59 protein-coding genes and 6 tRNA genes (1 of these 65 running past the window's edge) are annotated in these 57,671 nt (G+C 39.8%); 50 read left to right on the top strand and 15 right to left on the bottom strand.

Annotation, left to right across the window (positions count from 1 at the left end):
* On the top strand, positions 1 to 61 hold the 3' portion of the coding sequence (gene gvpT / locus G8761_RS21970; protein WP_166030092.1) for a YtxH domain-containing protein. The gene continues 1,211 nt to the left of window position 1, outside the view; the window shows 61 of its 1,272 coding nt (coding positions 1,212–1,272); its start codon lies off the left edge, out of view; it ends in the stop codon at positions 59 to 61.
* A gap of 3 nt (positions 62 to 64) precedes the next feature.
* On the top strand, positions 65 to 466 hold the full coding sequence (gene gvpU, locus G8761_RS21965) for a gas vesicle accessory protein GvpU (protein WP_166030091.1): 402 nt from the start codon (positions 65 to 67) through the stop codon (positions 464 to 466).
* Positions 467 to 858: 392 nt separating this feature from the next.
* On the opposite strand, the gene G8761_RS28285 is transcribed toward gvpU, so the two are convergent.
* Positions 859 to 972: an acyl carrier protein gene (locus tag G8761_RS28285; RefSeq protein WP_476638937.1), complete on the bottom strand. Its 114-nt coding sequence runs from the start codon at positions 970 to 972 to the stop codon at positions 859 to 861.
* A gap of 189 nt (positions 973 to 1,161) precedes the next feature.
* Positions 1,162 to 1,896: a polysaccharide deacetylase family protein gene (locus G8761_RS21960; RefSeq protein ID WP_338001016.1), complete on the bottom strand. Its 735-nt coding sequence runs from the start codon at positions 1,894 to 1,896 to the stop codon at positions 1,162 to 1,164.
* Between the two features lie 497 nt (positions 1,897 to 2,393).
* On the opposite strand from G8761_RS21960, the gene G8761_RS21955 reads away from it, so the two are divergent.
* Together G8761_RS21955 and G8761_RS21950 are read left to right on the top strand one after the other, a co-directional pair.
* The gene (locus G8761_RS21955) at positions 2,394 to 2,588 is read left to right on the top strand and encodes a hypothetical protein (RefSeq protein WP_166030090.1); all 195 of its coding nucleotides are present in this window, start codon (positions 2,394 to 2,396) and stop codon (positions 2,586 to 2,588) included.
* On the top strand, positions 2,588 to 2,782 hold the full coding sequence (locus G8761_RS21950) for a YwbE family protein (protein ID WP_166030089.1): 195 nt from the start codon (positions 2,588 to 2,590) through the stop codon (positions 2,780 to 2,782). The genes G8761_RS21955 and G8761_RS21950 overlap by 1 nt, the downstream gene beginning before the upstream one ends.
* Before the next feature lie 21 nt (positions 2,783 to 2,803).
* Here the strand turns inward: G8761_RS21950 and G8761_RS21945 are convergent, their stop codons facing one another.
* Complete coding sequence (locus G8761_RS21945; protein WP_166030088.1) at positions 2,804 to 3,577, bottom strand: AraC family transcriptional regulator; 774 nt, start codon at positions 3,575 to 3,577, stop codon at positions 2,804 to 2,806.
* Positions 3,578 to 3,682: 105 nt separating this feature from the next.
* Here G8761_RS21945 and G8761_RS21940 point away from each other — a divergent pair, with 105 nt between their 5' ends.
* From G8761_RS21940 to G8761_RS21925, 4 genes are all read left to right on the top strand, one after another.
* On the top strand, positions 3,683 to 4,957 hold the full coding sequence (locus G8761_RS21940; protein WP_166030087.1) for an extracellular solute-binding protein: 1,275 nt from the start codon (positions 3,683 to 3,685) through the stop codon (positions 4,955 to 4,957).
* A gap of 345 nt (positions 4,958 to 5,302) precedes the next feature.
* Positions 5,303 to 6,517, top strand: a complete 1,215-nt coding sequence (locus G8761_RS21935; protein ID WP_166030086.1) for a carbohydrate ABC transporter permease — start codon at positions 5,303 to 5,305, stop codon at positions 6,515 to 6,517.
* 13 nt (positions 6,518 to 6,530) lie between these two features.
* Entirely contained in the window at positions 6,531 to 7,364 is an 834-nt protein-coding gene (locus G8761_RS21930; protein ID WP_166030085.1) for a carbohydrate ABC transporter permease, read from the top strand.
* 19 nt (positions 7,365 to 7,383) lie between these two features.
* Positions 7,384 to 9,648: a glycoside hydrolase family 65 protein gene (locus G8761_RS21925; protein ID WP_166030084.1), complete on the top strand. Its 2,265-nt coding sequence runs from the start codon at positions 7,384 to 7,386 to the stop codon at positions 9,646 to 9,648.
* 41 nt (positions 9,649 to 9,689) lie between these two features.
* On the opposite strand, the gene crcB (G8761_RS21920) is transcribed toward G8761_RS21925, so the two are convergent.
* Both crcB (G8761_RS21920) and crcB (G8761_RS21915) read right to left on the bottom strand, forming a co-directional pair.
* A complete protein-coding gene (gene crcB / locus G8761_RS21920; RefSeq protein WP_166030083.1) occupies positions 9,690 to 10,049 on the bottom strand; it encodes a fluoride efflux transporter CrcB in 360 nt (119 codons plus the stop codon).
* Entirely contained in the window at positions 10,046 to 10,495 is a 450-nt protein-coding gene (gene crcB / locus G8761_RS21915; protein ID WP_166030118.1) for a fluoride efflux transporter CrcB, read from the bottom strand. Before crcB (G8761_RS21915) ends, crcB (G8761_RS21920) begins: the two co-directional genes overlap by 4 nt.
* Before the next feature lie 164 nt (positions 10,496 to 10,659).
* Between crcB (G8761_RS21915) and G8761_RS27940 the strand changes: the two genes are divergently transcribed.
* The 6 genes from G8761_RS27940 to G8761_RS21885 all read left to right on the top strand — a co-directional run bounded on the left by G8761_RS27940 (position 10,660) and on the right by G8761_RS21885 (position 16,949).
* Complete coding sequence (locus G8761_RS27940; protein ID WP_338001015.1) at positions 10,660 to 11,481, top strand: methyl-accepting chemotaxis protein; 822 nt, start codon at positions 10,660 to 10,662, stop codon at positions 11,479 to 11,481.
* A 165-nt stretch (positions 11,482 to 11,646) separates the two neighbouring features.
* On the top strand, positions 11,647 to 12,495 hold the full coding sequence (locus tag G8761_RS21905; RefSeq protein WP_166030082.1) for a TetR/AcrR family transcriptional regulator: 849 nt from the start codon (positions 11,647 to 11,649) through the stop codon (positions 12,493 to 12,495).
* A 71-nt stretch (positions 12,496 to 12,566) separates the two neighbouring features.
* Positions 12,567 to 14,156: an MDR family MFS transporter gene (locus G8761_RS21900; protein ID WP_166030081.1), complete on the top strand. Its 1,590-nt coding sequence runs from the start codon at positions 12,567 to 12,569 to the stop codon at positions 14,154 to 14,156.
* A 91-nt stretch (positions 14,157 to 14,247) separates the two neighbouring features.
* Complete coding sequence (locus G8761_RS21895; RefSeq protein WP_166030116.1) at positions 14,248 to 14,400, top strand: YpzG family protein; 153 nt, start codon at positions 14,248 to 14,250, stop codon at positions 14,398 to 14,400.
* 340 nt (positions 14,401 to 14,740) lie between these two features.
* Positions 14,741 to 15,889: a zinc-dependent alcohol dehydrogenase gene (locus tag G8761_RS21890; RefSeq protein ID WP_166030080.1), complete on the top strand. Its 1,149-nt coding sequence runs from the start codon at positions 14,741 to 14,743 to the stop codon at positions 15,887 to 15,889.
* Between the two features lie 472 nt (positions 15,890 to 16,361).
* On the top strand, positions 16,362 to 16,949 hold the full coding sequence (locus tag G8761_RS21885) for a DUF421 domain-containing protein (RefSeq protein WP_166030079.1): 588 nt from the start codon (positions 16,362 to 16,364) through the stop codon (positions 16,947 to 16,949).
* A 35-nt stretch (positions 16,950 to 16,984) separates the two neighbouring features.
* Here G8761_RS21885 and G8761_RS21880 read toward each other — a convergent pair whose 3' ends face one another.
* Both G8761_RS21880 and G8761_RS21875 read right to left on the bottom strand, forming a co-directional pair.
* The gene (locus tag G8761_RS21880) at positions 16,985 to 17,551 is read right to left on the bottom strand and encodes a DUF2238 domain-containing protein (protein ID WP_166030078.1); all 567 of its coding nucleotides are present in this window, start codon (positions 17,549 to 17,551) and stop codon (positions 16,985 to 16,987) included.
* A complete protein-coding gene (locus G8761_RS21875; protein ID WP_166030077.1) occupies positions 17,548 to 18,117 on the bottom strand; it encodes a DUF2238 domain-containing protein in 570 nt (189 codons plus the stop codon). Before G8761_RS21875 ends, G8761_RS21880 begins: the two co-directional genes overlap by 4 nt.
* Positions 18,118 to 18,244: 127 nt before the next feature.
* Here G8761_RS21875 and G8761_RS21870 point away from each other — a divergent pair, with 127 nt between their 5' ends.
* From G8761_RS21870 to G8761_RS21855, 4 genes are all read left to right on the top strand, one after another.
* Entirely contained in the window at positions 18,245 to 19,090 is an 846-nt protein-coding gene (locus tag G8761_RS21870) for a GNAT family N-acetyltransferase (protein ID WP_243450114.1), read from the top strand.
* Between the two features lie 83 nt (positions 19,091 to 19,173).
* On the top strand, positions 19,174 to 19,668 hold the full coding sequence (locus G8761_RS21865; protein ID WP_166030076.1) for a methylated-DNA--[protein]-cysteine S-methyltransferase: 495 nt from the start codon (positions 19,174 to 19,176) through the stop codon (positions 19,666 to 19,668).
* Positions 19,669 to 19,910: 242 nt separating this feature from the next.
* Positions 19,911 to 21,299 carry an amino acid permease gene (locus tag G8761_RS21860; RefSeq protein WP_243450117.1) on the top strand — a complete coding sequence of 463 codons (1,389 nt, stop codon included), beginning with the start codon at positions 19,911 to 19,913 and terminating at the stop codon, positions 21,297 to 21,299.
* Between the two features lie 263 nt (positions 21,300 to 21,562).
* On the top strand, positions 21,563 to 22,741 hold the full coding sequence (locus tag G8761_RS21855) for a NupC/NupG family nucleoside CNT transporter (RefSeq protein ID WP_166030074.1): 1,179 nt from the start codon (positions 21,563 to 21,565) through the stop codon (positions 22,739 to 22,741).
* 279 nt (positions 22,742 to 23,020) lie between these two features.
* On the opposite strand, the gene G8761_RS21850 is transcribed toward G8761_RS21855, so the two are convergent.
* On the bottom strand, positions 23,021 to 24,301 hold the full coding sequence (locus G8761_RS21850) for a cation:dicarboxylate symporter family transporter (protein WP_166030073.1): 1,281 nt from the start codon (positions 24,299 to 24,301) through the stop codon (positions 23,021 to 23,023).
* Between the two features lie 179 nt (positions 24,302 to 24,480).
* Here G8761_RS21850 and G8761_RS21845 point away from each other — a divergent pair, with 179 nt between their 5' ends.
* The gene (locus G8761_RS21845) at positions 24,481 to 26,304 is read left to right on the top strand and encodes an APC family permease (protein ID WP_166030114.1); all 1,824 of its coding nucleotides are present in this window, start codon (positions 24,481 to 24,483) and stop codon (positions 26,302 to 26,304) included.
* 210 nt (positions 26,305 to 26,514) lie between these two features.
* On the opposite strand, the gene uptA is transcribed toward G8761_RS21845, so the two are convergent.
* Positions 26,515 to 27,099, bottom strand: a complete 585-nt coding sequence (gene uptA, locus G8761_RS21840; RefSeq protein WP_166030072.1) for an undecaprenyl phosphate transporter UptA — start codon at positions 27,097 to 27,099, stop codon at positions 26,515 to 26,517.
* A gap of 164 nt (positions 27,100 to 27,263) precedes the next feature.
* Positions 27,264 to 28,868, bottom strand: coding sequence for a mechanosensitive ion channel (locus G8761_RS21835; RefSeq protein ID WP_166030071.1), 1,605 nt, complete (start codon positions 28,866 to 28,868; stop codon positions 27,264 to 27,266).
* A 263-nt stretch (positions 28,869 to 29,131) separates the two neighbouring features.
* Between G8761_RS21835 and G8761_RS21830 the strand changes: the two genes are divergently transcribed.
* A complete protein-coding gene (locus G8761_RS21830; protein ID WP_166030070.1) occupies positions 29,132 to 30,040 on the top strand; it encodes a YegS/Rv2252/BmrU family lipid kinase in 909 nt (302 codons plus the stop codon).
* Between the two features lie 101 nt (positions 30,041 to 30,141).
* Here the strand turns inward: G8761_RS21830 and G8761_RS21825 are convergent, their stop codons facing one another.
* From G8761_RS21825 to mgtE, 3 genes are all read right to left on the bottom strand, one after another.
* A complete protein-coding gene (locus G8761_RS21825; RefSeq protein ID WP_166030069.1) occupies positions 30,142 to 30,462 on the bottom strand; it encodes a LapA family protein in 321 nt (106 codons plus the stop codon).
* Positions 30,463 to 30,541: 79 nt separating this feature from the next.
* Positions 30,542 to 31,723: an FtsW/RodA/SpoVE family cell cycle protein gene (locus G8761_RS21820; protein WP_166030068.1), complete on the bottom strand. Its 1,182-nt coding sequence runs from the start codon at positions 31,721 to 31,723 to the stop codon at positions 30,542 to 30,544.
* A gap of 258 nt (positions 31,724 to 31,981) precedes the next feature.
* Positions 31,982 to 33,340 (bottom strand): magnesium transporter, encoded by a 1,359-nt coding sequence (gene mgtE, locus G8761_RS21815; RefSeq protein ID WP_166030067.1) that lies wholly within the window; start codon positions 33,338 to 33,340, stop codon positions 31,982 to 31,984.
* 642 nt (positions 33,341 to 33,982) lie between these two features.
* Here mgtE and G8761_RS21810 point away from each other — a divergent pair.
* From G8761_RS21810 to uvsE, 9 genes are all read left to right on the top strand, one after another.
* The gene (locus G8761_RS21810) at positions 33,983 to 34,759 is read left to right on the top strand and encodes a hypothetical protein (RefSeq protein ID WP_166030066.1); all 777 of its coding nucleotides are present in this window, start codon (positions 33,983 to 33,985) and stop codon (positions 34,757 to 34,759) included.
* Between the two features lie 83 nt (positions 34,760 to 34,842).
* Positions 34,843 to 35,187: a DMT family transporter gene (locus tag G8761_RS21805; RefSeq protein ID WP_166030065.1), complete on the top strand. Its 345-nt coding sequence runs from the start codon at positions 34,843 to 34,845 to the stop codon at positions 35,185 to 35,187.
* Positions 35,187 to 35,504 (top strand): DMT family transporter, encoded by a 318-nt coding sequence (locus G8761_RS21800; RefSeq protein ID WP_166030064.1) that lies wholly within the window; start codon positions 35,187 to 35,189, stop codon positions 35,502 to 35,504. The genes G8761_RS21805 and G8761_RS21800 overlap by 1 nt, the downstream gene beginning before the upstream one ends.
* A 506-nt stretch (positions 35,505 to 36,010) precedes the next feature.
* Positions 36,011 to 37,078: a D-alanine--D-alanine ligase gene (locus G8761_RS21795; protein ID WP_166030063.1), complete on the top strand. Its 1,068-nt coding sequence runs from the start codon at positions 36,011 to 36,013 to the stop codon at positions 37,076 to 37,078.
* A gap of 187 nt (positions 37,079 to 37,265) precedes the next feature.
* Positions 37,266 to 38,642, top strand: a complete 1,377-nt coding sequence (locus G8761_RS21790) for a UDP-N-acetylmuramoyl-tripeptide--D-alanyl-D-alanine ligase (RefSeq protein WP_166030062.1) — start codon at positions 37,266 to 37,268, stop codon at positions 38,640 to 38,642.
* Between the two features lie 272 nt (positions 38,643 to 38,914).
* On the top strand, positions 38,915 to 39,598 hold the full coding sequence (locus G8761_RS21785; protein ID WP_166030061.1) for an alpha/beta hydrolase: 684 nt from the start codon (positions 38,915 to 38,917) through the stop codon (positions 39,596 to 39,598).
* Between the two features lie 304 nt (positions 39,599 to 39,902).
* On the top strand, positions 39,903 to 41,390 hold the full coding sequence (gene cshA, locus G8761_RS21780) for a degradosome RNA helicase CshA (RefSeq protein ID WP_166030060.1): 1,488 nt from the start codon (positions 39,903 to 39,905) through the stop codon (positions 41,388 to 41,390).
* Between the two features lie 319 nt (positions 41,391 to 41,709).
* Positions 41,710 to 41,865 (top strand): hypothetical protein, encoded by a 156-nt coding sequence (locus G8761_RS21775; protein WP_166030059.1) that lies wholly within the window; start codon positions 41,710 to 41,712, stop codon positions 41,863 to 41,865.
* Between the two features lie 57 nt (positions 41,866 to 41,922).
* A complete protein-coding gene (gene uvsE, locus G8761_RS21770; RefSeq protein WP_166030058.1) occupies positions 41,923 to 42,888 on the top strand; it encodes a UV DNA damage repair endonuclease UvsE in 966 nt (321 codons plus the stop codon).
* Between the two features lie 405 nt (positions 42,889 to 43,293).
* On the opposite strand, the gene G8761_RS21765 is transcribed toward uvsE, so the two are convergent.
* A complete protein-coding gene (locus G8761_RS21765; protein ID WP_166030057.1) occupies positions 43,294 to 44,022 on the bottom strand; it encodes a rhomboid family intramembrane serine protease in 729 nt (242 codons plus the stop codon).
* 101 nt (positions 44,023 to 44,123) lie between these two features.
* On the opposite strand from G8761_RS21765, the gene acpS reads away from it, so the two are divergent.
* From acpS to G8761_RS21695, 14 genes are all read left to right on the top strand, one after another.
* Positions 44,124 to 44,480, top strand: coding sequence for a holo-ACP synthase (gene acpS / locus G8761_RS21760; protein ID WP_166030056.1), 357 nt, complete (start codon positions 44,124 to 44,126; stop codon positions 44,478 to 44,480).
* A gap of 217 nt (positions 44,481 to 44,697) precedes the next feature.
* Positions 44,698 to 45,711 carry a LolA family protein gene (locus tag G8761_RS21755; RefSeq protein WP_166030113.1) on the top strand — a complete coding sequence of 338 codons (1,014 nt, stop codon included), beginning with the start codon at positions 44,698 to 44,700 and terminating at the stop codon, positions 45,709 to 45,711.
* Positions 45,712 to 45,954: 243 nt separating this feature from the next.
* The gene (alr, locus tag G8761_RS21750; protein ID WP_166030055.1) at positions 45,955 to 47,127 is read left to right on the top strand and encodes an alanine racemase; all 1,173 of its coding nucleotides are present in this window, start codon (positions 45,955 to 45,957) and stop codon (positions 47,125 to 47,127) included.
* Positions 47,128 to 47,326: 199 nt separating this feature from the next.
* Complete coding sequence (locus G8761_RS21745) at positions 47,327 to 47,608, top strand: YlcI/YnfO family protein (protein ID WP_027324003.1); 282 nt, start codon at positions 47,327 to 47,329, stop codon at positions 47,606 to 47,608.
* 4 nt (positions 47,609 to 47,612) lie between these two features.
* Positions 47,613 to 47,963 carry a type II toxin-antitoxin system endoribonuclease NdoA gene (gene ndoA, locus G8761_RS21740; RefSeq protein WP_009795787.1) on the top strand — a complete coding sequence of 117 codons (351 nt, stop codon included), beginning with the start codon at positions 47,613 to 47,615 and terminating at the stop codon, positions 47,961 to 47,963.
* Positions 47,964 to 48,504: 541 nt separating this feature from the next.
* Positions 48,505 to 49,338 carry an RsbT co-antagonist protein RsbRA gene (locus G8761_RS21735; RefSeq protein ID WP_166030054.1) on the top strand — a complete coding sequence of 278 codons (834 nt, stop codon included), beginning with the start codon at positions 48,505 to 48,507 and terminating at the stop codon, positions 49,336 to 49,338.
* Positions 49,335 to 49,691, top strand: a complete 357-nt coding sequence (locus G8761_RS21730; protein WP_027324001.1) for an STAS domain-containing protein — start codon at positions 49,335 to 49,337, stop codon at positions 49,689 to 49,691. Before G8761_RS21735 ends, G8761_RS21730 begins: the two co-directional genes overlap by 4 nt.
* A gap of 4 nt (positions 49,692 to 49,695) precedes the next feature.
* A complete protein-coding gene (locus G8761_RS21725; protein WP_027324000.1) occupies positions 49,696 to 50,097 on the top strand; it encodes an anti-sigma regulatory factor in 402 nt (133 codons plus the stop codon).
* A gap of 10 nt (positions 50,098 to 50,107) precedes the next feature.
* Positions 50,108 to 51,118 (top strand): PP2C family protein-serine/threonine phosphatase, encoded by a 1,011-nt coding sequence (locus G8761_RS21720; RefSeq protein ID WP_166030053.1) that lies wholly within the window; start codon positions 50,108 to 50,110, stop codon positions 51,116 to 51,118.
* Positions 51,119 to 51,180: 62 nt separating this feature from the next.
* On the top strand, positions 51,181 to 51,513 hold the full coding sequence (locus G8761_RS21715; protein WP_166030052.1) for an anti-sigma factor antagonist: 333 nt from the start codon (positions 51,181 to 51,183) through the stop codon (positions 51,511 to 51,513).
* On the top strand, positions 51,510 to 51,983 hold the full coding sequence (gene rsbW / locus G8761_RS21710) for an anti-sigma B factor RsbW (RefSeq protein WP_166030051.1): 474 nt from the start codon (positions 51,510 to 51,512) through the stop codon (positions 51,981 to 51,983). The genes G8761_RS21715 and rsbW overlap by 4 nt, the downstream gene beginning before the upstream one ends.
* Entirely contained in the window at positions 51,961 to 52,752 is a 792-nt protein-coding gene (sigB, locus tag G8761_RS21705; protein WP_166030050.1) for an RNA polymerase sigma factor SigB, read from the top strand. The genes rsbW and sigB overlap by 23 nt, the downstream gene beginning before the upstream one ends.
* The gene (locus tag G8761_RS21700) at positions 52,749 to 53,345 is read left to right on the top strand and encodes a PP2C family serine/threonine-protein phosphatase (RefSeq protein ID WP_166030049.1); all 597 of its coding nucleotides are present in this window, start codon (positions 52,749 to 52,751) and stop codon (positions 53,343 to 53,345) included. The genes sigB and G8761_RS21700 overlap by 4 nt, the downstream gene beginning before the upstream one ends.
* 212 nt (positions 53,346 to 53,557) lie before the next feature.
* Entirely contained in the window at positions 53,558 to 55,732 is a 2,175-nt protein-coding gene (locus G8761_RS21695) for a Tex family protein (RefSeq protein WP_166030048.1), read from the top strand.
* Between the two features lie 16 nt (positions 55,733 to 55,748).
* On the opposite strand, the gene cmpA is transcribed toward G8761_RS21695, so the two are convergent.
* Positions 55,749 to 55,862, bottom strand: coding sequence for a cortex morphogenetic protein CmpA (cmpA, locus tag G8761_RS21690; protein ID WP_166030047.1), 114 nt, complete (start codon positions 55,860 to 55,862; stop codon positions 55,749 to 55,751).
* Between the two features lie 91 nt (positions 55,863 to 55,953).
* Here cmpA and G8761_RS21685 point away from each other — a divergent pair, with 91 nt between their 5' ends.
* From G8761_RS21685 to G8761_RS21655, 7 genes are all read left to right on the top strand, one after another.
* Positions 55,954 to 56,427 carry a SprT family protein gene (locus G8761_RS21685; RefSeq protein ID WP_166030046.1) on the top strand — a complete coding sequence of 158 codons (474 nt, stop codon included), beginning with the start codon at positions 55,954 to 55,956 and terminating at the stop codon, positions 56,425 to 56,427.
* 272 nt (positions 56,428 to 56,699) lie between these two features.
* Positions 56,700 to 56,774 (top strand) — tRNA-Asn (locus G8761_RS21680).
* A gap of 5 nt (positions 56,775 to 56,779) precedes the next feature.
* Positions 56,780 to 56,867, top strand: a tRNA-Ser gene (locus G8761_RS21675).
* A gap of 18 nt (positions 56,868 to 56,885) precedes the next feature.
* A tRNA-Glu gene (locus G8761_RS21670) sits at positions 56,886 to 56,957 on the top strand.
* Positions 56,958 to 57,302: 345 nt separating this feature from the next.
* Positions 57,303 to 57,378 (top strand) — tRNA-Asp (locus tag G8761_RS21665).
* 8 nt (positions 57,379 to 57,386) lie between these two features.
* Positions 57,387 to 57,461, top strand: a tRNA-Gln gene (locus G8761_RS21660).
* Between the two features lie 133 nt (positions 57,462 to 57,594).
* A tRNA-Lys gene (locus G8761_RS21655) sits at positions 57,595 to 57,670 on the top strand.
* Position 57,671: the final 1 nt, after the last annotated feature.

Genomic DNA, 57,671 nt, shown 5'->3' with positions numbered 1-57,671 from the left:
TGTACTATCAAGTGATGAGGAAACCTATCTTCATCTTGATGGATTAAGAAAGGAACAATAAAAAATGGGTATTGAGCAGGGTACGAAAGACACTATTTTAGAATTTTTTGTACAGGCGGCTAATAAGCATGACTTTTCCTTAGATATTACTTTAAATGTAAAAGGTGCAGTAATTACAGGAACGATGATATCTGCTAAGGAGTATTTTGGCATTTTGAGTGACCTATTTGGAGAAGGCGATGAAGTGGCGCAAAATTTAAGCGAGGAGCTTTCAAAAGCAGGAAATGCAGCAGCATCAAATGACTCGGAAGCATATTTTATCCATATGAAGAATACAAAGGTTTACTGCGGTGACAGTAAACCAACACCATCACAAGGGGAAATTCTCTGGAGAGGGAAGTTAAGAGAAATCGACGGTTTCTTTCTAGGGAGAATTGTCGACAGCCGTACGAAAAAAGAACAATAATTATTTTGGCAGCTGTCAGGGCCATCCTGACAGTTGTTTTGTTTTAATACTTATAAGTTCTATCATACCCGAAAGATGGAAGTTTAGCCTAACGGACCCTTAAGTCTTAACGAACGAATCATACATCATAACTGACTTTACGATAATGTTCTTCCGGCTCATTATTAATAATCATTAATATTTTTTTAAAAGTATGATGTTTAGTCAATTGTGAAAAAACGTTACCCACTCTTGGTGATTTGTCAATTAGGCCTCTGAGTCAGTGGGTGAATATCTTAATGTGCTCAAAGAGGCATTAATGAGGAAGGGGATTGTCGCAGTGATAAGTGCATTTCTGTCATATGATTTAGCGGAAACCTGCTCGATACGTTCTGTTTAAGTGTCTGGCTGCGTTAGGCGATCCGCCCTCCATATAAACAGTTCTGAATATAGATGACACCGTCTGTTTGAAGTGTCATTGCAGCTTTGTCACTGATTTCAATCGCAAATCCATCTTCAATTTCCATCGTCAGGTTCACCAGTCAAGCGAATCGGCTTTAAAGTCATTTTTGAATGATGCTTAAGCTGATATTCTCCCATTTTGACCCCCAGTTGGTCTGAAATAATAAACTGTAATTTTTCAATTGGGTATCCCCTAACTATTACAGCCCCATAATAACAACGTAAACTAAAGCACCCTTTCGTAGGGGTTGGTTTTATTGTGGGATGATGGATTTTGAGCGAAATAACATTTCTGAAACGGTTACACATTTATATCCGGTTTTATTATAGAATTCTAAGATTTTCTTTAAAGCTTTAACAGTTTGTTTCCGCTCGCCGCCAGAATCATGAAATATGATAATATCACCAGGTCTTGTGTTTGAAATGACCTGGTTAATAATTATGTTCGTACCCGGTGATTCCCAATCCCTGGTGTCCTGGTGCCATGACCACATAATAACGGTATAGCCGTTCTTTATAGAATTTTGTACGATGAAATCATTAATGCGCCCGGCGACGGGCCGGTAAAGGGAGGGGTTATAGCCGCCTGTTATACGTTTAATCGTATTAGCTTCTTTTTTTAATTCATATTTAAACTCCGCTTTATTGGAATGAAAATTGTAAACATGATGATACGTGTGAAGGGCAATTTCGTGCCCCTCTCGATATTCCCGTTTTATAATGGACGGATTTCTATCTGCCTCAGAGCCAATAACAAAAAAGGTCGCCTTTGCATTGTAACGTGCCAAGAGGTCTAAAATTTGAGGAGTGTATACAGGATTTGGTCCATCATCAAAGGTTAACGCCACCATTTTTTCATTTGTTTTAATATCCCATATAACATGTCCTGTTTTCTCATATTCTTGCCGGCTTTTCCTAGAGGCCTCAACAGAATCACAATTGGACAAGATATAAATAAATATAGAGATCAAATAAATGAAAGTTTTCACTGGACACCACTCCTATCAAGCTTATTTAGTCCTTATTGTTCTCCATTATGTCCATTTTAATTAGGAGAAATGAAAAGCAGGGTGCAACTTTAGAGAAATCTGTCAGGAAATTATATAGTCTGCATATAGCCTCCCTCTTTTCTCCCGTTAGTACCATTACTTCATTAGAGGGAAGAACTTATAATAGGACGAAACAGCAACTAATGATTGCGGTTCAAATTAATTTAATCAAACGTTTGATTAAAAATGGAAAAATCCTGATGTATCAGCAGTTTAAACGGGGGAAACAAAAGAAAGCGATGAATTCAAACTGATCATAAATGAAAAGTAACACTGCGTCTCTTTCTTTCATGTAATACTATCAGGAAATGTATAAAAGGAACTGCCCATTATATTTTTAATCAACCATTAGGGAGTTTCAAAAAAGTCTATTTTTCAAATTAACGAAAATAGATTATACTTGATTAACAACGATATGCCAAAAAGGAGGAGCCGAAATGACTGAGAATAAACAGCCGGAAGCGGCAAAAAAGAAAATCAGCCTGCAGGAAGCCATGAAGCAGCAGCTTCAAAACAAAAAGAACCAGGCTACAGCTGATAAAGGAATTGCGAATGCGGACCTTTCAACCAAAAAAATGAAAAGCCAGCAAACGAAAAAACCAAGCAATACACGCAGAAAAATGGGTGTCTAATGAACGGACAGAGTAGAAAAGACGTGTTACCTGGATTGACTGTCGATATTGTTTTAAAAGCAGACCAAAAAACAGGTAAGCTTACAAGGGGTATTGTAAAAGATATTCTCACCAAATCGCCATCTCATCCCCACGGTATTAAGGTCCGCCTTACTGATGGGCAGGTTGGACGGGTAAAAGAGATTCATTCCTAAAATTAACAAAAGAAAAAGCATTCAGCGATGGATGCTTTTTTCTTTTTCAAGAGGAATATGACTATTCCCGCCCTGTATATTGCGGAACTCCTTAGGTGTTACACCAATGTATTTCTTGAACAGTGATGTGTAATAGCTTTGGTTGCAATACTTGAACAAATGCGCAATATCGCTCAGGGATAATTTTGAATGGAGAAGAAAATACTTTGATTCTTCCATTCTTTTACGATTTATATATTCCGAAATGGTTACCCCAACGGACTCCTTAAATACCTTTGACAGATACCCGGGATGCACACCTGCAGATTCAGCTATCTTTTCTAATGATAAATCACCGATTATTTCTTGATTTATAAAAGTAATAGCTTTATTGACTACATAATTGTAGTATGGCCGTTTGGAACTTTTTAGCGAATCAATAAAGGAAGATACCATTTCATATTCAAGTGCTGTTATTTCTGCAAACGTTTTCATTTTTTCGATCCTTCGAATATAAACATCACTTAAACTAAAGGCGTCATCCGGAAAAACTCCCCCCTTAATAATGGAACGAGTAAAGAGAGTACACGAGCAAATAAGCGAATTCTTTAGAGATCTGATCGGATCATCTGCCAGCTTTGCCCTTTCAGTCGAATTGATTTGATCCAGTACTTTTTTCGCTTCTTCTTCATCGCACCGGCCAATGCAATCCATAAGCTGCTGTTCAAGTGAATAGGATGGATGGGCAAAGTAATTTTGTTTATTTTCCAGGCGGGCTTCAAAATAACCTTGAATAATCGATTGGTTTGGATTCATATTTACTTCACCTTATAATTTTATTAAAAACTATGGAATTTTAATATAATTGTAATTTACTTGTATTTACAATTCAAGTATATACCTTAAGGGGGTTATAAATTAATGAAAAAGAAGAATTGGATGTTAAAAATGTTAACGCTTTCCTTCGCAGCAAGCATTGCTTTAGCAGGATGCAGCAGTAACAGCAGCGGAGGCACCAAGGAAAAAGCAAAACCAGCCGGTGGCGATAAGTCAAGCGGCACACCAATCGTTTTAAAATTTGCAGCACAGAATGATAATACACCAGCAACACAGAAATTAATTGATGCCTACAATGCAAAGCAAGACAAGTACAAAGTTGAATGGACACAAATGACTAACGATTCAGCTCAAATGCATGATCAGCTATTAAACTCTCTATCCAGTGGTTCTAAAGAATATGATATTTTATCTTTGGACGTAGTTTGGGCAGGAGAATTTGCCGGTGCTGGATACCTTGAGCCAATCGACGTAAAAATGAACGAAGCAGGCTATAAGAAGACTGATTTCAATGCCGGTTCTATGGCTTCTGGTAATTATAAAGGAAAGCAATATACACTTCCTTTCTTCCCTGACTTAGGACTTCTGTACTTCCGTAAGGACATCGTAAGCCCAGAGGATGCTTCCAAGCTTGAAAGCGGCCAATATACTTATGATGATCTTTATGCAATGGCTCAAAAATATACTGGCAAAAACAACACCAAATACGGATTTGTTTACCAGTCAAAACAATATGAGGGTCTTACTGTAAACGTTACTGAGTTCTCTAAATCCTACCAGGATGTTAAAGGCGGACTTGAAACAATGTACAAATTTACAAAAGCTCCTTTCTCTCCGAAGGATATCCTGAACTTCATGGAAGGGGAAACTCATACCAACTTTGAACAAGGCAATGCAGTGTTCTCTCGTAACTGGCCTTATGCATTCGGACGTATCAAAGGACAGGAAGATGGGGTTAAAATCAAAACCGATCAAGTTGGCATTGCACCACTTCCAAATGGAGGTTCTGTAGGCGGATGGCTTCTAAGCTTGAATAAAAACTCTAAGAATGTTGATGGAGCATGGGATTTTGTTAAATTTGCCGCTGGCCAAGAAGGACAAAAAATCATGTCTACAGAAGGCGGATACCTGCCAGGATTTAATGCTCTGTTAGACAATGCCGAAGTAAAAGCTAAAAACGAAATGCTTTCTTATCCTGGTTTCCAAAAAGCGCTTACTACTACTATTGCACGTCCAGTATCTCCTGAATATTCAAAGGTATCGGATACAATACAAGTAAACGCACATAAATACTTAAGTTCTGGAACAGGACTTGATGAAGCTGTTAAAGCAGTTGAAACTGCAGGTAAAGGCGAGTAATTAATCAAGGCTCTTTTCTGAAAGATTGTTGCAAATTGAAGAAACTGTAGGCGAAAATAGGCGAGACTCCTGGGGGAAAAGCGAGCCAGGCGAGACCCCGCAGGTCGTTTACGACCGAGGAGGCTCGCGGCTTGCCCGCGGAAAGCGAGCCTATTTTTGCTTTAATAATCAACAAAGTTTACGAAGAGAGCCTTAATGAAAAAGCTAAGCACTTGTAGGCTGTAAGTTCGGTGCCAAGCTCTTACTTTGATAACAGAGAAGGCTCTAATCATCCATTAGAGCCTTTTTCTATGAAACATATTGTTCTGCATTGAAAGAAATTACAGCCATGAAAGGGTGAATGTAATGTGGAAAATGGGTTTTAAAGAATGGCTGTTCATCGTTCCAACTATTGTTTTAATTGGCATCTTTTCATTATGGCCGGTATTTCAATCCTTAACGTATACCTTCTTTGATTACCGCTTAAATGATCAGCAAAAAGCCGGTCTTTACTTCAACGAACGGTTTAATGTCAATTTATACAAAGAAACTCAGCTATATGTAACCATGTTCCTTGATGAAGATTTGCCAAACGTGAAGGACCCGGCAGATCAAAAGAAAGTAAAGTCAGTAAATGCAAGGCTCAAATCTGTTGGAAAACAATTCGCTAATGAAAAAGGTGTTATTAAGATCAGCCGTGACCAAAGGGCTGACCTAGTTAACCTTCACCATGATGCCAAAAACCTTGTTGAAGCGTTAAACGGAAAGTATACACTTATCCACAAGGATGACCTTCCTGCTCTGGTCGACGATATTCAAAACAGTATTATTCCTTCCAACTTCATTGGATTTAAAGGCTATAATAAGATTTTTCATGATGACAGGGTAGGAATCGCACTTCGGAATACTACTCTTTTTACAGTTGTATCAGTATTTATTGAACTTGTTCTTGGTATTGGATTAGCCCTTATTTTAAATAAAGCAATGTTTGGTCAAGGGATCGTCAGAACTACCTCGCTAATCCCCTGGGCTATACCGACGGCTGTCGCAGCACTTATGTGGAGTTATCTTTACAATGGAAGCAGTGGAATTGTTGCCCACTTTTTTGAAAATGTAGGGCTTGTTAAACAGTCTCAGGATCTATTATTGAGCGGTCCAGGCGCAATGGCTTCCAGTATTTTATCGGATGTGTGGAAAACAACTCCATATATGGCTTTGCTTCTGCTAGCCGGCCTTCAAAATATCCCGAGTTCACTGTATGAAGCAGGTTCCATTGATGGTGCAGGCAAAATCCAGTCTTTCTTCAAGATCACATTGCCATTGTTAAAACCGTCTATTCTGGTTGCGCTATTGTTCCGAACTCTTGATGCCTTCCGAGTATTTGATCTTATTTATGTACTTACCGGTGGCGGACCTGGAGGAGATACCGAAACATTATCCATTTATGCTTATAAGGTAATGTTCGGACAAACAAATTTTGGATATGGTTCTATTATTGTTATGATGATGTTCATATGCGTTGCAATTATTGCTATTTTGTTCGTAAAATTCCTGGGTGCCAATCTCATGGAGAAAAATTAAAGGAGGGAAAAATATGCAAACATCTAAACGGAAATTGTGGATTACCTTCGGAGTGTTCGTTGCGTTTTACTTATTTGCCATGGTATTTCCGTTTTTCTGGGTCTTCATTACCTCCTTTAAAACCTCTGGAGAAATCTTTGGAACCGGTGCCTTCCGGGTCATTCCAAAAGATCCGACCTTGAAAAACTATATAACAATCCTGTTTGAAAAAAACATCTTAAATTCTATTACAAACAGCTTTATTGTTGCAACCACAACTACCATATATGTTGTCATTGTTGCTACTTTTTCAGCTTACGCGATTTCACGTTTTCACTTTAAAGGGAAAAATATTCTGCTTGGCTTAATCCTTGCTGTTTCAATGTTTCCGCAAATGATTATGACCGGTCCTGTATACAATCTATTCTTAAAACTAGACTGGTTAAATTCATATGCAATTGTCTTGCCTTATTCTACGATTACTCTTCCGATGGCGGTATGGATATTGGTAACACATTTCAACCAGATTCCTTTAGCACTTGAGGAATCGGCAAAAATTGACGGAGCTACCACGTTCCAAACACTTTATAAGGTAATCTTTCCTTTAGCTGCACCGGGTGTGTTTACGGTTGCAATCATTACCTTCATTGCCGCTTGGAATGAATTCCTGCTTTCCATAACACTGAATACTAATTCCGAATACCATACGGTTCCGGTCGCTATCTCTTTCCTAAGGACACAATTTGAAATCCTATGGGGTGAGGTATCTGCGGCTACCGCGATTGTTACAATACCAACTCTCATAATCGTTCTCTTCTTCCAAAAACAAATTGTTTCAGGGTTAACAAGCGGCGGTGTGAAAGAATAATAAATAGAGGTGTAAAGCAATGTCTTGGAAAATCAGCTCAGAATCCTTACAGGAAAAACAACTTTTAAATGAAGAAAGTTTGTTTTTCACCGGAAATGGTTATCTCGGAGTGCGGGGGAATTTCGAAGAAGGTCTCCCGGACACATATTCATCTATCCGCGGAACCTATATAAATGCTTTTCATGATATCGTGCCGATCGAATATGGAGAAAAGCTATATGGTTTTCCGGAAACTCAACAAAAGTTATTAAATGTGATTGATGCACAAACGATTACTATTCTTTTGGGCGATGAAAAATTCTCCATGTTTGAGGGAGATGTCCTTTCTTATAACCGTTCCCTTTATTTGGATAAAGGGTATTCCGAAAGGAACGTACATTGGCGTTCGCCGAAAGGAAAGGAAATAAAAATTAAGTTTCTTCGACTCGTTCCCTTCACTCATAAGGAGCTTTTTATTCAGAAGTTAATTGTTGAACCAGTCAATTATAATGATGAAATAACCATTGTTTCCACGGTAAATGGAGATGTTTCTAATTTTACTGACAAAGATGATCCAAGAATCTCTTCCGGGCATGCAAAACGCCTCAGAGTTAATGAGGTACAGCAGAGGGATATTTCATTTGTAGAAGTAGAAACCCTTGAGTCTAAGCTAAAGGCTGCATGTGGAGCCACATATAAGGTAAGCCAGGATTACAAACGTGAGGATCATATAAAAAGCGGAATGATTCAAAGTTTTTTTTCAGGCAGGTTAACCGAAAAAGTAATTTTAGAGAAAAAGAGTGTATTTGTAGATACTCTCCGGCATGGAGATGATTTATCTGAGAAGGTTGAAGGCATCCATTCTCTTCTATCCGAAGCAGGTTTTGAGGAAGCACTTAGACAGCAGGAAGAGTATCTTCAGCAGTTCTGGAATGATACTGATATTGAAATCCAGGGTGACACCAGCCTTCAGGAAGGTATTCGTTTTAATTTATACCACCTTCTCCAATCAGCCGGGCGTGACCAGGTATCCAATATTGCTGCCAAAGGACTTTCAGGAGAAGGCTATGAAGGGCATTACTTCTGGGATACCGAAATTTATATGTTACCAGTATTTTTAATGTCAAATCCGGAAATAGCGAAAAAATTGCTTATTTATCGTTATTCCATCCTGGATGGTGCAAGAAACCATGCGAAAATAATGGGACATTCTAAAGGAGCACTCTATCCTTGGCGGACAATTTCCGGTACTGAATGTTCTTCTTATTTTCCTTCAGGCTCTGCCCAGTATCATATCAGTGCAGATATTGCCTATAGCTTTATTCAATACTTTATGGTCACAGGAGATATGGAATTTTTGAAGGAATACGGTGCAGAGGTCTTATTTGAGACAGCCAGGATATGGATTGAAGCCGGTCATTTCAAGGATGGCCAATTCCGGATTGACGCTGTTACAGGTCCAGATGAATACACCTGTATTGTGAATAACAATTACTATACAAACGCCATGGCCAAGCATAATTTAAGATGGGCCGTAAAAGCCTATAATCTTTTACAGACAATGGAGCCGGAACGGTTAGCAGAATTAAGCACTAGGCTTGTACTGGAGCTCCAGGAAACGGCAGTATGGGAACAAGCGGCAAAACAAATGTATCTTCCGTATGATGAGACACTAATGATTAACCCGCAGGATGATTCATTTTTGAACAAGGATGTTTGGGATCTTCCATCAACGCCAGAAGATAAATTTCCTTTATTGCTTCACTATCATCCATTAACCTTATACCGGTACCAGGTGTGCAAACAGGCAGATACGGTGTTAGCACATTTCCTGCTGGAGGAAGAACAAGCAACAGAAACAATGAAAAATTCCTATGATTATTATGAAAAAATAACTACTCATGACTCGTCCCTGTCTTCGTGTGTGTTTAGTATCATGGCCGCCAAGCATGGGTATGGGGAAAAAGCATATGACTATTTCATTGAAACTGCCCGTCTTGATTTGGACAACACACATGGCAATACAAAGGATGGCCTTCATATGGCAAACATGGGCGGAACCTGGATGGCTATTATCTTTGGATTTGCAGGTCTGCGGATTAAAGAAGAAGGGCTTTCTCTGGAGCCAATTCTTCCTGCTCAATGGGAAGGCTATTCCTTCCCGCTTCATTATAGAGGAAGGAAGCTTCGTGTGACCAAATCAAAAACACAGGCCAAAATTGAACTTCTCACAGGTGAACCATTTAATATCAAGGTATCCGGAGAATCCTATCATCTTACACAGAATGATGCTATAGTGAAATAAATAAAAGGTGGTGAACTTTAAAAGTTCACCACTTTTTGATTTTATATGCCGCCCAATTTTATTCCCAAAAATGCAAGCAGTATACCAAAGGTATAGCTGATAATCAGATAGGGTATGATTATATTCCATTTTCTTTTAGAATGTAATTGTATATTTTCTAATTTAAAAGTTGAGAAAGTAGTAAAAGCTCCTAAAAAGCCCGTACCCAGCAATAGTCTCCAGGAATTATCCAGACTCGCTCCTATACATAGACCAAGTAAAAAGGAGCCTAATAAATTTACTGTAAGGGTTGCGATGGGAAACACTGAAGGGAATGTACTTTTGATAAAATTACTGACACCAAAACGAGACATTGCACCCAAAAAACCTCCAATAGCAACCAAAGATAGATTAAAGATCATTCTTCACTCACCCTGCCAATCTTGCTTGTCAACCCCGTTCGATAGCCTGCCCAGGAAAAGAATAGTCCGCCCCATAGACTTACTAGTACATATAAAATAGCAATGCCCCATTTAGAATCAGTGATTAAATCTACTGTTTCCACGCTAAAGGTTGAAAAGGTAGTAAAGGAACCGATCATTCCGGTACCTAAAGCTGTGATTAAATAAGGGTGCAGAGATTTTATTTTCGGCAAAAAGGTAGTAAACCAGCCAAGGATAAAGCAGCCAAGCATGTTTATTAAAAAGGTAGCCATTGGAAAATCATAGACCCACCAGTGAGGGGAGTAAAAGCTGATTAAATAACGCAAAAGAGCTCCGATTATTCCCGCAAGCCCCACTAAGAAATACCTCAATAGTTTCACCTGTCCTCTAAAAAACTCCTGCCGGGTATTTTTGGCAGGAGTCATTACGTTTCGATCCTGAATGAGAAACTCCATCGCCTTTTCCATCCGTTTAATAGGATTATTTTAGCGTATAGATATTTTTTTGCCAAATCGGCAGTATTCATTTTTCCTAACAATAACCGATATAATTGGAAGAATCATTTATATCGGGATGGAGAGTTGGCCTCGTGTTAAACAATATTAATTCATTAGATAATCTAATATCTTTAATACCCATTATAAAAGTGGCGGTACCGGTTGACTTATCCATCGCTATTTGTGACATGGAAAAGTTTATTGCTTATTTTCCTGGTGATAACATTAATTTAAAAATTGAGATTGGCCAAAAATTAAATAAGGATGAACCGCTTTCTCAGGTTCTAAGAACGCATAAGGCGTTAAAGGCAGATGTACCTGCTGATTTTTATGGTTTCGAGTTTACGGGGACAGCGGTACCTCTGCATGGCCAAAACGGAGAAGTAATTGGGGGAATAGCAGTCCAGGTCCGAAAACAAACAGAGTTACGGAACATCGCGGATCAAATATCCGCTTCTCTAATGCAGGCGAATACGCAAATAAACAGCATCGCGGTTGGATCCAATTCACTTGCTGATTTTTCACAGGAACTGCTTCACCAATCCCATCAGGCGGATGAAAATATTAAGCAATCAACTGAAGTCCTTTCAATAATTAAACGTGTTGCGGATCAGACAAATCTACTGGGATTAAATGCCGCCATAGAGGCTGCACGGGCTGGGGAAAAAGGAAGGGGATTTGAGGTAGTAGCAAACGAAATTCGTAAGTTCTCCAAGGAAACGGTTGCCTCTACTCAAAAGATTAATGAAACAATGAGCCAAATAAAAGAAGCAACCAATTTAATGGGGAAATCCATAGAAAAAATCGCGGATATAGGGAAAAGGCAGGCTGAATCTATATCTCAAACCTCTACTTTTATCGAGGAGATTAGGGAGATGGCAAAGCAGTTAAACGAATTTGCCAGCAAACTTTAAAAGTGATAAGCACTTAAGGAGCAGAAATGCTCCTTTTTTTTCAATTTTAGTTGACAATATTTGTGAAACAATCTAATATTGACTGAGTGGTCAATATTAAAGTGACTAGTCATTCAACAGCCGTTTTAATTAGTTAATTATTATCAGGGTAATGGAGGTTTTAAGTTGCCGGAGAAGGAAATAGCTATTGTTTTAGCAGGTTTGAAGCTCTTTGCCCGAAAAGGATTTTCCTCTACCTCTATACAGGAAATTGCTACAGAGAGCGGGATATCCAAAGGTGCATTTTATCTGCACTTCAAATCGAAAGAAGATTTATTGCTCGCTATTATGAAATATAATTTTGATACTATTTTTTCCAATATCTCATTGTATGACGCAAAGGATATACCTCCACGGGAAAAATTTGAAAAGCAGCTTTCTGCCGTTTATGGCACTTTTATTGAGCATAAAGAGTTTTTTATAATGCTTTCTAAAGAACAGGCCATACCAAGGAACGAAGATATAAAAAAGCTGATGTTTAAAAAACATCATGAGATTCAGCTTCTTTATAGGAAGGGGTTAGTATCTGTTTACGGCAAGAAAGCAGAGCCATTTGCTATCGACCTCTCCATGATTTTAGAGGGGCTCTTTCATTCTTATATGAGACTGATGCTTATTGATCAGGCTGATCTTGACCTGGAAGAACTCACACACTTTTTGATGAAGAGGATGGACAGTATGGTGAGGGATTTTGACCAATCCTTCCTTAATGAACAAAAGGTTAACAAAATTCTTGAGAAAGCAAAGCTCCTTCATAAATCCTTTAATATTGATGAAGTGCTCGCCCAAATGCGTAATGAGCTGGAAGGAATGGATAACAAGGAATCACTTGAAATATCTCTTGATGTTCTTGGTGAAGAGGTACGCATGGATGCTCCAAGAATTCCTGTAATAAAAGGGATGCTCTCGAATTTTAAGGAATTATCAGCTTTTGAAAAATATATTAAAGAAATTGCTTCTTATTATATGTTTTGATTATTGACTGAACGGTCAGATTTTTGATAAAAAACTTGACCTTCTATTCATTATGAAAAGGAGATAAAGAGATGGAAATTCAGCAAAAAGGAATTAATACCCGAATCGTCCTGACCGGCCTAATCATCGGGATGTTTTTTAGTGCGCTTGAGCAAACCGTTGTAGGTACTGCTATGCCAACAATTATTTCTGAATTAAATGGTTTTAAAATCTTTGCCTGGGTAACTACGGCTTATATGATTACATCCACTACTATTGTACCTATTGTAGGGAAATTGTCGGATCTTTATGGCAGAAGATTTCTCTATTTGACCGGGACAATTATCTTTGTAATAGGCTCGGGTCTTTGTGCAACAGCTACTTCAATGGAACAATTAATCATCTACAGGGGATTACAGGGTATCGGCGGCGGTATGATCATGCCTCTTTCCCAAACAATTGTTGGTGATATTTTTACAGCAGAACAAAGAGCAAAGTGGCAGGGGATATTCGGGGCGCTTTTTGGATTAAGCTCTGTTATTGGGCCATTCCTCGGAGGGCTAATTGTTGATCATATTACCTGGCACTGGATTTTCCTTATTAATGTGCCATTTGGCCTTTTCTCTACTTTTTTAATTTTTACAGGCTTGAAACACGAAAATGCTCATAAAACAAAGGAAAAAGTTAATATCGATTATTGGGGAATTGTAACATTGATCCCGGCAATTGTTTTGTTGCTCCTTGGATTAACATTCGGAGGAGATAAGTTTGAATGGGCTTCAGCTAAATCTTATATGATTTTCGGAGGCTCGGTTCTGCTGTTGATTTTGTTTGCTTTTATTGAACGAAAAGCGGAAGAACCAATTCTTGATTTATCTTTGTTTAAAAATCGCATTTTTGCAACCATGAATGGTCTGGGATTTTTACTGGGGCTTGGTATGTTTGGAGCCATCATGTTTGTTCCAATGTTTATGCAGGGAATCCTTGGCGTATCACCAACACAGGCAGGTTCTACCATGACTCCGATGATGATCGCGATGATCGCCGCCAGTGTTCTGGGTGGACAGCTGCTGTTAAGGCTGCGCTATCGTACAGTTTTAACTATGGGGATGCTAATTGCATCACTAGGCTTTTATCTGATGAGTACAATGGGCTTGGACTCAAGTAAATTTACTGCATACGCATATATGGTGGTCCTTGGGCTTGGTATGGGACTTGTAATGCCGACTTTAATGATCGCTATTCAAAATGAATTTCCAAAAAACAAGCTAGGTACTGTTACATCAGCGTCCACCTTTTTCCGTTCCATTGGCGGAACCATCGGGATTACAATATTAAACTCTGTTATGAATCATTCGCTTGAAACAAACATGGCAGATGTAGCGGATAAGGCAGCCAATCCAATGGCACATCAAGCCTTAAAAGCTCTTTCTGAAAAAACCGATGTTTTATTTGGACTTTTAATTAAGCCAGATGTATTAAAAATGCCGGAAGAAATGAAAAAATTAATCATTCATTCCATCCAAACAGCATGGTCTGATTCGTTTACAACTGTTTTTTTAACAGGGCTTGTATTTATTGCTGTTGGAATACTGGTTGCATTATCGGTTGGAAAGGGAAGAATTAAGCGGGATAAAGAACTAAATCAGGAACATACATTTAGTCATGAGGCAGCGGAATAAAAAAGGTATGATTCCTGCTCTTATAACAGATCCTATAAAGGATGATGTTCTTTCCGAACATTGTCCTTTATTCTTATCCAGGGGTGATTCGATGAGTTTTAGAGATCAGCTTGATCCGCATTCTCAGCTTTTTCACCACAATTGGACACGGCCTAAACGCTCAAAGTCGCAAGTGAATGGGCATACGAAGATGACTCAAACGAATATTATTTTGAGATCAAACGCTAAAGCGCATCACTGGTAAGAATGAATATGGAAAGGAAGGCCCGGCTGAGCTGGGTCTTCTTTTCTTTAGCTATCAAAATTTATATCCATAAATTTTGAACGCACGACGGAAAGGACAAGGAAGGCTTCGTCAGCTTTGCTTCGCACGAAGAAATAGCATAGCTTTTTCGGGAATGAACTGTTTTGAACGTGATAAGCAAAACTAGGGCATCAGACACTATAGACCCCCCTTTTAATATTTTTTTGAAACGGAGTAAATGTGCTGTTTCCTTTAGTCCTTTTTTAAAAGTTCCAGTTTTCTAACATATTAATAAAGCGAACGGGTATAGAAAAGTATTCTATTTTTTAGGAGGTTGAGTATGAAGGCAGTAACATTCCAAGGTGCAAAGGATATGCAAGTTAAAGAGGTTGATGATCCAAGGCTCGAAAAAAAGGATGATATTATTGTAAAAATTACTTCGACAGCAATATGTGGTTCAGACCTCCATATTTATAATGGAGCCATGCCAACCCGCCATGGCTACGTTGTTGGCCATGAGCCTATGGGGATTGTAGAAGAAGTTGGACCAGAAGTGACAAAGGTGAAAAAAGGCGATCGTGTCGTCCTGCCGTTTAACATTTCATGTGGACAATGCTATTATTGCCAGCATGACATGGAAAGCCAATGTGATAATTCCAATCCGGATAATCCAATTCCAAACGTGGATAGCGGGGGATATTTTGGATTTACGGAAAGATACGGAAACTACCAGGGCGGACAAGCAGAATATTTGCGTGTACCATACGGAAATTTTATGCCCTTTGTAATACCGGAATCCTGCGAACTTGAGGATGAGGCACTTCTTTTTATGTCGGACGTTTTACCAACAGCTTATTGGAGTGTTGAAAATGCAGGTGTATCAAAAGGATCGACAGTAACAGTGCTTGGCTGCGGGCCGGTTGGATTAATGGCCCAAAAGTTTGCCTGGATGAAAGGTGCAAAGAGGGTAATTGCTGTAGATAACCTTCCGTATCGCTTAAATCATGCCAAAAGAATGAATAATGTGGAAATCATTAATTTTGAGGACTATGATGATGCGGGACTTTATATAAAGGAAATAACCAATGGCGGTACTGATATTGTCATTGACTGTGTAGGAATGGATGGAAAAAAATCAGCAGTAGAAGCAATCGAGCAAAAACTAAAACTGCAGGGCGGAACTTTAAGTGCTATTGATATTGGGCGAAAAGCTGTCAGGAAGTTCGGAACAATGCAGTTAACGGGGGTATATGGTGCAAGATACAATGCGTTCCCGCTAGGTAATATTTTTGAAAGAAACATTACTATAAAAACCGGACAGGCTCCAGTCATTCATTATATGCCGATGTTGTTTGAAAAAATAATGGCCGGTGAATTCGATCCGACTGAAATCATAACACACCGAATGCCTCTTGATCAGGCGAGTGAAATGTACAAGACTTTCTATGAACATGAGGATGAGTGCATTAAGGTTGTCCTGAAACCATAATTTATTCCAAAAAACGCCTGTTAAAGGCGTTTTTTAATGGTTAAGAAAGTATAAGGTTTTACCTTTTAAATTGTCTAGCTGCAGCGCCCAGCGAGTTTTCATCCCTGTAAAGCTTCCTTGAGTATCTTGCATCAAGTATGACCTTTAGGTGATACTTGGTGCAGCTAGTGTCCATCCCGCTTCTCCCTACGATAAGTCAACATCGAAATGCTTTGCATTTCGTGTATCCTTTATCTCAGTCGAAGTTGAGGCCCGCAGGACGCGGGTCAGAAAGGCGTTGCCACAGGACAAGGAAAGCTCCGGCAGCTTTTACATCGCACGAAGAAAAGCGCAGCTTTTCGAGGACGTGGCGACCTTAGCCTTTCTTCAAATGGCCATACGTCGCTGAACGGGCGCTTGCGCTTTTCTTATTTGAAGGCTTTTTGCATGAATTGCCGGGAGCTAAGGAGGGGAAGTTAAAAAGGGTGATGATATGAAATTGGTTTTAGACGCGATTATTCTATATGTTGTGAGTACCATTTTATTAAGAATAGCCGGAAGGAAATCAATTGCCCAGATGACACTGGCCCAAACAGTTGTAATGGTGTCGATTGGAACTATCATAGGCAATCCAATTGCAAAGGATGGTGTCCTTGATGCCTCTATTGCTACCGGCGTGTTTGTAGGGTCCCTTATTCTTCTTGAATATCTCCAATTTAAATTCAATTTTTTTGAAAGGCTGATAACCGGCAAATCTCGAATAGTTATAGAGAACGGAATAGTAAATAAAGAGAGCCTTAAAAAACTTCGCTTAACAGTGGATCAGATAGAAATGAGGCTGCGGAATCAGGGGATTTCCCAGATGGAAGATGTAAAAATAGCGACGCTTGAACCAAACGGAATACTGGGCTATGAACTTAAAGACGAAGCCAAGCCTTTAACCTCAAAAGAATTACATAAAGTACTTGACCAATATTTTAAGGGAAAGCAGCCAAAATCCTCTGCCAAGAATTCAGAGACAAACCTTTTTAACGAGCTAAAAGAGGGATCTGAAAAAGAAAGTCCTGAATACCTGCAATAAAACATCCCCGCTGTTTCAGCGGGGATTTAATTTGTTCAAGAAGCATGATTCTTTATTCTAGTCCTAATTCCTGCCCAGAGGGCAATGGCCAGCCCCCCTATTGTATCAGCAATCAGGTCGGTCATCGTATCGGTGTTGCCGCCCCCCTGCAGTGTCATTCCGAATAGCTGATCAGAACTGAATTCATAGATTTCCCACAAGACTCCTCCCAGGGCAGCAAAGGAGAGAGTATAAAGAAACACAAACCAGGGAGAGACGGAGCTTCCTGCTGCCCGATGAATCAGCCGCTCATAGAGGGCTATGGCCGCAAAGGCCAGGATTGCACCACTGACAAAATGCATAAAAGTGTCCCACCAGCCAAGACCATACCATCCAAGTATAGAACCAAAATACTGGGAGCCCAACAGGAAAATGAAGTAGGAAATAATAATCGGCAAATTAAACTCTAACTTTAAAAAGACTGCCAAAAGTAGAGGTATGGCACCGCAGGCAATACCCCCAATCGCAACCATTGATTTAAAACTTCCGTGAAAATTAAAGGCCAAGATACCCATAAAGACCGTATAGAGCAAACTAATGAGCATCACGATTATTCTATTCATTTGGCCACCTGCTTTCTTTTTATTGAAAAAAGAGCCATAAGAAGCCCGCCAACTAAGCCAGCAATTAAATCGATCATCGTATCGGTATTACCGCCTCTCTGCATGGTATGGGTAAAGGTTTTATCACCAAGGAACTCATATATTTCCCAAAGAACACTTGCAGTTACCGAGAGAGAGAGCAGATAGAGAAAGAGAATCCAGTCCGATATATAACTTATTGCACTCTTAGGTATGAATAAATTGAAAAGTGCCAGCCCCACATATGCAACGTATGCCCCTTTATAAAAATGGAGAGTGGTATCCCACCATTTATGATGCAGGTAAAAAAGGGCAATGGATCCTAAGAAGGTGGAACAAAAAATAAACACAAAATACCCAATTAGGATAATGTTGTTAAAAGGGTTATGTTTAACACGGAGCAAAAGAAGCGGCAGAGCACTTACTACAATTCCTCCAAGGGCCACCTGCCAGCGTGAGGAGTCATGTTTAAGGAAATAAAATATAAATAGGCCAGCCATTAATAGCATGAACAAACTACTAAGGATGAAATTAAGTTTTCGATTCACTGAGATAACTCCTTTAATCAGTACAAGTACCTTCGAATCATTATTTTTTGCCAAAAAGTCTATAAATATGAATTGCACTTTAAAAAGGAGGAAATCATTCAGCTTTCCAAGAATAGGAATAGTGGATATGAACAGGGGTGAAATGATGTTAACAAAAGAAAAATTAGTTGAAATTAAATCCCTTCAGGAGATTTGCGAGAAGGATGGAGGATTTCAGCTAAAGCTGAATTTTGATATGCTTGAAAGCAGGCCGGAAAATAGCAAGGATGACCTCTTTCATTATGAAGATGGCCAGCTTGTTGGTTTTCTGGGAAGCTATGGTTTTGGTAATAAGGTAGAGCTTTGTGGAATGGTCCATCCTGATTACCGAAGAAGAGGAATTTTTGCAAATATGCTTGAAAAAGGGCTTGAAGAAGCAAAAAAAAGAAATACGGAAACTATTTTGCTAAATGCCCCAACGGATTCCCAATCTGCAAAGGAATTTTTAAAAACAGTTCCTTGTACTTTTTCGATTGCTGAATATCAGATGAAATGGCGTGAAGCTGAATTGTCAGATGATCCAAATATTACATTAAGGCCATCGGTATCAGCTGAAGATTTGGAAGCGGAAGTTCAGCTTGAAGTCCTTGCTTTTGGGTTTAAAGAAGATGAAGCCCGCAAATTTAATAAAAGCATTAGAGACTCCAGCATCGATCAAAATTTTATTATTGAAGCGGCAGGAAAAACGGCAGGAAAAATACGTATTTCTGAATTAAATGGGGAAGCATGGATTTATGGTTTTGCTATTTTTCCGGACCTTCAGGGAAGAGGTATAGGAAGACGTGCACTATCAAAGGTTGTAATAGAGGAAACTCGTAAGGGCTTCCCTGTTTTTCTTGAGGTGGAGGCAAAAAATTCCAATGCGTTGGGGCTTTATGAGTCATGCGGCTTTAGAGCCTACCATTCTCAGGATTACTATAAATACCATAATTGATGCTGATTAAGACCGGTAGGACGCCCAATCCGGTCCGTTTTTTGTTATAATTATTGTTATTAAAGAGAATCGAGGTGCTGGGTATGGCGAAAATGGGCTATGCTATGTATTCTTCACCCAACGGGCCGATATATGTAATTGGGGACGAAACAGGTATTAAACGAGTAGAGATATTTGAAGAGGAATGGCAAACTTTTTCATTACAGCACCCTGATTTAGAGGAAGGCAATGAGTTATGCCTGGAGGCTGTTTATCAGCTGGATGAGTATTTTAATGGAAAAAGAAAAACCTTTGATTTACCGTTGTCAGTTGAGGGGACCGAATTCCGCCAAAAGGTGTGGAAGGCGCTGCAGGAAATACCATACGGTGAAGTCCGGAGCTACTCTGACATTGCCGAAAAAGTTGGGAGTCCTAAAGCAGTTAGGGCAGTCGGCCAGGCTAATAAAGCAAATCAAGTGCCTATTATTATTCCATGTCACCGGGTTATTGGAAAAAGCGGTGATATGACTGGCTACGCAGGCAGCCGTATACCGATGAAAATATTTCTCCTGGAAACAGAAGGCTATAAGCAATTCTAATCATTCGACCGCTCCTTTTTAAGGAGTGGTTTTTTCCATCTTTTTTCTAGTTTGGATAGCTATACATCAAGGGTATTTAGCTAGAAACCAAACAAATAGACAAGCCAGACCTTGGAGAGGATGGAGAAGACCACATGAAAGAAGCAAATATAAGTCATACTCAAAATCTTGGAAAAGTAAAGAGGGGAAGGGCTGAAGCTGCCTCAGGTTTAAAAAGAAGGCTGGGTGCCCGCCACCTGACGATGATTTCGATTGGAGGCAGTATCGGAACCGGATTGTTTTTAGGAAGTGGTGCTTCCATTCATGAAGCAGGTCCGGGTGGTGCACTCCTTGCTTATGGAATAATTGGTATCATGGTTTATTTGTTAATGACAAGCCTTGGGGAAATGAGTACCTATATGCCTGTTACAGGTTCATTCAGCACGTATGCTACAAAGTTCGTTGATCCGTCTTTTGGATTTGCGATTGGCTGGATCTACTGGTTCAGCTGGGCAACCACATTAGCAGTTGAGACATCGGCAGCATCTATAATAATGAAGTACTGGCTTCCGCATGTACCTTCTTTTATATGGAGTGCACTGTTTTTAATTTTTATTTTTACAATTAACTTCCTATCTGTAAAACAATACGGGGAAGCAGAATATTGGTTTTCTATGATTAAAGTTGTGGCGATTATTGCTTTTATCATACTTGGATTTTTAATGATTTTCGGTATTATGACTGGCGGCGGAGACGCGGTTGGTGTGAAGAATTTTACAGCAGGAGATGCTCCTTTCCATGGTGGATTCCTGGCACTGCTTGGCATATTTATGGTTGCCGGATTCTCTTTCCAGGGAACGGAAGTGGTTGGTATTGTTGCTGGTGAAAGTAAAGAGCCAGAGAAAAATGTACCGAAGGCAATTAAGCAGGTTTTCTGGAGAATATTGCTGTTTTATATGCTTGCCATTCTAATTATTGGATTGATTGTTCCGTTTACAGATAAAAGCTTGATGAGCTCGGATATTGAACAGGTAGCAATGAGCCCATTTACTCTGGTGTTCCAGCGTGCGGGTATTGCTTTTGCGGCTTCAGTCATGAATGCAGTTATTCTTACATCCGTTTTTTCTGCAGGAAACTCCGGCCTTTATGCAGCAACCAGAATGCTTTATGTTATGGCGAAAGACCGCCAGGCACCAGCCTTTATGGCGAAGCTGAATAGGAACGGTGTACCAATGAACGCTCTTATTTTCACAACAGCATTTGGCCTCTTGGCATTTTTAAGCTCTTTCTTTGGAGAAGGCAAGGTATTCATGTGGCTGCTTAATATTTCAGGATTAACAGGGTTTATTGCCTGGGCGGGGATTGCTCTCAGCCATTACCGCTTCCGTAAAGCTTATCTTTATCAAGGCAACGATTTAAATGATTTAGTATATAAGGCAAAATGGTTCCCATTAGGTCCCATTCTGGCAACGGTGCTTTGTGTCTTTATTATACTTGGCCAGAATTATCAGGCCTTCACAGGGGATAAAATTGACTGGCAGGGCGTCATGGTAACCTATATTGGCATTCCAATCTTCCTGCTGTTATGGTTTGGCTATAAATTAGCCAAGAAAACGAAATGGATTCCTTTAAAAGATGTTGAATTAAAATAATCATAAAATGCTATGGCGCTCTGTGTGCCATGGCATTTTCTTATCATAGGTCCAAACTGTCCCCATAAAAAGGGGCTATTTTTTATGAGAAAGGTAAAAAATAAGCAGTAATATAAAAACCTCAGAATTGTTATAATGTTTTGCTTTATTGACAGGATAAAATGGCGAATTTATAATCATCACTATGTCTGAAGGTAATGTCGAAACATGTCGATGCTGAGTGTCCTATATCTTCAAGAATTCCAACCAGAAGGAGCGAAACAATGAAATACATACTTTTTGTGGCGGCTTTAATCATTATCTTTTTGCTGGCTTATCTTGTCAGCAATAATCGCAAAGGAATTAAAATAAAGCCCATAATAATCATGCTAATTTTGCAGCTTATTCTTACATACCTACTGTTAAATACGGAAGCGGGACTTATTATTATAAGAGGAATATCCGCTCTTTTTGACCATTTGCTTTCATATGCTGCCGACGGGGTAAACTTTGTATTTGGAGGCTTAGCAAATAAAGGGGCAATGCCTTTCTTTATGAATGTTCTTCTCCCTATTGTATTTATCTCTGTATTAATAGGGATTGCCCAGCATTTACGTATTCTCCCGGTTATTATCCGATACCTTGGACTTCTTTTAAGCAAAGTGAATGGACTTGGAAAACTTGAGTCCTATAATGCTGTAGCATCAGCTGTATTTGGGCAATCTGAGGTATTTATATCCGTAAAAAAACAGCTCGGATATTTACCTGCCCGCCGTTTATATACATTGTGCACCTCTGCCATGTCAACGGTTTCGGCGTCTATTCTTGGAGCTTATATGACCATGATTGATCCCAAATATGTTATTACTGCTCTTGTTCTCAACCTTTTCGGAGGCTTTATTATCGTTAATATTATTAACCCTTATGAATTATCTGATGAAGATGATTTAGTGGTGGTTCAGGAAGAAAAGCAAACCTTTTTTGAAATGCTTGGAGAATATATTATTGACGGTTTTAAAGTAGCTGTGATAGTAGGGGCAATGCTAATTGGATTTGTAGCTCTTATCAGTGCCATAAACCATGTTTTCGGAATGATTTTTGGAATGACCTTTCAAACAATGCTTGGCTATGTTTTCGCACCATTTGCCTTTATTGTTGGCGTTCCGGCTTCTGAAATTGTTAAAGCGGGAACGATTATGGCCACTAAAATGGTCTCAAATGAATTTGTTGCTATGATAGACTTGGGAAAAATAGCAGGCTCATTATCTGCCCGTACTGTCGGAATTGTATCCGTTTTTCTAGTATCGTTTGCCAACTTCTCCTCTATTGGTATTATCACGGGAGCTGTAAAGGGATTAAACGAAGAAAAAGGCAACTTGGTGGCGAAATTCGGCCTAAAGCTCCTATATGGTGCAACACTCGTCAGCCTGCTGTCAGCTGCGATTGCAGGTGTCATCTTATAAGTGTGATTTTTTCGAGGAATTGGCAGAAGCTTTTTAGCAAAAAGAAAACCCACTGGTTATCCAGTGGGTTTGTTCGCTAATCAGAATTTATATTCATAAATTCTGAACGCACGACGGACAGGAAGTCCTAGTCAGGCGAAAGGCACAGGACAAGGAAAGCTTCGTTAGCTTTGCCTCGCACGAAGAAAAAGCATAGCTTTTTCGAGGAAGTGCCGTTTGAGCGTGATAAGAAAAACTAGGGCACCGCCAAAAGACTTGGCGAATGCCAAGTTATTCTAATTATTTTTCCAGTACTGTTTTACGTCCGTTAATCTCATTAAGATAAGCAGCACCCTTATCCTCGTCATACTGCTTTTCCGATTTTGACATAACAATGGCGGCAAGTGAGTTACCAACCACGTTTACTGCTGTTCGGGCCATATCAAGCAAGCGGTCAATACCTGCAATAAATGCTAGTCCCTCAAGAGGAATTCCAACTGTTCCAAGAGTAGCAAGAAGAACAACGAATGATACTCCAGGAACTCCGGCAATACCCTTTGATGTTACCATCAGAACAAGCATCAGGGAAATCTGCTGTCCAATCGATAGGTGGATTCCATACATTTGAGCGATAAAAATCGCTGCCAATGCCTGGTATAATGTTGAGCCGTCCAGGTTAAATGAATAGCCTGTAGGGATTACAAATGAGGTGATTGCTTTAGGACAGCCAAAACGCTCCATTTTTTCAATTAACTTTGGCAAAACAGTTTCAGAGCTAGCTGTAGAGTAAGCAAGAATAAGTTCGTCTTTTAAAATTTTAAATAGATTGAAGATGTTAATACCAAAAAATCTTGCTACTAAGCCTAATACAACTATAACAAAGAAAATCATCGTTCCATAAACTGTAACAATCAATTTACTTAGCGGTATGAGGGAACTAACCCCAAAAGTGGATACGGTTACACCAATTAGGGCGAAAACCCCCAGAGGTGCAAATTTCATAATCTGGTTTGTTACATAAAACATGGCACTTGCTGTTCCCTCGAAGAAGTTTAGAACAGGTTTTCCTTTTTCACCAATGGCAGCAATTCCAAGGCCAAAGAAGACAGAAAAAAAGATAATAGCCAGCATGTCCCCGCGAACAAGAGAGTCAAATAGGTTTGCAGGTACAATATTAACCAAAGTATCAGCCATGCTGTGAGTTTTTACTTCCTTAGTAGTGGAGAGGTACCCGCTGATATCGCCTTTGTTCAGAGAACTCATATTAATGCCAGTACCCGGATGGATCAGGTTAGCAGCTAGCAATCCAACAATAATCGCGATTGTCGTAATAATCTCAAAATAAAGGATAGTTTTACCACCCAGTTTTCCTAGCTTTTTTATATCTCCGACGCCAGCAACTCCAACTATAATACTGGAAATAACAATCGGGATAACGATCATTTTTATCAGCCTTATAAAAATAGTGCCAATCGGCTGTAAATAGGTTGTAGTAGAAGGATTACCGTAAAAAATAGCCCCAACGGCTATTCCAAGTATCAATCCTATAAGAATTTGCCAAGCAAGTCCTAGCCTTTTCAAAATATCATTCCTTTCAGAAAATACAAATGTACTCTAACAAAGTAAATATACCCATAATGTTATTATTTAAACCTAACTGAGTCAAATTAAGCGCATGTTACAAAAGAAATGCTTCATATTACAAATGGAGTATGTTAAAATCAATCGGGATTTCAACTTTGCTTTGGTGGGTGAATCAAATGTTATCTTCTGTCAAGCGACTCTTGATCGGCCGCCCGTTAAAATCGACGGCACTCGGCGAACAAAAGTTAAATATATTTAAAGCATTAGCCATTCTATCATCTGACGCACTTTCCTCTGTAGCTTATGGAACAGAGCAAATTTTGCTTGTTTTGGCAACCATTGGAGCTATTGCATACTGGTACTCCGTTCCTATTGCAATAGGGGTTTTATTTTTATTGGCAGCATTAATATTGTCCTATCGGCAGATTATCTTTTCCTATCCTAATGGGGGCGGGGCTTACCTCGTTTCTAAAGAAAACCTGGGGCTTACAGCGGGTTTGATAGCTGGCGGGTCTCTCCTAGTTGACTATATTTTAACGGTAGCTGTTAGTGTGTCGGCGGGTACCGATGCGATTACATCAGCATTACCTGGCCTTCATCCATACAATGTTTTTATTGCCTGTATCCTTGTTATTTTAATTACCATTTTAAATTTACGTGGATTAACAGAATCAGCTACTATTCTTGCATATCCAGTTTATCTATTTGTTATTGCGCTGTTTATTTTAATAGGAACTGGTGCTTTTAAAATTTTAACAGGACATGTACATGCAGGTACACATATCTCCATTGGAACGCCTGTTCAGGGAATTACATTGTTTTTACTATTGCGTGCCTTTGCATCAGGGTGTTCGGCCCTCACAGGTGTTGAAGCAATATCAAATGCGATCCCTAATTTCAAAGACCCGGCACCAAATAATGCGGCTAAAACACTTATTTTAATGGGATCTTTACTTGCTTTGTTATTTTCAGGTATTACCTTTATGGCTTATTATTACGGGATTTCCCCAAAAGCCAATGAAACAGTTGTCTCACAAATTGCCAAAGGGACCTTTGGCAGGGGTTATCTTTACTTTTTTGTACAGGGTACAACAGCACTGATTCTGGTTCTTGCAGCTAACACAGGCTATTCCGCGTTTCCGCTTCTGGCGTATAACCTGGCCAAGGATAAATACATGCCAAGAATGTTCACCATCAGGGGTGACAGGCTCGGTTATTCCAATGGAATTGTCTCCCTTGGGGTCGCTTCGATTGTACTGATTATCGCGTTTGGCGGCCAGACGGAACAGCTCATTCCACTTTATGCAGTGGGAGTATTTATTCCGTTTACCCTTTCACAAACGGGCATGATTCTTAAATGGATTCGTGAAAAACCGGCACGCTGGATTGCAAAATTAACGGCTAATCTTATTGGCGCCATCATTACTTTTACTGTGCTAGTGATCTTTTTTATCACAAAATTCGGCCAAGTTTGGTCAGTGTTGATTTTCCTTCCATTAATTGTGATTCTTTTTCAGCGGATATATACTCACTACAATGCCGTAGGTGAGCAGCTCAGGATTGATCCAGATCACCCAGCTGTTAAAATAGAGGGAAATGTTATCATAGTCCCAGTAGCAGGAATTACTAAGGTAGTAGAAAACTCTATCAACTATGCTAAGTCTCTTACCGATCAGGTGATTGCTGTCTATGTTTCCTTTGATAGAGATGATGAGAAGAAGTTTGAGGAAAAATGGCAAAAATGGCGGCCTGATGTCCGATTGGTAACAATACATTCGCATTATCGGAGCGTCCTTCAGCCGTTAAGGAAGTTCATTGATATTGTCGAGCACAAGGCAAGTGAATCGAACTACAGGGTAACAGTCCTGATTCCGCAGTTCATGACCAAGAAGAACTGGCATTACATTCTTCATAACCAGTCAAGCCTGTTAATCCGCACCTATCTTTTATATAAAAAGAAGGTTATTGTAGCAACATTGCCATACCAATTTAAAAAATAGATTTGAAGTGTCCTGGAAACAGGGCACTTTTTTTAGTTACTTAGATTTATCAAATGATTGATAAAAGTGGAGAAATGATTGATAAGAGTTAAAAACTGATTGATAGAAATCTAAAAGTAATTGATAGAATGCAAAAACGGATTGATTGAGCCCAAACCTATATTTACAAAAAAGAAGCAGACCCTGAAATTTGGGTCTGCTTTTAATCAATTATTTACTTTTTCTTTTAATGAGGAAGTATATGACGCCGATCACAACTGCGACTGCAATTGTGGGAAGTACATAGGGCTGGGCATATTCTTTAATATTGGCCCAATTTTTTCCTAAAACTTCTCCCAGGTAAAGGAAAAAGATCGTCCAAGGGACAATTGCTGCTATGGTATAGAGAGTGAACTTGCTTACAGGCATTTTTGCAATTCCGGCTGGAATAGAGATCGCATGCCGAACTACAGGGATAAAACGGGCAGAGAAAATCATTCCTGCACCATATTTTTCAAACCATTTCTCGGATATATCGATTTGTTTCTTTTTAATCAATATGTACTTGCCGTATTTCTCAAGGAATGGCCTTCCGCCATAATAACCGGCCCAATAAAGGAAAAGCTGCGCGATGGTTCCGCCAATGGTTCCGGCAATAACTGCACCAGGATAGCTAAACATTCCCTTAGAAATCATATAGCCGCCGTAACCTAATACAATTTCACTTGGAATAATCTCAATCATAAGTCCAAGTGCAATACCTAAATAGCCCAAGTCCGATAAGAACGATAAAACGGAAAATATAAAGTCCTTCATGATCCACCTTCACTTTTTAAAAAATTCAGCCTAAAAAATAAAAAGGCATCCCTGTTTAGGATTTCCTATGAAAAGTGTATGCCACAGTTTTCTATTATACAAGCTAATCCTTGAATTTTTATTAAAAAAGGCTTTGGAAAATTCCAAAGCCTTTAAAATTGTTCTTATTGTATATCGTTAGGAGTATCTCCGCCAGGTCTATTATTTGGAGGGGTTGGATTAATCTGGCCTGGATTCATATTTCCCATTTTTCCCTGTTTTGGAGGAGGGGATTGTACAGAAGTCTGTGAGATCTTCTTATCCAGTTTTGCAAGATATACTGCTGCGAATTCTCTTCCGCCAAGACCAAAAGATAAGCCAAAAGCAAGTGCCAGTCCGCCAAGAATTAGAATAAAGGCAGAGTTTACAATAGATGCTGCCACTCCAAGCTGATCAAGTGCCATAAATATAGAAATGGCGAGGATTGCATATTTTGCCACTGAAGGAAGCAGACGGAAGTGAGGACCCTGAATCATGCCTTTTAGGATCTTTTTAACAACACCTCCAAGGAATAGTCCTGTTAAAAGGATTACTACTGCTGCAAATACATTTGGAAGATAAGCAATAACGCCTGTTGCAAGTCTTACAAGGAAATTTAAATTTAAAATATTTAAAGCTTGGACAACAAATAGTAGTACAACGAAAATTTGGGCAATATAGCCGACCACTTTTGAAATGGAAACTGCAGCGGTGCTTTTGCCAATACCCATTCCGTGGAAGAAAGAATTAAATCCAATTCGGTCAAGAAGCTGTGTAACAAATGTGTTGATCCATTTTCCAATCCATAAGCCTGCAAGGATGAAAAGAACGGCAACAATGATATTCGGAATCATATTTAATACGGTATTCAGCATAGAAATAGCAGGCTCAGAAATACCTTTTAAATTTAATTTTTCAAGTGCAGTAATAACGGTTGGAATGAGGATTAGAATGAATACAATATTCCCTATGACAGCGGAAAGACTTGTCCCAGAAAATAAATTGGATAGTCCGAAACGCTGTACCAGTTTTTCCAATCCAAGTGCCTGAAGGAAGTTTGTAAGAATATCTCTCACGATTTTTGCAACAAACCAGCCAACCAAAACAATAAGTGCCGCTGCAAACAGCTTTGGAAGGAATGCAAGCATGCCTGTCAGCATATTGGAGAAAGGACCGGAAATGCCGCTAATATTAAGGGCAGCCAATACACCCGGAAGGAATAACAGAAGAACTAGGTAAAAAACAATTTTAGCGATTCTGTCGACCAACTGGGAAGGGTCCTGATTTTCTTTTGTTATATTTAATTTATGAAGTCCCTGATGAACCTTTAATGTTTTCCCTGCTTTTCGAATCAGCATACTTAATCCTGTAGCAACCAGCCATGCGAATAAAAGAATTAAGGCTGCTTTTAGAATACTAGGAATAGCTCCCATGACAGTGGAAAGCATTCCGGCTAAAGGACCTGCAATAATATTTAAATCGAGAAGGTTAAAGAAGAGAATAAAAACAAATACCAGCAGTAAATAGTAAATGATTTTACTGATAATCTTCTCCGAGGAAAATTTCTTATTATTGTTGTGGTTCGGAAAAAGGCGGTCGTCAAGGCTCGTTTTTTGTAAAGCCTTATAAACTCCCTTCTCGATAAGTTTTGCTACAAGCCATCCAATTAACAACACAGCGATGGCCATTAAAAAGTCAGGCAAGCGGAAGGCGAATTGATCCCAGCCAGCCCAATAATGATTTTTGCTCAAATTGCTTCACTCCTTAATGGTTTAATATGCAGTCTTATATACCCAGCGTTTTACCGGCTAAACTGTCAACATGACCTCCGATGTGCTGTGGTAACTTAGCAAGTTTCCATGCGGCTAATAAAGGGTAAGGTCAAAATATTAGGCTTCTAAGAACATATATGCACACTTACTTTCGAACTCTCTGAAAAGGACTTTTTTTCAGAAGGGTATCTTGAAAAATAAAATTTTTAAAAAGAAAAATATAAAAGTGGAGGTGAAGAAGCGTGCAGCGATTCAAAAAAGCATTATTAATTTATAACGGTAACGCAGGACAGAAGGATATTGATAAATCCTTAGGTGTTTCTGTTCCAATTCTAACTGAAACGATCGGACAACTATTATTGCTGAAAACTGAAGAACCCGGTGATGCCATGAAGTTATGTCAGGCGTACGGCGAAACAGTGGACTTGGCTATTATTCTTGGTGGTGATGGGACTTTACATGAGTGTGTAAATGGACTAGCTGCTCTGAAAAATCGTCCAGTAATTGCAATATTGCCTGGAGGAACCTGCAATGATTTCAGCAGATCACTCGGAGTCCCGCAGGATATTAAGTCCGCAGCCGAAATGCTTGTGAATGGCGAGATTGTAAGTGTAGATGCTATGAAGGTTAACGATGGGTATACTTTGAATTTTTGCGGGCTGGGCTTAATAACAGAAACCTCTAATAATATAAAAGAAAATGAGAAAGCCGCTCTTGGGAGGATTGGCTATTATTTAAGCGCTATTCGCACCATTCGCAATATGGATCCTTTTAGTTACAGGATAGAGTATGACGGGGAAATTTCAGATGGAGAAGCCGTCATGATTCTTGCTGCAAATGGAGATTCGATCGGCACCAGAACCCTTCCATGTAAGGACATCAGTTATAACGATGGGCTGGCCGATATATTTATTATTAAAAATGCGGGTCTGGGAGTTTTAAAAGAGTATCTATCAGGAGATTTTTCTTTAGCAGATGAAGAGGAAGAGCTGTCAAAGGAAATCCTTCATTTTTCCGGAAAGAAAATAAATATCCGTACCGATCAGCCAAGAGATGTGGATACAGATGGTGAAGTTTATCTTAAAACTCCTCTTGAAATAGAAGTGCTCCAGCATCATTTCCAAATGCTTAAACCAAAGGCGGAAAACTAGAGATTGTCACTAGGTTGCGAAGGCGGCATGTAAAATATAAATAAAGGCTGCCTCTTAGAATTCGTACATCAGCGAATCAAAGAGACAGCCTTTTTATTTTTCTATTTTTCATCGGCAAGCCGGTAGTTATTTTTTTCGTAAGGTTCAGCCTCCGTTTTAGCTAAATGATTCCGGACTTTCAGTTCGTCTTTTTCTTTGCGTAAAGCTTTAATCTCGCGTTTTAGGGCATAAATTCTTCTTGCACCGACTGCCCCCATAATGATAACACCAGCCAATACTGAGCCTAATATAACTAAGATAAGTGGCCATTTTGCTGTTCCCAAAAAATAATCCACCTTAACGGGGTCCACGTTTATTACAGCGAATAATGCTACTAGTAAAGCAAACAGAATGGCAAGGATCAAACTCCCTTGTGATTTCAAGACCTGTCCCTCCTTCCTTAGCTCCAGTTTTATAGTATAGGTACCCAATCCGCTGAGGATGAAACAAGTTGAAAATCTTTTAACCTCTTAAAAAAATCCCCTTGGAAAACATATATTCACGGTGATGGTAATGAATGCTGTAAACGAGCCCCATAGCAAACATATTTCCCATTAATGAACTCCCTCCGTAACTCATAAAAGGAAGAGGAATACCGGTAATGGGCAAAACCTGAATGGTCATGCCTATATTCTGAAACACGTGGAAGGTGAGCATGCTAATGATCCCTGCACAAATATAAGAATTAAAGGGATCATCTGTTATCTGTGCAGTCCGAATGAGATGAAAAATTAACATAAAGAATAGGCCTACTATGATGCTGCCGCCGATAAAGCCATATTCCTCCCCAATTACACTAAAGATAAAATCAGTGTGGCTCTCCGGGATGTAAACCTCCCGTTTGCCAAATCCTTTGCCGGTAAGAAGTCCAGAACCGATTGCAGTAAGTGATTTGAATAAATGGTATCCAGAATCACTCTGGTTATTAATAGGATCAATCCAAGCGTAAATCCTGTTAAATTGATAGGTTTGGACTTTTAGGTATTTTTCTAAAAGCTCAGGCTTTTTAATAACCATATAAAGAATAAATCCCGCCAAAGAGGCACCAGCACCATACAGAGGGGTTATAATTTTCCAGCTTATGCCCGAAACAAGAATCATACCGGTAAGAATAGAGAGAAGCACGAGGGCGGTCCCAAGGTCGGGCTGAAGCATAATAAAGCCTAATGGCAGGGCAGTGACCATGCCCATTTTGAAAAGCAGAAGTATATCGGAACCAAGAGATTTCATGAAAGTATTTTGCTGATGGGACACAATAATACGGCTCAGAGCCAATATTAAAAATGTTTTAACAAACTCAGATGGCTGAATCGATCCTAGATGTGGAACGATGAACCAGCTTTTTGCCCCATTGCGGAGGGGTGCGATACTTTCAGGCGCTAAAATAATTGAGATAAGAAGCAGAATGCCAAAGCCATAAAGGTACCATGTAAGCCGTTGGTATTGTTCACTGTCAAATAACAGGGAAATGAAAATAATTGCAGCACCGGCAAAATACCAAAAAATCTGTTTGATGAAGAAATTCTCATGGTATTGTGCCGCTTCCTGGGCACTGTAAATTGCAGTACAGCTTGCCAAAAAGAAAAGAAAAAGGATTAGAGTTAAGCTCCAATCAAATCTATCTTTCTGATGATTGTTTTCCATCCAAGACACCCGCTCAGTGAGAGTAATATTTTTAGTAAAACTAAAATCCTCTCTAATAAGACGAATGGAACTGGAAAAAGGTTCCTGAATTTTCAAAATGGATCTAAATAAAAAGGGTGGTTTGTTCCAGTCGATTGATTTCAAGGCATTCGAATGGATAGTTTGATTGACCGTTAAGGAAATCGTCCTTCATAATCTTTGCATATCCAATACGCAGTTAAAAAAGCACACCCATTTTCAGGTGTGCTTTACTAATGTTTACGTTAAATAGTTAATGAATGCCGTTGCGATGCCAAAGTAGGTTACCAAGGAAAAGATGTCGTTTAATGTGGTAATTAGTGGACCGGAGGCTACGGCCGGGTCGATTTTTAATTTGTAAAGCAATAAAGGAATGACTGTGCCAGCCAAGGTTCCAATAATTAATGTAAAGAAGAGGGAGCACCCGACAACTGCTCCAAGGACAAGACTGCCCTGCCAGATGTAAGCAATAATTGAAATGAGAATGCCACAAATCAGTCCAATTGTAAGACCGACACCCAATTCACGGGTAACTAGCCGGAGGACAATTTTCTTTTCTATATCATGTGAGATTAACCCTCTTACTACTACAGCAAGTGACTGTGTTCCAGTATTCCCTGTCATACCGGCTATCATTGGCATAAAGAAAGCAAGTGCTACTACCTTATGCAGGGTAGTTTCGTAACCGCTGATAATCTTTCCTGAAACCAGCCCGATAAAAAGCAAAAGGATAAGCCATGGAAGCCGGCGCCAGGCAGCCGTGAGGGCTTTAGTATCAAAATCAATTGATTTTCCGGAAGCGGATAATTTTTCAATATCCTCATTTGCTTCCCTGATTACAACGTCAATAATATCATCAACGGTGATAATTCCGACCAAAACATGTTCTTCATCAACAACGGGAATAGCAAGGAAGTCATATCTTTCCGCCATTCTAGCGACTTCCTCCTGGTCTGTATCTGCGGTTACGTAAATAACCCTTTCATACATAATATTTTGTATGGTTTCATCGGGCTCTGCCAAAAGAAGATCCCGGTAGGACACAACTCCTACAAGCTTACGTTCTTCATCAATTACGTATAAATAATTTAAGGTTTCTGCAAGCTTGGCAAATGCTTTCATTTTACCAACAGCTTCCACAACTGTATAATAATTGCGAATCCACACGAAACGATTGGTCATTAGTCTTCCAGCCGTTTCTTGAGGGTAATTCATCATACTCTGTATAAATGCGGAATCTTCCGTTTTCATTCCGGACAGATAAGAATGGACTTTTTCAGGGGATAGCTCTTCCAAAAAGCTTGCCAAATCGTCATTGTCCATTAAATCCAGGACCTTTGAGGATTTTTCGAGTCCGAGTTTATTTAAAACCTCTAGCTGTTCTTTTTTATCCAATTCTTCCATTAAATCAGCTATCCGATCTATTTTCAGAAACAGAAGAAATCGGGTTTGGTGTTTTTCAGTAAGATTTTCAAAAATTTTCGCCATATCATAAGGCTGGAGCTCATCAATAATGGCTTCAAAGTCTTTTTTCTTATTTTCTTTTAAAGTTTTAATGACGGATAGTGAAATTTGATTCTTATTCATATTTTTAATCAAGGTATCACGCTCCCTTCTTCTGGACAGTATCTCTAATAATATCACTCATTTATGTAAATAATGAAAAATTTGAAATGGTTCAGGGCAAACTATGGTGAACTATCAAAGAATACTTGCTTTCATTATTATTCCACAAGCAGGGTTTGTTCAAAACGTAAGGATTTATTCCATTTCATTAAAACTGACGATTTCCGAGCCACAGTTGTTATCACAATCAAAGGCACATTCTCGAAAGGCGATGCTTTTCTTCGTGCGAGGCAAAGCAAAGGCATCCGCCAAAAAGGACTTCGCGAATGCCAAGTTTTTCTAATCATGTTCGTCGTGCTTTCAGATATATTTATAAATTTTGATTGGCTAAAAAAAGGCCCCGGGCATAGTTCTTTTAGTCCGAGGAAATGTAAAACAATTGAAATAAGTTATTTTTTCTGTTTTTTGGTAAAATAGTTAAGGACTTGTTTAGGACTAATGTTATTATTGAATATCTAATATCCAACTTATAGGTTTTCAAATATTTTTTGGCTTCAGCGCCCGCAACTGGGGGGCCATTCCAGTCAGCAAAGACTTATATCTCTGCTGTCGTGCCCCAGCCATCTGTCCCAAAACGGCCGCTTGCGCTTTTCTTAAGACTGGAGGAATTTTGCTTTGAAAAAGCACAATCAAGAGATACGGGATCTCATCTATGTTCATTTAAATCAAACAGAGCAATATGTAATTTCATATGGCATAGAATTCGAGGAATTTGCCGATGCTTTTTCAGGTTCTTTAAACCATCTGCTTTTATTAAAGCACCGTTTTGATGATTCGGAATTAAACATGCATACGCTTTTACAGTATGCTCCAAGTGATAAAATTAAGAAGCTTGTAAATGACGGCGTTCACGGGTATGGGAACTTTTGCTGGATTGATTTTATAGAGGAAGAGGACTTAAATCAATTAAGCGGGCAGGAGATTGCTGAACTTTTGTACCTGGGACATTTAAAGCACCATTTAAAACCGCCTTTTTATAACAAACTGGGTAACCGCTTTGTTTATCTTGCGCATGACGATGGCTGGTTTAATAAGACTTATTATCGAAGTTTTAAGGATCTATTTACACTGCTGAGTTCGGCTATTGCTAGTAAGATGGGACATTTAAAGCAGGAAAAAACCATGTTGGGTATTAAGAAGAAGCGGACATATCCAGATGTAAATAAAGAAATTCTTCTTTCTCTGACACCATTTATGAAGGAAGGAATCTGTATCTCGATAAAAGACGCACTTCACCAAAGAGGCAAGGTTGAAATTCCTATCTGGGTAATTGGAGACTACGCTAATATGGATGATATGTATGATGAGTATAGCCAGCTAAATAAGAAACAGTGCCATGCTAAAATGGTTTTTGATAAAAAAACAAAAGAATGGAAATTATTTTTGGATTAAAGCAAAATCTCCCCGGCATAAAGGGAGATTTTTTAGCTTAAGAGGAATTATCCGGGAACATCGCAGATTAGGAGGTACAAAAAATGGCCTGGATTTATTTGTTTGTTGCGGGCTTAAGTGAAATAGCCTGGGCTTATGGCATGAAATATTCGAACGGTTTCACCAAGCCGGTTCCTAGTATAATTACTGTTCTACTAATCATGTTTAGTTTTATTTTATTTGCAAAAGCAATGAAGACCATTCCGGTAGGTACAGCCTACGCTGTTTTCACCGGAATTGGAGCAGCAGGTACAGTTGTTGTGGAGATGATATTTGCCCACCATATCGGACTGACCAAGATTTTCTTTCTTGGGCTGCTGATTGCCGGAATTATTGGATTAAAACTCACTTCCGGACCCGAAAATGAAATTGCAGAGGAGAAAGAATAATGGCCTGGTTTTTCTTACTATTAGCCGGATGTGGAGAAATTGGTTTTGTTATTTTTACTAAACTATCCGATGGATTTAAAGTACATAAATTCACTGTTTTATCAATTGTTTCAGGTGTTTTGAGCTTGTTTTTTCTTTCTAAATCGCTTTTGTCCATACCGATTGGGACAGGATATGCTATATGGACCGGAATAGGAGCTGCCGGAAGTGTTATTTTGGGTATGCTTTTCTTTGGGGAATCAAGAGATAAAAAACGAATTTTATTTATCGCAATGATCATTTTCAGCGTTTTGGGTCTCAAGCTTATTAACGTATAATAAACGGCGTGAAATTGCGCCGTTTTTTCGCCGTTTAGGAAATCCAGGAGAGACGTCTGTGACCAGCTGCATGCGGCTTTGCGACGAGCTGAAGGTGGGCTTCTTCGAATACTTTATGGGCGCAGGAGCACAAAGGAGACTCGCTTTCCCCGGAGGAGTCTCCCGGCTTCCGCTCCAATCAACATAGAGCAAATCACCAATGAAATTTAACACCTTTTTAAAAATTCAACATTAAAAGGGGTTAACAGAGCTTTATTTTTCAAAAGAGGTTGGAGAATAATCTTGACAATTTTTTGATAGCAAGTTTTCAGGCAAGCAATATGTTTCATAAAATAAGAAAGAGGAAACAGTATTGCTGAGGAAAAAACCATAAGAAGATTATTCTGCTTTGAAAAAATTAACAATAACTAGAATTCAAGGTATATAAATCTTGTCAGGTTTTCTTTAGGCACTTCATTTATAAAATGGTAAAATAAAAATGTCTGATGATTAATTGGAGGTTCATTATGAAGAAAAAATTAGGTTTATTGTATGGTGGTAAATCGGCTGAACACAAAGTTTCCTTGCAAACTGCTCTTGCAGTTATAAAAGCACTTGATCTTGAAAAATTTGAAATTCATCCAATTTACATAACAACAGAAGGACATTGGGTTAAAGGTCCTCAGCTTCAAGGTCCAGTTGAAAATGTTAAAGCTTTAGAATATTCCCAGGAGGATAGTAGAACGGCTTCCGCACTTGCTCCTGCCTTATTCCAGGAAGGAAGCACAATGGATGTCATTTTTCCGCTTCTGCATGGCCCGAATGGTGAAGATGGAACCGTTCAGGGACTGCTGGAGCTTCTCAATCTTCCTTATGTAGGAAACGGTGTTCTTGCTTCTGCAGCAGGTATGGATAAAGTCATCATGAAGAATATCTTTGCACAAGCTGGTCTAGGACAGGTAAAATACACTGCCTTTATCAGAAGTGAATGGGAGCAGGAAAAAGAAAAGACATATGAAACGGTGGAAGCTGAGCTTGGCTATCCTTGTTTTGTAAAACCTGCAAATCTTGGATCTAGTGTAGGCATCAGTAAATGTACTTCACGCAGCGAGCTGGAGACTGCGTTTAAAGAGGCTTTCCAATTTGACCGTAAAATTATTATTGAAGAGGGAGTCACTGCTCGTGAGATAGAAGTAGGCGTCATGGGAAATGATTCTCCTGAGTGCTCAGTAGCCGGAGAGATTGTTCCTAAGGTAGAGTTCTATGACTATAAAGCGAAGTACGAAGACGGTGATACTGCTTTAATTATCCCGGCAGATGTAGAAGCAGAACAGTACGAAGAGATCAAAAAGATGGCAATAAAGGCATTTAAAGCCCTTGATTGTTCAGGTCTGGTCCGAGCAGACTTTTTCTTAACCAAAGATGGCAGAATATTTATCAATGAGGTCAATACAATGCCTGGCTTTACGCCATTTAGTATGTTCCCTCTGCTATGGAAACACACAGGTGTCGAATATCCTCAATTAATCGAGCGCCTGGTAGAGCTTGCTGTTGAACGCCATGGTGAAAAACAAAAAATTAAGTATACATTCTAATATTCTCTATGACTAAACATCGTGTGACACGGCCGCAGCGCCGTGTCCATTCGTTTTAATAAACTCAAACTTTAAAGGTTTTTCTGCTTGCACGGTAAGCGAAGGCTTTTTTAAAAGCTTGATGGATGTGCATGAATTTACCGCATTAAGGCATATAAGCTTTAAAAGAAAGGAAAGGGAGGCCACTATGATTAAGCGTTCTTTGGCACAAGTGTCAAAAATGGTTTCGGCCCTAAATGATATAACCGCATTTCAGGATACAGAAATTACAGGAGTATCCATCGATTCACGTAAAATTGAAAAAGGAAATCTGTTTATTCCTTTTAAGGGGGAGAAGGCAGATGGCCACAAGTATGTAGAGGATTCGATTAGAAAAGGAGCATCAGCAGCTTTATGGCAAAGTGATGTTCCAAATCCTCCTTTGCATCTTCCTATTATTATTGTTGAAGACTGTTTAATTGCACTTCAGGAACTGGCAAGAAAATATAGAGAAGAACTGCCGGTTAAGGTAGTAGGTATAACGGGAAGCAACGGAAAAACTACTACAAAGGATATGACATTTGCGCTTCTATCGCTAAAATATAAGGTCCTTAAAACCGAAGGTAATTACAATAATCATATCGGCCTGCCTTTGACTGTTTTAAAACTTTCTGAGGAAACAGAGGTAGCGGTACTTGAGATGGGAATGAGCGCCAGAGGAGAAATTGAATTTCTTACAAAGCTGGCGCGCCCTGATGCTGTTGTCATAACTAATATTGGGGAATCTCATATGCTTGACCTTGGTTCAAGAGAAGGTATTGCAGAAGCAAAGCTTGAAATTCTGCAAGGGCTGAAAGACGGCGGTTTGGCTATTCTCCACGGTGATGAGCCTCTATTAATGGATCGGATTAAAGAGCTTAAAGGCAATATTCGAATTGAAACATTTGGAAGAAGCGAGCGGAATCACCTTTATCCAGTTGAAATCATTCAGGCTGAAAACGGCAACAGCTTTAAAACAAACCGTTCCAGGGAAGAATTTTATCTCCCTGTGCTTGGCACCCATAATATCTTAAATGCTTTGGCGGCGATGCTGATCGCAAATGAATTTTCAATTCCTTTTGACGAAATGGGTACAGGTTTAAAAAATATTAAGTTAACCAATATGAGGATGGAACTGGTAGAAGGCACCCATGGGGAAAAAATCATTAATGACGCGTACAATGCAAGTCCGACCTCCATGATTGCCGCAATTGAACTGGTTTCGAATTTGTCAGGTTTTGAAAAAAGAATTCTCGTACTTGGAGACATGCTTGAATTAGGACCGCAGGAAGAAGAGTATCATCATCAAATCGGAGAAATGCTTGATCCAGAAAAAATCAGCATGCTCTTTACTTATGGTCAATTGGGTGGGCATATTGCCAAAGGAGCCCAAGGATCATTAGGTAAAGAAAGGGTATTCTCTTTTGCAGATAAAACAGAGCTTATTGATCAATTGAAGCAAAATGTTGACGATAAAACGCTGGTTTTAGTAAAGGCATCACGTGGAATGAAGCTTGAAGAAATTGTTGCTTCATTGCAAAAATAAATAAAATCCAGCAGTAATTTATGGGTTAAAAAGGAAAAAAACAGGGTACCCTTTACCGGAATGGGTTTTTTAGCTAATCAGTATCTCTATTCAGAAATTCTGAACACACGACGGACAGAACAAGGAAAGCTTCGTCAACCTTGACTCTCACGAAGGAAAAGCAAAACTTTTTCGAGATTGTACCGTTTTGAGCGTGAAAAGCAACACATAGGCACCCGCCAATAAGACATGCCGAATGCGAAGTCTTTCTAAGAATTGCCAGGTGATTTAATATGATTGGCTGTTTGTGTATCCATGGATTTACCGGAGCTCCCTGGGAAGTAGAGCCTCTTTCAGAATTTTTATTAAGTAAGACCGACTGGAAAATTGTTGTGCCTACTTTGCCTGGACACGGAGAATTCCTCTCCCTCAAAGGGATCCGCTACCAGGAGTGGATTGAACACGCAGAAAGTGAATTAAAAAAATTATTATTATCCTGTGAGAGGGTTTATGTAATAGGTTTTTCGATGGGCCGGTTAATTGCAAGCTACCTGGCAGGGAAATATCCTGTCGAAAAGCTTGTTCTACTGAGCGCTGCTGCTTATTATATTAATCCTCCTCAGCTTGCGGCTGATCTAAAGGAAATGTTTCGTGATGCTATACAGGGAAAGATTACGAAGAATGAATTATTTCTGCGATATAAAGGGAAAATAACACAGACCCCAATAGAAGCCACGCTGCAATTCCGCAGGCTAGTTTCTTTTACCAGGCCCCTGCTGCCATTGGTGGAAGTGCCCACTCTCATTGCCCAGGGAGAAAGCGACGGCATTGTACCTCTAAAAAGTGCAGAATATATTTATACAAATATTGGGGCGAAAGAAAAGAAGCTAACATATATTAGAAATTCAAAACATCATATTTGCCATTGTGATGAAAAAGAGGCCCTTTTCTCACAAGTACTTGGTTTTTTAAAGTGAAAAATCTTTTCCTGTGTTTTTCAGAAGTACCACTTTATTGCAATAAACCAATAAAAGTGTTAAGATTATTCTCAACGTGTCTAGAAACGTAACCTCGGGCGTACTCTTTTAAGAGAATGTCTTTTTTGCTAAAATTAGATGGGTTAGTATAATTTCGGCTTTAATTTGCTGCATGCACCGTCCGAAAATTCTCGGATATTGAAGGCCCTCCAGCTTAAGGAAAGCTGCGTGCGTCTAAATTTATTGGATCAGCACTTAAAACTTAAACTATATATAGTAAGATAAATGAAGGAGAATGAAAACATTGACAAAGTTTCAAGAATTAGGCCTTAGCCAGGCTACTTTGAAAGCAGTCCTCAAAATGGGTTTTGAGGAAGCAACCCCTATCCAGTCTGAAACGATTCCATTGAGCCTTGAAAACAAGGATTTGATCGGACAAGCGCAAACAGGTACTGGAAAAACAGCTGCATTTGGAATCCCATTGGTAGAAAAGATTGATGTTACTAAAGAAGCGATTCAAGGTATCATCATTGCCCCAACTCGTGAACTTGCCATTCAGGTTTCCGAGGAGCTTTATAAAATCGGCAGCGGCAAAAAGGTTCGCGTGCTACCAATCTACGGAGGCCAGGACATTGGGCGTCAAATCCGCTCATTGAAGAAAGCGCCGCATATCATTGTTGGTACACCAGGACGTGTTCTTGACCATATTAACAGAAAGACCCTTAAGCTTGACCAGGTTCACACTGCTATCCTTGATGAAGCAGATGAAATGCTGAACATGGGCTTTATCGAAGACATTGAAGCGATTCTAGCTCAGATTCCAACAGAGCGCCAAACATTGCTATTCTCGGCAACAATGCCGGCACCAATCCAAAGAATGGCTGAAAGATTCATGAAGGACCCACAAATTGTTCGTGTTAAGACAAAAGAAATGACTGTTCCTTCCATTGAGCAATATTATCTTGAAGTTCAGGAAAAGAATAAATTTGATGTCCTAACAAGGCTTCTTGATATTCAATCTCCTGAATTAGCGATTATTTTTGGCCGTACAAAGCGCCGGGTTGATGAGCTTTCTGAAGCTTTAAACCTTAGAGGATATACTGCCGAGGGAATTCATGGTGACTTGAGCCAGGCAAAACGTATGTCTGTTCTTCGTAAATTTAAAGAAGGCAATATCGATATACTTGTGGCAACAGACGTTGCGGCAAGGGGACTTGATATTTCTGGCGTTACACATGTTTATAACTTCGATATTCCGCAGGATCCGGAAAGCTATGTTCACCGTATTGGACGTACTGGCCGTGCTGGAAAAACGGGTGTTGCCTTAACCTTTATAACACCGAGAGAAAAATCTTATCTTTCAGTTGTTGAAAGAACTACAAAACGCAAGATGGAAAAAATGAATGCTCCAACTCTTGACGAGGCACTTGAAGGCCAGCAAAAAGCAGTTGTTGAAAAAATTGTAGCAACAATTGAGTCCAACAACCTGCATTATTATAAAGCTGCTGCCCAGGAGCTTCTTGAGGAAAATGATCCGCAAACAGTTGTTGCTGCAGTTCTTAAAATGCTGACAAAAGAACCTGATACTACACCGATTAAATTGACAGAGGAACAGCCTCAAGCTCAACGAAGGGACCGTAAACCTCAGGACCGCAAGAGAAGCTATGGTGATAATCGTTCTAGCGGAGGCGGCGACCGCGACCGCCGGAAGAAAGCTCCGTTTAAGCCGAGATCCGGTGAAAAGCGAAGCTCTGCAAAATCTTCATCAAAGCCAAGAAGCTTTAACCATTAATATTCAAAGAGTATGGGATGTTCCCATACTCTTTTTTTATCGTTAGGAAATTATGGATTTTTACCTTTTGGATAACTCCGAACTAGGTTGTTGTAATCTAGCTCCAGCGCCCAGCCAGTTTTCCGCGAGAATATTCTTCTTTGAATATCTTGTGAGGAGCATGACCGATAGGCGATGATTCGAACAGCTCGGTGTCATAAGCCAAATCACTTCAGAAATCAGGACAAGGAACTCTTCGGAGGCCTCAGAATCGCACGAAGCTTTAGCTTTTCCGAGGATGACTACGTGATTTGTCTTATGCCTGTTGGAGGCCCACACGATGTGGGTCAGGAAGGCGTTGCCACAGGACAAGGAAAGCTCCGGCAGCTTTTACATCGCACGAAGAAAAGCGCAGCTTTTCGAGGGCGTGGCGATTTTAGCCTTTCATCATCTAACCAGGGCGCTTGCGCCTTTTGTTCTTAATCCCTTTTTATAAGTGTTATTAGACCTCTCTAGATAGGGGATATTATAAAAAACACAGAGAGGTGCTTGTATGACGATTGTACGGCTTGGCTATGTTGCAATGAGTATGGAACTTCAAAATTGCTCTCCGTCACAGACGATGACTTTTTCGCAATTCAGCAAGCTAAAGGACAGGGAGGCTGCAATAAAAAAGCTTGAAAGAATTGCTATCAGCAATATAGAAAATTGTATACGTTTGCTTAAGCATAATAATGCCAGTGAAATCCACTTCTTTCGTTTAAGCTCGAGGCTTGTTCCACTTGCCAACCATGACGAATTATCTGATTGGGACTTTATGCAGGCGATTCGCGGGCCGCTTTCCCAAATGGCTGATTATATTGCAGAACATCCTTCAAGAATTGATTTTCATCCCGATCATTTTGTGGTCCTTAATTCTCCAGTCTCGGATATATTAAAAATTTCCTTAAAAACTCTAAGGATGCATGAACTCCTCCTAAAAGGTATGGGGATAGATATTGAGCATCGATGCGTTTTACATGTGGGCGGGGGATATAACGATAAAGAAAAGGCATTAGAGCAATTTATTCATAATTGGGGCTTCATTAAACCTGAAATTCAAAGGATGGTCATGCTTGAAAATGATGATACTACCTTTACACTAAAGGAAACCCTGTATTTATGTGAAAAACTGGGCATTCCGATGGTGTTTGACTATCACCATCATAAAGCAAACCATGAGACCGACGACTGGGAGGATGATTGGGGGCGTGTTGTTGAAACTTGGAACAATTCCACGCTCCCCCTTAAAATGCATATTTCAAGCCCACGGTCAGAAAAGGAATTCAGAGCCCATTCTGATTATGTCAATCCGGAATTTTTTCTTGATTTTCTTAGCAATGTGAAAGGTTCTGTTCCAGAAATCTACTGTATGATTGAAGCGAAACAAAAGGATGCAGCTTTATTTAGACTGATGGAGGACCTGACAGGTAAGGAGGGAATAGAAAAAATCGATGGATCGAGCTTTAAACTGATATAAAATAGTTTTGCTTGTATGAACGTGGACTCGGAAATTTTGACTGTTTCTTTAAACTAATTGGTCCTTCATAAGATAGGGGCAGTTTTTTTAAAAGGCTGGGTTAAAGAACAGTGTTGATTTTATCTATGTTGATTGAAGCGGAAGGACACGAGACTCCAGCGGGAAAAGCGGGTCAAGGGAGACCCCGCAGGAGTGAAGCGACGAGGAGGCTCCCGAACTGCCCGCCGAAAGCGAGTGTCTTCGTGACAGGCAAAAGGCGGCCTGTCCCTGAGGTGATTCTTCATAGAAGCATTCCTTTGTGGAGCGAAAATCAACAACCAAGTTTAACAAAGCCTTTCAAAAAGGAAACCAAGAAAAGTGACGTGTGCAAATCACACGTCATTTCTTATATATTTAAGATTCTTCTTATTTTTGAATAAAAATTCCGAGCAGGGCAAAAAGGATAATAGCCCCCCATACAAGAAGCTTTAAAGGAGATTGCCTGGAGACATCCCGTCTTTTGGAGGAAGCCCACCGAGCTACTTCCGAAGCCGAACGGTTAAGTGAATTACGGTTAAAATGGCCAAGGGAACCAATCAAAAAGCCAGCAGCCAATCCGCATAAGTGAGCCGCTATATTGATATTAGGCTGAAGGAATGTCATGACAAGGCTTATCGCCAGGAGAATTAGAATAACTTTTGAGTTATCTACGGAGATGAAGTTCTTCTTAAAAACAATGAGGGCAGCATAAAAGCCGAAAATACCAAAAATGGCTCCACTGGAACCTACATGAGTATAGGAAAGGGGTTCAAAGAAAAATGTCCCCACGTTAGCAAGGAATCCACATAACAGATAAATCAGGAGGAATTTAAGGCTGCCAAGCCATTTCTCCAATGCAGGCGCAAATAATATAAGAGAAAAACTGTTAAATAGCATATGAGCAAATCCACTGTGCATAAACATGGGGGTTATAAGCCGCCAATACTCCCCTTCAGCAATATAAACATTGACCCCGGATAAAGTTTGGATAAACCAAAAATTAGGGAGAAAAGGAAGAACGGTAAAAAGGTATAATAAGAGATGAATGGATACTATGAAAGATACGGCCGGATAAAATCGGATAAAATCCCTAAAGCTTTCGGTTCTTGTAAACATGGGAGACCTCCTGAACGATTCTATTTATCATCATAGCCTGAATAATGAAGTTGTACACTAATATATATGAAAAGCGGACTAAAATAGAAGGAGATGTCCAAATGATTCGTGGTACTGGAATTGATATTATTGAATTATCCAGAATAGAAGAAGTAATGAAGAAACAAATCAAATTTATAGACCGCATTTTAACTCCTAATGAAAAAATTCGTTTTGAAGCCGTTGGGGGGAAAAGAAAAATTGAATTTCTTGCTGGCCGATTTGCTGCAAAGGAAGCCTTTTCGAAGGCTAATGGTACAGGCATTGGGAAAGATTTATCCTTTTTGGATATCGAAATTGGCACAGATGCTTTTGGGAAACCGTTTATTGTTAAGCCGGAAGTAAAGGCCCACCTTTCAATTTCGCATAGCAAAGAGTACGCAGTTGCACAGGTGATTATCGAAGAAGAAAATTTTTAATCAGATTATAAGATTTACCCAACTCCTATTAGAATCGTGAAGCATATTCAATCAGGTTGTCTCATATATTCATAATGCAATAGGAGAGACAAGGCTGACTAGCCATTTGATCCGGCAATTCATTTTTTCTCGCCTTAGGGGAGGGACGTTGAATCAAACGGATACGGCCTTTTTTCTCCTCATTCAAGCTGAATACGAGACAAAGGGAGTTGAAGGAATGAGAAAGAAGATATTGCTGCTTTTTGCCGGGCTTATGGCTATCTTTGTACTGGCTGCCTGTGGAACAAAAACACAGGAGGATGTAGTCAAGGATTTAAACGGTAAAATGGAAGACTTATCTGGTTATAAAGCGGATGCCAAAATGACACTTCAAATGGGTACTTCACCTCAAGTGTACAATGTGGAAATCTGGCATAAAAACCCTGCTTTTTACCGGGTAAACCTCATGAATGCCAAAAAGGACCAAAGCCAAATGATTTTAAGAAATAATGAGGGAGTCTTTGTTTTAACACCTGCACTCAATAAAAGCTTCCGATTCCAAAGCGATTGGCCGCAAAACAGCAGTCAGGCATATCTCTATGAATCATTGATTAAAGATATTATCCAGGATAAAAATGCTAAATTCTCATCATCTAAAGAATTTTATATTTTTGAGACAAAAACCCGCTATCAAAATAATAAGATGCTTCCAATTCAGGAAATTAGATTAAATAAAAAGGATCTTTCACCAGCATCTGTGAAAGTGATGGATAATGACCATAATCCTTTGGTTACAGTGGAATTTAAAAATGTAAAATTTAATGCAAGCTTTGAAAAAGATGATTTTGAAATGAAGAAAAATATGACAAGGGCACAGCTAAATCTTCCAGCAATGGCTCAAACGATGGATAAAGCTTTTACTGTTAAATATCCAACGGCGGTTATTTCCGGATCCAAGCTTTTAGAAGAAAAAGAAGTAACCCTGGAGGATGGAAAAAGGGTTGTCCTTACCTACAAAGGTAAAAAGCCATTTACTCTCGTTCAGGAGAAAATCGTCGCCAAGCCTGCTGCTGCAATCCCAACTGTTGTAAACGGAGAGCCTGTAGACTTAGGCTTTACGATAGGTGCCGTCTCCGGGCATAGTATATCCTGGACTCAGGATGGAATTGATTATATGATTGCTTCCAAAAAATTATCTGAGGCTGAGTTAACCACGCTCGCCCGTTCCGTTCAGGGAGACGTAGTAAAATGATTTTTTAACAGGTTCCTAAAAGGAGCCTGTTTTTCTTTTTAAGGGAAGACTCTATAGGATTTTTACTTCGACTGGTTACAACTTTAATTTTTGCCAATTGTTCCTATGGCCAGTTATATATTTGACATTGGTGCGGCAGAGTTTGATAATCGAAATATTGAAAGTATGATATGAACTGTTTTATAGTCTTGAATAAGGGCTTAATTGCAGTTGGATATAGAGGCAAAATAGGAAGTGACAAAAATGGAAGAACAATTATCATTCTATCGGGATACCTGGGCAGAGATTGACTTAGACAGTATTGCTGAAAATATTAGAGCGATCAAAAAATTGATTCCTGAACAAGTTAAGGTTATCGCTGTTGTAAAAGCGAATGCATATGGCCATGGTGATGTGCAGACGGCAGAGGCGGCACTTGAAGCAGGGGCAGAAATTTTAGCCGTAGCGTTTATGGATGAAGCATTAGCGTTAAGAAAAAAGGGTATTTCTAATCCTATTTTAGTACTAGGTGCTACCCGGCCACAGGATGCACAAGTGGCTGCCGAATATAATATCACTCTTACTGTTTTTCAAAAAGAATGGCTCCGTGAAGCAAATAATCATCTGGAATCAGGCCATAGACTAACTATTCATCTTAAACTTGATACAGGGATGGGAAGAATCGGCATTCGCAGTCCAGAAGAGCTTAGATCGATTGAAGAATATCTTATAGAGGAAGAGAAGTTTGATTATGAAGGTATTTTTACCCATTTTGCCACAGCGGATGAACTAGATACAGAGTATTTTCATCAGCAGCTTGCAGATTTTAAAAATATGCTTGGTGCTTTGAGAAAAGCCCCTCGTTTAATTCACTGCAGCAATAGTGCCGCGATGCTGCGCTTTCCGGAGGCTTTATTTAATGCGGTCCGCGTTGGAATTGCGATGTACGGTTTAACTCCATCACCGGAAATGGAGAATATACTTCCTATTCCGTTGAAAGAGGCCTTTTCACTCCGCTCCCGCCTTATTCATGTTAAAAAGGTGAAGAAAGGAGATAAGGTTAGCTATGGTGCTACTTATGAAGCACCTGGGGAGGAATGGATTGGGACCATTCCCATCGGTTATGCAGATGGCTGGATCCGAAGGCTGCAGGGGCAAGAGGTTATTGTCCAGGGAGAGCGTGCCCCCATTGTTGGAAGAATCTGCATGGATCAATGTATGATTAGGCTTCCTGGGGAAGTTCCCGTCGGAACCACGGTCACTCTTATCGGTAAGCAGGACAGCCAATTTATATCGGTTAATGAGATTGCCAAAAAGCTTGAAACCATTAACTATGAAGTTCCTTGCATCATAGCGAGCAGGGTGCCAAGAGTTTATAAACAAGGTGGAAATATAGTTAATTTAAAAAACTATCTGCTTCAAAATGAATGGGAATAAAAGTTTTCATGTATAAAAGTATATTTTTTTTGCTGATAATACAGAAGAATTGTGCTGATTGGTCTTTGCATTGGGCTTGAATAATGTTATTATTAAAAATGGTAGAGAGAAATCAGAGACAGTAAATAAATCGCTCAATTGCCTCAGCGAGGCTATTCGAGGAAAAAATGGTGTGTAGTGATGGTGGAGGTGTATGTTTGTGTCCGAAACAGGCGCAACAACGGAGATCTTAGTTAAATTACCGCAACATCTTTTAACCGAATTAGATGGTTTTGTTAAGCAGGAAAATGTAAATCGAAGTGAATTTATTTATCAGGCTACAAAAATGTATTTACGCGAACGTAAAAAGAGACAAATTCGCGAAGCCATGAGACGCGGTTATCTGGAGATGTCAAAAATTAATTTGACTATTGCATCAGAAGCGTTCTTGGCAGAATATGAGGCAGAACATACAGTAGAACGTTTAGTCAGCGGAGGATAATCCCTTGATTGTCAAACGTGGCGACGTTTATTTTGCAGACCTATCCCCAGTTGTTGGTTCTGAACAAGGCGGCGTCCGTCCTGTTCTTGTCATCCAAAACGACATCGGGAATCGGTTTAGTCCCACAGTAATTGTTGCAGCTATTACCGCTCAAATACAGAAAGCTAAGCTGCCGACTCATGTTGAAATTGATGCGAAACGATATGGTTTTGAACGAGACTCTGTCATATTATTAGAACAAATTCGTACAATTGATAAGCAGCGCCTAACCGATAAAATTACCCATCTCGATGACGAAATGATGGAAAAAGTGGATGAAGCCTTGCAAATAAGCTTAGGTCTCATCGAGTTTTAACATAAAAGCACGCTCTTCTTTAAGGGCGTTTTTTTATACATAATCCGTATACCTCATATTCTTTTAGTGGCAGGCCGATTGGCTTGCCCTTTTTTTATATATTGGTCTAAGTTAAAGCTTATTGTTGATGTGCCAGATACAGATTTGAAATCATCAGGGAGTCTTTACAGGGCCTATCTTTAATAAGGCTCTTTTCTAAGAGATTGTTGCAATTCAGAGAAATTGTGAGAAAAAACAGGCGAGACCCCTGCTGGGAAGGCTCCCGAGCCGCCCGAGGAAAACGAATTGCTTGGAACGAATTAACATCGTCTAATAAAAATAAATTCATAAAAAAATTATTTAAAAAAATAATAAGAGGAGGTTTAATGGTTACAACAAGAGGGTAAAAAAGAAAGTCGTAGTGTAAAGTGGGCGATTACTTTTTATTGACTGTATAATATAGATATCATTTAATGATAGATATAAGATGATAAATTTATGAACTTTTCTGGTTGGTATTTAAATTGAGGACAGGTTAATTTTTAAGTATAGGGAGGAAGGAATGGAGAATCTGATCTTAGAGTATATTGGAACGAAAAAAAATGAAATAACGTCCGAATGGATGGAAAAGATGAGAAGCCGGACTGACGAGCGTGCTTTAAGGCTTGTGTCGGACGATATGTTTGAAAGGACAAGCGGTGAGTTTGTTGAATTAATGATTTCGAACCTGAAAGAGTCGAAGGAAGAATTTAATAACCGTTTGACTGACTTTGCCGAAAAGGTTGTCAGACTTGGCTGGCCATTGCACTTTGTTATTGAAGGCTTGCAAACCTTTAGCAAGATTTTATGGGAAGGCATGCTCCGGCAAGGCGAAGTACATGAGGGAAACCAGATGGATGTTATATATGCATTTGACCGCTGGCTTAGTCCTCTTCAAAACGAAGTAGTTGATAACTATTCCCGAACTTGGGAGAGAACTGTTTCTCTGCAAAAAATTGCACTGCAAGAACTTTCCGCACCTCTTATTCCTGTGTTTGACGGAATAACAGTAATGCCTTTAGTAGGTACCATTGATACGGAACGTGCAAAACAAATCATGGAAAATCTGCTGACAGGGGTCGTAAAGCATAGATCTGAAGTAGTTTTAATAGATATTACAGGAGTGCCTGTCGTCGATACGATGGTGGCACACCATATTATTCAGGCAGCGGAGGCCGTCCGGCTGGTAGGGGCAAAATGCATGCTCTGCGGCATTCGTCCTGAGATTGCTCAGACAATTGTAAATTTAGGAATTAACCTGAACCAATTTACGACGCAAAACACCCTAAAAAAAGGGATAGAAACGGCGCTTGAAATGACAAATTGTAAAATTGTCAAAGTGGAGGGAGCAAATTGAGAATACCTATTTTGAAACTGCATGATTGTTTATTAGTATCTATTCAATGGGAATTGGACGACCAAACCGCCCTTCAATTCCAGGAGGACCTGCTTCATAAAATTCATGAAACAAGTGCCAATGGTGTGGTGATTGATATTACATCAATTGACTTTATTGACTCCTTCATCGCTAAGGTATTGGGCGATGTTATTAGCATGTCTAAACTAATGGGTGCTAAAGTTGTTATTACAGGAATTCAGCCTGCCGTCGCCATTACGCTGATTGAATTGGGAATAGGGTTGGAAGATGTCCTCACCGCCTTAGATCTAGAAAAAGGTTTGGAGAAATTACAACAGGAATTGGGGGATTAAGTTTATGGGGAACCAATCCTGCGTGAAAATTTTGAATGAATGGGACATCGTTGCGGCCCGTCAGCTGGGGCGAAACGTTGCAAAAGAGCTTGGTTTTGGCACGGTCGACCAGGCGAGAATTACCACTGCGATAAGCGAACTTGCCAGGAACATCTACCTATATGCTGGACAGGGACAAATATGCATCGAAAAGATATATGATGGGGGAAAAGCAGGATTGAAAATAATTGCTGCTGATAATGGACCCGGCATAAATGATATCCGGCAGGTAATGGAGGATGGCTTTTCAACATCAGGCGGCCTTGGAGCCGGACTGCCCGGTGTCAAAAGATTAATGGATGAGTTTGATATTGATTCATCACCCGGAAGCGGGACAGATATAATTGCGACCAAGTGGCTCCGTTAGGAGGGGGATTATGGATTTTCGGGAAAAAATGGAACAGGAGTATCGGGAAATTTTAATAAATTATTTAAAAAACCAATCGGAACAATCTTTGTATCAGGGGCAATTGTTCAGCAGGCATACCCTCGAACAGAAAATTTCTCCAGAAGAAATTGTTAGCCTCCATAAAAGCTTGCTCCTCGAGCTTTATCCAGAAGTTCCCGAGAGTGTCTTACATTCTTTCGACATATTACTTGAGGTTATGATGGGTTATGGCGTTGCCTATAGGGAACACCAAAGCCTCAGGAATAAGCAGATGGAACTGCGGACAGAAATGGAAATTGCAGCAAATGTACAGCAGACACTTCTTGGAACATCTATCCCGGATGTGGAAGGATTAGATATCGGAGCATTAAGTGTTCCTGCAAAACATATGAACGGGGATTACTTTCACTTTGTAGTGGATGAAAATAACTGTATAAATGTAGCTATAGCGGACGTTATCGGGAAAGGCATACCTGCTGCCCTTTGCATGTCGATGATCAAGTATGCAATGGATAGCCTGCCAGAAAACCGGAATGCCCCTAATCTTGTCCTTGAAAGCCTAAACCGGGTTGTGGAACAGAACGTAGACCCAAGTATGTTTATTACTATGTTTTACGGCATGTATAACCCTGAAAATCATACCATTTATTATTCATCTGCAGGACATGAACCTGGATTCTTCTTTCAGAAGGAAACAGAGGAATTTTCAGAGCTGGAAGCCAGAGGACTACTTTTGGGAATAGATAAGAAAACCAAGTACCTTCAGTTTGAAAAAGAAGTCCTGCCTGGCGATATGATTATTTTAATGTCCGATGGAGTAACGGAATGCCGGACAGAAGAAGGGTTTCTCGAAAAAGAGGAATTGATTGGCTATATTCGAAAATACATTCATTTAAGCGCACAGGAAATAGTAAATAATATTTATAAAGATCTTGAAAGGCTTCAACATTTTCAATTGCGTGATGACTTTACATTAATCATTATTCGAAGAAATGTTTAATCACCACTGAAAGAGGGTAAACGAATGAGGGAGCAATTGAACAATAAAGGGGTGGGTCATAGATGAATATAAAAATAGATGTAAAAGAAAAAGATTCCATATTAGCAGTTAAAGTAAGCGGAGAGGTAGATGCTTATACAGCACCAAAGCTTCGCGAGTCCATTTTTCCGTTATCTGAAAAAGAAAATGTCAAAATGGAAATTGACCTTACAGAGGTTTCATATATGGATAGTACCGGACTTGGTGTTATCGTTGGTGTGTTTAAATCTGTTCGTTCCAACAACGGAGAATTCCGTTTGGTCGGATTGTCGGATCGCCTTAAAAGACTTTTTGAAATAACTGGACTGGCAGATATCATTGATATCAACAGCCAGATAGAGGGTGGAGTGCAATGAATCAAGCGTTTGACTATATTGAAATGAAGATTCCGGCGAAGCCCGAGTTTGTGGGTGTGGTTCGTCTAACCCTTTCTGGCATTGCCAGCAGAATGGGATTTTCTTATGATGACTTGGAGGACTTAAAGATTGCTACAAGCGAAGCTTGTACCAATGCAGTTCAGCATGCATATAAGAATAACGAGCCAGGCGAAGTCCTCATCGGTTTTGGATTATATAAAGACCGCCTTGAAGTGATGGTAGCGGATAGCGGCAAGAGTTTTGATTTTGAATCAGCTAGACAAGGTATTGGCCCTTACGACGAAAATGATTCCGTGGAGTTTCTTCGTGAAGGAGGTCTGGGGCTGTACTTAATAGAAACGTTAATGGACGAGGTTAGAATTCATCATAAGGAAGGCGTTACTGTCTTTATGACTAAATACCTTGAAGGAGAGCAGGTGGAGATCGATGTCGAAACAATCTCAACCTAACTCTGGTAAACAAGATATTAACGAATTAATCAAAGCATATCAGCTTCACCAGGATGAAACAGCGCAGGATCAGCTCGTCGTCCATTATAAAAATCTGGTAGAAACCATTGCGCGCAAGTATTCAAAAGGCCGCTCATTTCATGAGGATATTTTTCAGGTTGGGATGATTGGTCTGCTGGGTGCCATTCGCCGCTATGATGAATCGTTTGGAAAAAGCTTTGAGGCTTTTGCGGTGCCAACGATTATCGGTGAAATTAAACGGTTTTTACGCGATAAAACATGGAGTGTGCATGTTCCTCGGCGTATAAAAGAATTAGGACCCAAAATTAAAACAACAGTTGAAGAATTAACAACCAAGCTCCATCGTTCACCAAGGGTGGATGAAATAGCTGAAATGCTTGATGTATCAGAAGAAGAAGTGCTGGAAGCGATGGAAATGGGTAAAAGCTATCAGGCGCTTTCAGTTGACCACTCTATTGAGGCTGATTCGGATGGTGGAACCGTTACTCTGCTAGATATCGTCGGCAGTGTAGATGAAGGTTATGAAAAAACTAATCAAAGGCTTGTTCTTGAAAAGGTTCTTCATGTGCTTACAGAACGGGAAAAGAAAATCATTCAGTATACCTACCTGGAAAACATGAGCCAAAAGGATGCCGGAGATAAACTTGGAATTTCTCAAATGCATGTATCGCGATTGCAGCGGAGGGCTATTAAAAAGCTGCAGGAAGCGATTCATTCAGAGGCCAATAATTCGGAGTGCCTTTCATGAACCATTTAATCAAAGATAATATCGAAGTCTACGCATACCAGACGGCTAAGGAAGGCAAAGCCTTTTGCGGGGACAGCTATTATTTTGTAGCAACAGATGACTACTTTGTCTGTGTCCTTGCGGATGGGCTTGGCAGCGGAGAGTATGCCTACGAGGCATCCCACGCTTGCGTTGAGGCAGTTGAAAAATATCACCACGAAGATGTGGACACGATAATGAAACACTGCAATGAGGTTCTTCTGCATAAAAGAGGAGCAGCTGTGTCGGTTTTCAAAGTCTATTTCCATGCAAGGGAGTTTGTATACAGCTGCGTGGGCAATATCCGTTTTTTCCTTTACTCATCAAAGGGGAAGCTGACCTATCCTCTGCCCGTTACGGGATATCTATCGGGGAAACCGCAGACGTATCATACACAGCGTTTTTCCTTCGATCCTCATTCCAAATTCCTTATTTTTTCCGACGGATACGATTTCCAAGGAATCAAGTCTTTGCTTAAAGGTTTGTTTCCGGTAAAGATGATTGCCGAAGAAATTATTGCTAACCATGCAAAGTCCAATGACGATGCAACATTCATAGTAGGAAGCTTACTCTGAAAAGGGTAGGCTTTTTTGTTTTGTAAACCGTTGATTTCGTAAGCGGCTGTTAATAGGATGGAAGACTAAAGTAACATTAAAACTAAACAGCGGCTCACATTTAAAAGATGGATAAAAGTACCGTTTTTCTTTTTGAAATTGAACGATAATGAAACAGGGCATTGTATTTGATACAATAATAACCAGAGAAGGATTTAATGGAGGATGGTTAAATGAAGAGCGTTCTAGATAAAAACGAACAGCTTTTAAAACGAATAGCTGAAGAGCAATCATTTACTTATAAACAAGTTAATAGTGTTATTTCTTTATTATCAGATGGAAACACAGTTCCGTTTATTGCCCGATACAGGAAGGAACAAACCAGAGCCCTGGATGAAGTCCAAATTAGAAATATTCAGGAGCGGTGGCAGTACATACAAAATCTTGAACAGAGGAAAAGTGAAGTTCTTCGAATCATTGAGGAGCAGGGGAAACTTACGGTTGAACTAAGCGAGAAAATCAACAATGCGGCCAAGCTTCAGGAGGTGGAGGATTTATATCGCCCCTATAAGCAAAAAAGGCGAACAAAAGCAACGATAGCCAAGGAGAAAGGGCTTGAGCCTCTTGCGGAATGGCTTTTAGCAAGTCCTTCTGGGGATGTAAATATTGAGGCTGAAAAATATATCTCTGATGAAAAAGAGGTTGTTACAGCAGAAGATGCGATTTCAGGAGCAAAGGATATTATAGCTGAAGTGGTATCAGATGACGCTGAAAGTCGTAAGTGGATCAGGAGAGAGACATTTAAGTCCGGAATGCTAGTATCATCTGTAAAAGATGCTGAAAAAGATGAGAAGAATATATATGAGATGTACTATGAATACGAGGAACCGGTAAGCAAAATTGTTCCACACAGAATTCTTGCAGTTAACCGGGGGGAGAAGGAAGAAATTCTAAGAGTAGGCATTAAAGTAAACTCTGATACCCTGGTTAATTATCTTTCAAGGAAATGGATAAAAAACGACCGCTCCTCAGCAGCATGGATTATCAGAGAGGCTATCGAGGATGCTTATAAAAGGCTCATTCAGCCATCAATTGAAAGGGAGATCCGAACAGAACTTACAGAAAAAGGAGAAGAACAGGCAATCCATATATTCTCCGAAAATCTTAAAAATCTTCTTTTGCAGCCTCCGTTAAAAGGAAAAGTTGTTCTTGGAGTCGACCCGGCCTATCGTACTGGATGTAAGCTGGCTGTTGTAGATGATACAGGAAAGGTATTAAAAATCGATGTCATTTATCCGCATCCGCCTGTAAATAAACCAAAAGAGGCAAAAGAAAAAATAGTAAACATTTTAAATGAATTCACTGTCGAAATGGTAGCGATCGGGAACGGTACTGCTTCAAGGGAAACAGAACAGTTTATTGCTGATATTCTTAAAGAAGCTAAAAATGAAATTTATTATCTGATTGTAAATGAAGCTGGTGCAAGTGTTTATTCCGCCTCTGACCTGGCAAGAGAAGAGTTTCCTGATTTTCATGTTGAAGAAAGAAGTGCGGTTTCGATTGCACGGCGGTTACAGGACCCACTAGCTGAGTTAGTAAAAATTGATCCTAAATCAGTGGGTGTTGGGCAATACCAGCATGATGTATCACAAAAGAAACTATCTGAATCGCTGCACTTTGTTGTTGAGACAGCGGTTAACCAGGTAGGTGTAAATGTAAATACTGCTTCCTCCTCATTGCTGCAGTATGTTGCAGGTCTTAATAAAACAGCTGCAAATAATATTGTTAAGAAACGGGAGGAGGAAGGAAAGTTTACAAGCAGGGCACAGTTAAAGAAGGTTCCCCGTCTTGGCGCTAAAACATTCGAGCAAGCTATAGGGTTCTTAAGAGTACTGGATGGCAAAGATCCTCTGGACAGGACAGGAATCCATCCTGAAAGCTATGATGAAGTTAAAAAACTTCTCGCAAATCTTGGTTTTACAACTAAGGCTCTCGGAACCGATGAACTACAAGAGGCATTAAGCAAGCTGGATTTAAAAGCCGTTTCAGCGGAGTTAAATATAGGAGAGTTAACATTAAAAGATATTATTGACGCATTGGTAAGACCAGGACGTGATCCTCGTGACGAACTCCCTCGACCGCTTCTTAAAAAAGATGTTCTTAAATTGGAGGATCTTAAGCCGGGAATGGAACTGCAGGGGACAGTTCGAAATGTAGTTGATTTTGGAGCGTTTGTAGATATTGGAGTAAAACAGGACGGTATGGTCCACATTTCCAAACTAAGAAAACAATTTGTCAAACATCCAATGGATGTCGTATCGGTTGGAGATATTGTAACAGTTTGGGTTGACTCGGTTGACATGAAAAAAGGAAGGGTAGCCCTAACGATGCTTCCTCCTTCAGAATAAACCTAAAGCACTGTTCTCAGGAACAGTGCTTTTTTTGATAAAAGAACCAGCATTGGTTTAATAACTTGATTTGATAACGGTCTTTTTCATAAAAGGCCCTTTTCATTTGGTTTTGAAACCATATCGGCATAACTAAACCTCCCGAAAAAGTCATCCGTAAAAGTTATTTTCAATGTATGCTATAATAGGTTGTCATGTTCTGGATAAAGTGAGGATAATTAATGGAAGAAACAGAACTTCAGGATTTAGTGGAGAGGATATCATTAAATGATTTTGGCAAGCCCTTCTGCCATAAGGCTATATTTAATAATAGACTTCGGTCAACAGGTGGAAGATACCTTCTGCGATCACATAACATTGAAATAAACAAAAAGTATCTGGAGCAGCTAGGACAGGAAGAATTAATCGGTATTATAAAACATGAGCTTTGCCACTACCATCTTCATCTTGCGGGAAAAGGGTACAAGCATAGAGATGCTGATTTTCGTGCGCTTCTAAAAAAGACAGGGGCACCGAGATTTTGCAATTCACTTCCTGATGCACCGAAGAGAAGAACTGCAAAAAAGATCCTTCTTTATAAATGTTCTAGCTGCGGCCTTCAATATAAAAGAAAAAGATCAATAAACACAACTCGTTATGTATGTGGGAAATGCAGAGGACGTTTAGTAAAAGTCGGAGAAGTGCAGGTACAATAAGGGGCATTTCTCTCGGCGAATTTTTTATTAAAATCGTCTTGACTTTGTAATACAACGTCATTATAATGTAAAGAGTCGACAAGATAACAACTTGTCCGGCTAAGTTAATAGACTGCTTTATTTTATAACTATTCCACAGTAGCTCAGTGGTAGAGACGAGCGAAACATCATGAATAAGCTTCGAGTTGTACACGCCGAGCCGCAGCTTGCGGATCTTTCTGAGGCGGGGACACAGTCTTTGAAAATGAGTTTAGGAATTACAATTTAATTATTCCACAGTAGCTCAGTGGTAGAGCTATCGGCTGTTAACCGATCGGTCGCAGGTTCGAGTCCTGCCTGTGGAGCCACTTTTGGGGAAGTACTCAAGAGGCTGAAGAGGCGCCCCTGCTAAGGGTGTAGGTCGGGTAACCGGCGCGAGGGTTCAAATCCCTCCTTCTCCGTAGAAAAAATTTTATTTCGGCCCCTTGGTCAAGCGGTTAAGACACCGCCCTTTCACGGCGGTAACACGGGTTCGAATCCCGTAGGGGTCATCAAGGATGGGGAATGACTCAATCTCATTTCCTGTTCTTAAAACATTATATTTTGAAAGTGGTCCCGTGGTGTAGCGACGAGCGAAGCTTCGGTGAATCAACAACAAGTTGTCTCGACGCATTCACTTCCATGATTATTCTGGAAGAGGAAGAGACAGTTTTACGTTAATCTAGAGCATCGAATTAAATACTTTAAAAACATGGTCCCGTGGTGTAGCGACGAGCGAAGCTTCGGTGAATCAACTGCGAGTTGTCTCGACGCATCTGCTTCTATGAATAACCTGGAAGAGGAAGAGACAGTAATGCGTTAATCTTAGAACATCGAATTAAATACTTTAAAAACATGGTCCCGTGGTGTAGCGGTTAACATGCCTGCCTGTCACGCAGGAGATCGCCGGTTCGATCCCGGTCGGGACCGCCATTTTTTATTGGGCTATAGCCAAGCGGTAAGGCAACGGACTTTGACTCCGTCATTCGTAGGTTCGAATCCTGCTAGCCCAGCCATTGTAAGCCATTAGCTCAGTCGGTATTGCAACGATCAAAGCATCTGTGAATGATCTGCGAGTTGCGAAGTAGAACATAAGTTTTACGGGATAATTGACTGAAACCTTATATATTTAGGGAACTATCCCTTTATGAGCCATTAGCTCAGTTGGTAGAGCATCTGACTTTTAATCAGAGGGTCGAAGGTTCGAGTCCTTCATGGCTCACCAT

This window comes from Neobacillus terrae (assembly GCF_011393025.1).
Lineage (GTDB): Bacteria > Bacillota > Bacilli > Bacillales > Cytobacillaceae > Neobacillus_A > Neobacillus_A terrae.
The sequence above is the reverse complement of the archived record's forward strand: the minus strand, read 5'-3'. Positions and strand labels throughout refer to the sequence as shown.

Bases quoted from the DNA above. Each gene is read 5' to 3' on its own strand.
- G8761_RS21935 (WP_166030086.1), top strand. From the start codon at position 5,303: ATGTGGAAAATGGGTTTTAAAGAATGGCTGTTCATCGTTCCAACTATT.
- crcB (WP_166030083.1), bottom strand. From the start codon at position 10,049: ATGATCTTTAATCTATCTTTGGTTGCTATTGGAGGTTTTTTGGGTGCA.
- G8761_RS21945 (WP_166030088.1), bottom strand. From the start codon at position 3,577: ATGAATCCAAACCAATCGATTATTCAAGGTTATTTTGAAGCCCGCCTG.
- G8761_RS21805 (WP_166030065.1), top strand. From the start codon at position 34,843: ATGGCCTGGATTTATTTGTTTGTTGCGGGCTTAAGTGAAATAGCCTGG.
- G8761_RS21715 (WP_166030052.1), top strand. From the start codon at position 51,181: ATGAATATAAAAATAGATGTAAAAGAAAAAGATTCCATATTAGCAGTT.
- G8761_RS21685 (WP_166030046.1), top strand. From the start codon at position 55,954: ATGGAAGAAACAGAACTTCAGGATTTAGTGGAGAGGATATCATTAAAT.
- G8761_RS28285 (WP_476638937.1), bottom strand. From the start codon at position 972: ATGGAAATTGAAGATGGATTTGCGATTGAAATCAGTGACAAAGCTGCA.
- gvpU (WP_166030091.1), top strand. From the start codon at position 65: ATGGGTATTGAGCAGGGTACGAAAGACACTATTTTAGAATTTTTTGTA.
- crcB (WP_166030118.1), bottom strand. From the start codon at position 10,495: ATGACTCCTGCCAAAAATACCCGGCAGGAGTTTTTTAGAGGACAGGTG.
- G8761_RS21950 (WP_166030089.1), top strand. From the start codon at position 2,588: ATGAACGGACAGAGTAGAAAAGACGTGTTACCTGGATTGACTGTCGAT.
- G8761_RS21795 (WP_166030063.1), top strand. From the start codon at position 36,011: ATGAAGAAAAAATTAGGTTTATTGTATGGTGGTAAATCGGCTGAACAC.
- G8761_RS21755 (WP_166030113.1), top strand. From the start codon at position 44,698: ATGAGAAAGAAGATATTGCTGCTTTTTGCCGGGCTTATGGCTATCTTT.
- G8761_RS21775 (WP_166030059.1), top strand. From the start codon at position 41,710: ATGTGGGTCAGGAAGGCGTTGCCACAGGACAAGGAAAGCTCCGGCAGC.
- G8761_RS21925 (WP_166030084.1), top strand. From the start codon at position 7,384: ATGTCTTGGAAAATCAGCTCAGAATCCTTACAGGAAAAACAACTTTTA.
- G8761_RS21725 (WP_027324000.1), top strand. From the start codon at position 49,696: ATGGGGAACCAATCCTGCGTGAAAATTTTGAATGAATGGGACATCGTT.
- alr (WP_166030055.1), top strand. From the start codon at position 45,955: ATGGAAGAACAATTATCATTCTATCGGGATACCTGGGCAGAGATTGAC.
- G8761_RS21735 (WP_166030054.1), top strand. From the start codon at position 48,505: ATGGAGAATCTGATCTTAGAGTATATTGGAACGAAAAAAAATGAAATA.
- G8761_RS21790 (WP_166030062.1), top strand. From the start codon at position 37,266: ATGATTAAGCGTTCTTTGGCACAAGTGTCAAAAATGGTTTCGGCCCTA.
- G8761_RS21855 (WP_166030074.1), top strand. From the start codon at position 21,563: ATGAAATACATACTTTTTGTGGCGGCTTTAATCATTATCTTTTTGCTG.
- uptA (WP_166030072.1), bottom strand. From the start codon at position 27,099: ATGAAGGACTTTATATTTTCCGTTTTATCGTTCTTATCGGACTTGGGC.
- rsbW (WP_166030051.1), top strand. From the start codon at position 51,510: ATGAATCAAGCGTTTGACTATATTGAAATGAAGATTCCGGCGAAGCCC.
- G8761_RS21890 (WP_166030080.1), top strand. From the start codon at position 14,741: ATGAAGGCAGTAACATTCCAAGGTGCAAAGGATATGCAAGTTAAAGAG.
- G8761_RS21900 (WP_166030081.1), top strand. From the start codon at position 12,567: ATGGAAATTCAGCAAAAAGGAATTAATACCCGAATCGTCCTGACCGGC.
- G8761_RS21845 (WP_166030114.1), top strand. From the start codon at position 24,481: ATGTTATCTTCTGTCAAGCGACTCTTGATCGGCCGCCCGTTAAAATCG.
- G8761_RS21695 (WP_166030048.1), top strand. From the start codon at position 53,558: ATGAAGAGCGTTCTAGATAAAAACGAACAGCTTTTAAAACGAATAGCT.
- G8761_RS21940 (WP_166030087.1), top strand. From the start codon at position 3,683: ATGAAAAAGAAGAATTGGATGTTAAAAATGTTAACGCTTTCCTTCGCA.
- G8761_RS21955 (WP_166030090.1), top strand. From the start codon at position 2,394: ATGACTGAGAATAAACAGCCGGAAGCGGCAAAAAAGAAAATCAGCCTG.
- acpS (WP_166030056.1), top strand. From the start codon at position 44,124: ATGATTCGTGGTACTGGAATTGATATTATTGAATTATCCAGAATAGAA.
- G8761_RS21885 (WP_166030079.1), top strand. From the start codon at position 16,362: ATGAAATTGGTTTTAGACGCGATTATTCTATATGTTGTGAGTACCATT.
- G8761_RS21860 (WP_243450117.1), top strand. From the start codon at position 19,911: ATGATTTCGATTGGAGGCAGTATCGGAACCGGATTGTTTTTAGGAAGT.
- G8761_RS21865 (WP_166030076.1), top strand. From the start codon at position 19,174: ATGGCGAAAATGGGCTATGCTATGTATTCTTCACCCAACGGGCCGATA.
- G8761_RS21765 (WP_166030057.1), bottom strand. From the start codon at position 44,022: ATGTTTACAAGAACCGAAAGCTTTAGGGATTTTATCCGATTTTATCCG.
- sigB (WP_166030050.1), top strand. From the start codon at position 51,961: ATGTCGAAACAATCTCAACCTAACTCTGGTAAACAAGATATTAACGAA.
- G8761_RS21700 (WP_166030049.1), top strand. From the start codon at position 52,749: ATGAACCATTTAATCAAAGATAATATCGAAGTCTACGCATACCAGACG.
- G8761_RS21930 (WP_166030085.1), top strand. From the start codon at position 6,531: ATGCAAACATCTAAACGGAAATTGTGGATTACCTTCGGAGTGTTCGTT.
- G8761_RS21785 (WP_166030061.1), top strand. From the start codon at position 38,915: ATGATTGGCTGTTTGTGTATCCATGGATTTACCGGAGCTCCCTGGGAA.
- G8761_RS21870 (WP_243450114.1), top strand. From the start codon at position 18,245: ATGAACAGGGGTGAAATGATGTTAACAAAAGAAAAATTAGTTGAAATT.
- uvsE (WP_166030058.1), top strand. From the start codon at position 41,923: ATGACGATTGTACGGCTTGGCTATGTTGCAATGAGTATGGAACTTCAA.
- G8761_RS21820 (WP_166030068.1), bottom strand. From the start codon at position 31,723: ATGGAAAACAATCATCAGAAAGATAGATTTGATTGGAGCTTAACTCTA.
- G8761_RS21880 (WP_166030078.1), bottom strand. From the start codon at position 17,551: ATGAATAGAATAATCGTGATGCTCATTAGTTTGCTCTATACGGTCTTT.
- cmpA (WP_166030047.1), bottom strand. From the start codon at position 55,862: ATGCCGATATGGTTTCAAAACCAAATGAAAAGGGCCTTTTATGAAAAA.
- G8761_RS21720 (WP_166030053.1), top strand. From the start codon at position 50,108: ATGGATTTTCGGGAAAAAATGGAACAGGAGTATCGGGAAATTTTAATA.
- G8761_RS21895 (WP_166030116.1), top strand. From the start codon at position 14,248: ATGAGTTTTAGAGATCAGCTTGATCCGCATTCTCAGCTTTTTCACCAC.
- G8761_RS21800 (WP_166030064.1), top strand. From the start codon at position 35,187: ATGGCCTGGTTTTTCTTACTATTAGCCGGATGTGGAGAAATTGGTTTT.